At 61.4% G+C, this 57,671-nt stretch carries 49 protein-coding genes and 1 pseudogene (2 of these 50 running past the window's edge); 19 read left to right on the forward strand and 31 right to left on the reverse strand.

Annotation, left to right across the window (positions count from 1 at the left end; genetic code table 11):
* From HV796_RS18610 to HV796_RS18630, 5 genes are all read left to right on the forward strand, one after another.
* Window positions 1-811, forward strand: partial view of a methyl-accepting chemotaxis protein gene (locus HV796_RS18610; RefSeq protein ID WP_175227959.1) — the 3' end only. It extends 821 nt beyond the left edge of the window; 811 of the gene's 1,632 nt are visible here — the last part of the coding sequence; its start codon lies off the left edge, out of view; the stop codon is at window positions 809-811.
* 331 nt (window positions 812-1,142) lie between these two features.
* Window positions 1,143-2,519, forward strand: a complete 1,377-nt coding sequence (locus tag HV796_RS18615; protein ID WP_175227960.1) for an O-antigen ligase family protein — start codon at window positions 1,143-1,145, stop codon at window positions 2,517-2,519.
* 292 nt (window positions 2,520-2,811) lie between these two features.
* A complete protein-coding gene (locus HV796_RS18620) occupies window positions 2,812-3,111 on the forward strand; it encodes a DUF3331 domain-containing protein (protein ID WP_217477933.1) in 300 nt (99 codons plus the stop codon).
* Between the two features lie 208 nt (window positions 3,112-3,319).
* Window positions 3,320-3,676 (forward strand): BON domain-containing protein, encoded by a 357-nt coding sequence (locus HV796_RS18625; protein ID WP_246355920.1) that lies wholly within the window; start codon window positions 3,320-3,322, stop codon window positions 3,674-3,676.
* A 321-nt stretch (window positions 3,677-3,997) separates the two neighbouring features.
* On the forward strand, window positions 3,998-4,480 hold the full coding sequence (locus HV796_RS18630) for a response regulator transcription factor (protein WP_175227962.1): 483 nt from the start codon (window positions 3,998-4,000) through the stop codon (window positions 4,478-4,480).
* A gap of 19 nt (window positions 4,481-4,499) precedes the next feature.
* Here the strand turns inward: HV796_RS18630 and HV796_RS18635 are convergent, their stop codons facing one another.
* The 3 genes from HV796_RS18635 to HV796_RS18645 all read right to left on the reverse strand — a co-directional run bounded on the left by HV796_RS18635 (window position 4,500) and on the right by HV796_RS18645 (window position 8,024).
* On the reverse strand, window positions 4,500-5,177 hold the full coding sequence (locus HV796_RS18635; RefSeq protein WP_175227963.1) for a response regulator transcription factor: 678 nt from the start codon (window positions 5,175-5,177) through the stop codon (window positions 4,500-4,502).
* 154 nt (window positions 5,178-5,331) lie between these two features.
* Window positions 5,332-7,227: an ATP-binding protein gene (locus HV796_RS18640; protein WP_175227964.1), complete on the reverse strand. Its 1,896-nt coding sequence runs from the start codon at window positions 7,225-7,227 to the stop codon at window positions 5,332-5,334.
* 647 nt (window positions 7,228-7,874) lie between these two features.
* Entirely contained in the window at window positions 7,875-8,024 is a 150-nt protein-coding gene (locus tag HV796_RS18645) for a DUF3563 family protein (RefSeq protein ID WP_377693960.1), read from the reverse strand.
* A gap of 327 nt (window positions 8,025-8,351) precedes the next feature.
* Here HV796_RS18645 and HV796_RS18650 point away from each other — a divergent pair, with 327 nt between their 5' ends.
* Together HV796_RS18650 and HV796_RS18655 are read left to right on the forward strand one after the other, a co-directional pair.
* On the forward strand, window positions 8,352-8,747 hold the full coding sequence (locus HV796_RS18650) for an HPF/RaiA family ribosome-associated protein (RefSeq protein WP_175227966.1): 396 nt from the start codon (window positions 8,352-8,354) through the stop codon (window positions 8,745-8,747).
* Window positions 8,748-8,847: 100 nt separating this feature from the next.
* Window positions 8,848-9,981, forward strand: a complete 1,134-nt coding sequence (locus HV796_RS18655; RefSeq protein ID WP_281369795.1) for an FAD-dependent oxidoreductase — start codon at window positions 8,848-8,850, stop codon at window positions 9,979-9,981.
* Between the two features lie 120 nt (window positions 9,982-10,101).
* Here the strand turns inward: HV796_RS18655 and HV796_RS18660 are convergent, their stop codons facing one another.
* From HV796_RS18660 to HV796_RS18690, 7 genes are all read right to left on the reverse strand, one after another.
* Entirely contained in the window at window positions 10,102-12,420 is a 2,319-nt protein-coding gene (locus HV796_RS18660) for an FdhF/YdeP family oxidoreductase (protein ID WP_175227968.1), read from the reverse strand.
* A gap of 148 nt (window positions 12,421-12,568) precedes the next feature.
* On the reverse strand, window positions 12,569-12,829 hold the full coding sequence (locus HV796_RS43390; protein ID WP_217477934.1) for a hypothetical protein: 261 nt from the start codon (window positions 12,827-12,829) through the stop codon (window positions 12,569-12,571).
* Between the two features lie 61 nt (window positions 12,830-12,890).
* Window positions 12,891-13,889 (reverse strand): cytochrome d ubiquinol oxidase subunit II, encoded by a 999-nt coding sequence (gene cydB, locus HV796_RS18670; protein ID WP_175227969.1) that lies wholly within the window; start codon window positions 13,887-13,889, stop codon window positions 12,891-12,893.
* 128 nt (window positions 13,890-14,017) lie between these two features.
* Entirely contained in the window at window positions 14,018-15,412 is a 1,395-nt protein-coding gene (locus HV796_RS18675; protein WP_175227970.1) for a cytochrome ubiquinol oxidase subunit I, read from the reverse strand.
* Between the two features lie 289 nt (window positions 15,413-15,701).
* A complete protein-coding gene (locus HV796_RS18680) occupies window positions 15,702-16,028 on the reverse strand; it encodes an ArsR/SmtB family transcription factor (protein WP_175227971.1) in 327 nt (108 codons plus the stop codon).
* Between the two features lie 65 nt (window positions 16,029-16,093).
* Window positions 16,094-17,050 (reverse strand): AraC family transcriptional regulator, encoded by a 957-nt coding sequence (locus tag HV796_RS18685; RefSeq protein ID WP_217477935.1) that lies wholly within the window; start codon window positions 17,048-17,050, stop codon window positions 16,094-16,096.
* Window positions 17,051-17,419: 369 nt separating this feature from the next.
* On the reverse strand, window positions 17,420-17,917 hold the full coding sequence (locus HV796_RS18690; RefSeq protein WP_175227973.1) for a DUF2165 family protein: 498 nt from the start codon (window positions 17,915-17,917) through the stop codon (window positions 17,420-17,422).
* 306 nt (window positions 17,918-18,223) lie between these two features.
* Here HV796_RS18690 and HV796_RS18695 point away from each other — a divergent pair, with 306 nt between their 5' ends.
* Entirely contained in the window at window positions 18,224-19,483 is a 1,260-nt protein-coding gene (locus HV796_RS18695) for an acyl-CoA dehydrogenase family protein (protein WP_175227974.1), read from the forward strand.
* Window positions 19,484-19,571: 88 nt separating this feature from the next.
* On the opposite strand, the gene galE is transcribed toward HV796_RS18695, so the two are convergent.
* The 4 genes from galE to HV796_RS18715 all read right to left on the reverse strand — a co-directional run bounded on the left by galE (window position 19,572) and on the right by HV796_RS18715 (window position 24,024).
* Window positions 19,572-20,594 (reverse strand): UDP-glucose 4-epimerase GalE, encoded by a 1,023-nt coding sequence (gene galE / locus HV796_RS18700; protein ID WP_175227975.1) that lies wholly within the window; start codon window positions 20,592-20,594, stop codon window positions 19,572-19,574.
* Window positions 20,595-20,605: 11 nt separating this feature from the next.
* Window positions 20,606-21,763: a glycosyltransferase family 4 protein gene (locus HV796_RS18705; protein ID WP_175227976.1), complete on the reverse strand. Its 1,158-nt coding sequence runs from the start codon at window positions 21,761-21,763 to the stop codon at window positions 20,606-20,608.
* A gap of 66 nt (window positions 21,764-21,829) precedes the next feature.
* Window positions 21,830-22,618, reverse strand: a complete 789-nt coding sequence (locus HV796_RS18710; protein WP_246355925.1) for a glycosyltransferase — start codon at window positions 22,616-22,618, stop codon at window positions 21,830-21,832.
* A gap of 131 nt (window positions 22,619-22,749) precedes the next feature.
* Complete coding sequence (locus HV796_RS18715) at window positions 22,750-24,024, reverse strand: oligosaccharide flippase family protein (protein ID WP_175227978.1); 1,275 nt, start codon at window positions 24,022-24,024, stop codon at window positions 22,750-22,752.
* A 255-nt stretch (window positions 24,025-24,279) separates the two neighbouring features.
* Between HV796_RS18715 and HV796_RS18720 the strand changes: the two genes are divergently transcribed.
* The 4 genes from HV796_RS18720 (at window position 24,280) to waaA (ending at window position 29,291) form a co-directional block, all read left to right on the forward strand.
* A complete protein-coding gene (locus tag HV796_RS18720) occupies window positions 24,280-25,674 on the forward strand; it encodes a phosphomannomutase/phosphoglucomutase (RefSeq protein WP_175227979.1) in 1,395 nt (464 codons plus the stop codon).
* A 208-nt stretch (window positions 25,675-25,882) separates the two neighbouring features.
* Window positions 25,883-26,884, forward strand: coding sequence for a lipopolysaccharide heptosyltransferase I (gene waaC / locus HV796_RS18725; RefSeq protein WP_175227980.1), 1,002 nt, complete (start codon window positions 25,883-25,885; stop codon window positions 26,882-26,884).
* A 45-nt stretch (window positions 26,885-26,929) separates the two neighbouring features.
* Window positions 26,930-27,814, forward strand: coding sequence for a Kdo hydroxylase KdoO (gene kdoO, locus HV796_RS18730; RefSeq protein WP_175227981.1), 885 nt, complete (start codon window positions 26,930-26,932; stop codon window positions 27,812-27,814).
* A 142-nt stretch (window positions 27,815-27,956) separates the two neighbouring features.
* Window positions 27,957-29,291 (forward strand): lipid IV(A) 3-deoxy-D-manno-octulosonic acid transferase, encoded by a 1,335-nt coding sequence (gene waaA, locus HV796_RS18735; RefSeq protein WP_175227982.1) that lies wholly within the window; start codon window positions 27,957-27,959, stop codon window positions 29,289-29,291.
* Between the two features lie 32 nt (window positions 29,292-29,323).
* On the opposite strand, the gene HV796_RS18740 is transcribed toward waaA, so the two are convergent.
* Window positions 29,324-30,565 carry a glycosyltransferase gene (locus tag HV796_RS18740; RefSeq protein ID WP_175227983.1) on the reverse strand — a complete coding sequence of 414 codons (1,242 nt, stop codon included), beginning with the start codon at window positions 30,563-30,565 and terminating at the stop codon, window positions 29,324-29,326.
* 393 nt (window positions 30,566-30,958) lie between these two features.
* Here HV796_RS18740 and HV796_RS18745 point away from each other — a divergent pair, with 393 nt between their 5' ends.
* From HV796_RS18745 to HV796_RS18755, 3 genes are all read left to right on the forward strand, one after another.
* Window positions 30,959-31,441, forward strand: coding sequence for an Hcp family type VI secretion system effector (locus HV796_RS18745; RefSeq protein WP_175227984.1), 483 nt, complete (start codon window positions 30,959-30,961; stop codon window positions 31,439-31,441).
* A gap of 17 nt (window positions 31,442-31,458) precedes the next feature.
* A complete protein-coding gene (locus HV796_RS18750; RefSeq protein ID WP_175227985.1) occupies window positions 31,459-31,977 on the forward strand; it encodes a DUF2778 domain-containing protein in 519 nt (172 codons plus the stop codon).
* Between the two features lie 389 nt (window positions 31,978-32,366).
* Window positions 32,367-32,924, forward strand: a complete 558-nt coding sequence (locus HV796_RS18755; RefSeq protein WP_175227986.1) for a hypothetical protein — start codon at window positions 32,367-32,369, stop codon at window positions 32,922-32,924.
* An 87-nt stretch (window positions 32,925-33,011) separates the two neighbouring features.
* Here HV796_RS18755 and ureG read toward each other — a convergent pair whose 3' ends face one another.
* The 12 genes and pseudogenes from ureG to urtA all read right to left on the reverse strand — a co-directional run bounded on the left by ureG (window position 33,012) and on the right by urtA (window position 44,521).
* Window positions 33,012-33,647 (reverse strand): urease accessory protein UreG, encoded by a 636-nt coding sequence (gene ureG / locus HV796_RS18760; RefSeq protein WP_175227987.1) that lies wholly within the window; start codon window positions 33,645-33,647, stop codon window positions 33,012-33,014.
* An 11-nt stretch (window positions 33,648-33,658) separates the two neighbouring features.
* Complete coding sequence (locus HV796_RS18765) at window positions 33,659-34,339, reverse strand: urease accessory protein UreF (RefSeq protein WP_175228022.1); 681 nt, start codon at window positions 34,337-34,339, stop codon at window positions 33,659-33,661.
* Window positions 34,326-34,961: an urease accessory protein UreE gene (gene ureE, locus HV796_RS18770; RefSeq protein WP_175227988.1), complete on the reverse strand. Its 636-nt coding sequence runs from the start codon at window positions 34,959-34,961 to the stop codon at window positions 34,326-34,328. Before ureE ends, HV796_RS18765 begins: the two co-directional genes overlap by 14 nt.
* Window positions 34,962-34,995: 34 nt before the next feature.
* A complete protein-coding gene (gene ureC / locus HV796_RS18775; protein ID WP_217477936.1) occupies window positions 34,996-36,702 on the reverse strand; it encodes an urease subunit alpha in 1,707 nt (568 codons plus the stop codon).
* 114 nt (window positions 36,703-36,816) lie between these two features.
* Window positions 36,817-37,119, reverse strand: a pseudogene (locus HV796_RS43395) (urease subunit beta); the annotation flags it as partial.
* Between the two features lie 40 nt (window positions 37,120-37,159).
* Window positions 37,160-37,462: an urease subunit gamma gene (gene ureA / locus HV796_RS18780; protein ID WP_175227989.1), complete on the reverse strand. Its 303-nt coding sequence runs from the start codon at window positions 37,460-37,462 to the stop codon at window positions 37,160-37,162.
* Window positions 37,463-37,725: 263 nt separating this feature from the next.
* The gene (locus HV796_RS18785) at window positions 37,726-38,634 is read right to left on the reverse strand and encodes an urease accessory protein UreD (protein WP_175227990.1); all 909 of its coding nucleotides are present in this window, start codon (window positions 38,632-38,634) and stop codon (window positions 37,726-37,728) included.
* A gap of 52 nt (window positions 38,635-38,686) precedes the next feature.
* Window positions 38,687-39,379 (reverse strand): urea ABC transporter ATP-binding subunit UrtE, encoded by a 693-nt coding sequence (gene urtE, locus HV796_RS18790; RefSeq protein WP_175227991.1) that lies wholly within the window; start codon window positions 39,377-39,379, stop codon window positions 38,687-38,689.
* Window positions 39,380-39,382: 3 nt separating this feature from the next.
* Window positions 39,383-40,231 (reverse strand): urea ABC transporter ATP-binding protein UrtD, encoded by an 849-nt coding sequence (gene urtD, locus HV796_RS18795; RefSeq protein ID WP_175227992.1) that lies wholly within the window; start codon window positions 40,229-40,231, stop codon window positions 39,383-39,385.
* Window positions 40,231-41,427: an urea ABC transporter permease subunit UrtC gene (gene urtC / locus HV796_RS18800; RefSeq protein ID WP_175227993.1), complete on the reverse strand. Its 1,197-nt coding sequence runs from the start codon at window positions 41,425-41,427 to the stop codon at window positions 40,231-40,233. Before urtC ends, urtD begins: the two co-directional genes overlap by 1 nt.
* Before the next feature lie 3 nt (window positions 41,428-41,430).
* Window positions 41,431-43,083 carry an urea ABC transporter permease subunit UrtB gene (gene urtB / locus HV796_RS18805; RefSeq protein ID WP_175227994.1) on the reverse strand — a complete coding sequence of 551 codons (1,653 nt, stop codon included), beginning with the start codon at window positions 43,081-43,083 and terminating at the stop codon, window positions 41,431-41,433.
* Window positions 43,084-43,222: 139 nt separating this feature from the next.
* On the reverse strand, window positions 43,223-44,521 hold the full coding sequence (urtA, locus tag HV796_RS18810; RefSeq protein ID WP_175227995.1) for an urea ABC transporter substrate-binding protein: 1,299 nt from the start codon (window positions 44,519-44,521) through the stop codon (window positions 43,223-43,225).
* Window positions 44,522-44,993: 472 nt separating this feature from the next.
* Between urtA and aptA the strand changes: the two genes are divergently transcribed.
* Window positions 44,994-46,322, forward strand: coding sequence for an omega-aminotransferase AptA (gene aptA / locus HV796_RS18815; RefSeq protein WP_175227996.1), 1,329 nt, complete (start codon window positions 44,994-44,996; stop codon window positions 46,320-46,322).
* 571 nt (window positions 46,323-46,893) lie between these two features.
* Window positions 46,894-52,239 (forward strand): RHS repeat-associated core domain-containing protein, encoded by a 5,346-nt coding sequence (locus HV796_RS18820; protein WP_175227997.1) that lies wholly within the window; start codon window positions 46,894-46,896, stop codon window positions 52,237-52,239.
* Between the two features lie 10 nt (window positions 52,240-52,249).
* Here HV796_RS18820 and HV796_RS18825 read toward each other — a convergent pair whose 3' ends face one another.
* The 4 genes from HV796_RS18825 to HV796_RS18840 all read right to left on the reverse strand — a co-directional run bounded on the left by HV796_RS18825 (window position 52,250) and on the right by HV796_RS18840 (window position 55,537).
* Window positions 52,250-53,821 carry a DUF3443 family protein gene (locus HV796_RS18825; protein ID WP_246355921.1) on the reverse strand — a complete coding sequence of 524 codons (1,572 nt, stop codon included), beginning with the start codon at window positions 53,819-53,821 and terminating at the stop codon, window positions 52,250-52,252.
* Between the two features lie 34 nt (window positions 53,822-53,855).
* Window positions 53,856-54,323 carry a DUF2844 domain-containing protein gene (locus tag HV796_RS18830; RefSeq protein WP_246355922.1) on the reverse strand — a complete coding sequence of 156 codons (468 nt, stop codon included), beginning with the start codon at window positions 54,321-54,323 and terminating at the stop codon, window positions 53,856-53,858.
* A gap of 188 nt (window positions 54,324-54,511) precedes the next feature.
* Complete coding sequence (locus HV796_RS18835; RefSeq protein ID WP_175227998.1) at window positions 54,512-54,835, reverse strand: rhodanese-like domain-containing protein; 324 nt, start codon at window positions 54,833-54,835, stop codon at window positions 54,512-54,514.
* A 48-nt stretch (window positions 54,836-54,883) separates the two neighbouring features.
* Window positions 54,884-55,537: a protein-L-isoaspartate O-methyltransferase family protein gene (locus tag HV796_RS18840; protein WP_175227999.1), complete on the reverse strand. Its 654-nt coding sequence runs from the start codon at window positions 55,535-55,537 to the stop codon at window positions 54,884-54,886.
* A 272-nt stretch (window positions 55,538-55,809) separates the two neighbouring features.
* On the opposite strand from HV796_RS18840, the gene HV796_RS18845 reads away from it, so the two are divergent.
* On the forward strand, window positions 55,810-56,379 hold the full coding sequence (locus tag HV796_RS18845) for a hypothetical protein (protein WP_175228000.1): 570 nt from the start codon (window positions 55,810-55,812) through the stop codon (window positions 56,377-56,379).
* Between the two features lie 783 nt (window positions 56,380-57,162).
* A protein-coding gene (locus HV796_RS18850; protein ID WP_175228001.1) for an RHS repeat-associated core domain-containing protein crosses the window boundary here: on the forward strand, window positions 57,163-57,671 show its start. The gene runs 4,519 nt beyond the window's last position; only the first 509 of its 5,028 coding nucleotides appear in the window; its start codon is at window positions 57,163-57,165; its stop codon lies beyond the right edge, outside the window.

Here is a 57,671-nt window from a genome sequence, read left to right on the forward strand (position 1 = left end):
CGCGCATGGGGTCACGGAAATTGCCGCGGGTAACCTCGACCTGTCGAATCGTACCGGGCAGCAGGCCGCCGCGCTGGAGCGCACTGCGGCGAGCATCGAGCAGATGTCGACCACGGTCAGGCAGAACGCGGATAACGCAAAAGAAGCGAGCCGGCTCGCGCAGGGCGCGTTAGAGACGGTGAGTCGCGGCGCCGATGTCGTGAATCGCGTGATCGACACGATGAACGGCATCACCGGCTCGTCGCGCAAGGTGACGGAAATCACTGGCGTGATTGAAGGCATCGCGTTTCAGACGAATATTCTCGCGCTGAATGCGGCGGTCGAGGCGGCGCGTGCGGGCGAAGAAGGGCGCGGCTTCTCGGTCGTCGCGGCCGAGGTGCGCACGCTTGCGCAACGCTCGGCGACCGCGGCGAAGGAGATCAAGGAACTGCTCGGGGAGTCGGCGGCGCAGGTCGAATTGGGTGCGTCGCTGGTTACGCAGGCGGGTGGCACGATGTCGGATGCGCGTCAGGCTGTTGAGCGGATGACCGGCATCATGGGCGAAATCGAGGGTGCCGCCGGCGCGCAAAGCGCGCGCATCGAGCAGGTGAATCATGAAATCGCGCAGATCGATCAGGTGACGCAGAACAATGCGGCGCTGGTCGAAGAGGCGGCTGCGGCGGCGCGCTCGCTTGAAGAACAGACGGATGCGTTGCGGCAGGCGGTGGCGGTGTTCAGGTTGGATGCGGGCAGCGGCGACTTCGTACGTGGAGACGCGCCGATTCGCGTCGCGACACCTAAGCCAATGGTCACGCCCGCGATGGCGGTGTGACGTGTATTGCCAAAGTCCCTTGGATTACCTTGCAAACGTGTAGTTAGCACAGCGCATCCGGATGAGCACTGGCCGACGGCAAACGCGGCCAGTGCTCATATCGCCTAGCCCACCTCCGCACGATCGTGCGCGCAGCCAACGAATTCGGGTAGCTCTGCCCGAAGAAGTCAATACCCCCGACACGCAACCGTCTTGCATATCCCGTAAAATCCACCCCCAACCGAAAACACTAGGAAAATCTGACATCGTGAACCTAAGGCTCAGGTCCTGGGTCGGGGAAGTCTTATCGGGCGTGTGCGCTGTTCTGCTATTCGTGATGATGTTCGATCACATGACGGCGATCAAATTCGCCGGTATCGGTCTGGTTGGCGCGATCATCCTCTTCCTCGTCGTTCAATCGCTGCTCTCCGCTCCGCAGGAGATCGGTTTCCCGTTGTCCGTGCCGCTTGGGCTGTGGGCAGCATGGGCGTTGCTCTCCGCTTTCTGGAGCGTCGACGCCGAAGCGACGTTGCATGCGTGGCTCGATGAGATCGCGTATCCGCTGGTGTGTTTTTATGCGTTCTGGCTACTCGGCCGCGAAGCAGTCTATCAACGCCGGATGCAAGCCGCGTCGTGGCTGGCGTGCGGCGCGCTTGCGGTCGCAAGCGTCGTCGGCTTTCATTTTCTTGACCCGGCCGCACCCAAGCCGGGCCTTCTGCACTTCTACGCACGGGTCGGCCACACGAGCACGGTCGCGCTGATGGCCATCTCCGTTTTTGCGGCGATGGCAGCGGTGCGCGCCACCCGGGCGATCGGCATCGTCGGCGTCCTCTTTTGCGTGGTGATCGGCGCGGCAACCCTCAACCGTTTCTTCTGGATCGCGCTTGCCGTCGTCGCGGTGGTCTTGCTCTGGCCACGTGCGGGCGTGTGGGCCGAGCGTCGCCGTGACTATCTGGTGCTCGGCACGCTGCTGGTCGCGGTGGCCTGCGCGACGGTGTTCAGCAACCGCGTGCGCCTGATGACCTTTGCTCCTACCGCTGCCGCCGCCACGCCAGGCCACATCATGCTGCCCACCGGCAACGGACAGCCCGCGCCGGACGCAACCGGCACCGAGTCCGCGCAATCTCCTCGCCACCCCAACACGGCGTCGTCCGCCGATCTGCTCGACCGCCTGCGCCGCCTGAGCCGCATCGACGTGATGACCTCCACCGACACACGCCCGAAGATCTGGGCGTTCTACATCAGCCAGTTGCACCACCATCCATGGCTTGGCGTCGGCTTCGGCAAGCCGCTGCCGTCCATCGCGTATGGAAAGCTGATTCCCGCGTCGCTGCTCAAGCTCGACGAGAACGCAAAAACGCACGCGCATAACCTGTTTCTGAATACGCTCCTGCAAACCGGCGTGGTTGGCCTCGCGTTGCAACTCGCGCTGTTCGCGAGCGTTGCATGGCGCTTTCTCGCACTACGCGCCACACGTCCGTTCCTTTGCCGGGCGGGTCTTGCGCTGCTGCTCGGCATGCTCGCGAAAAATATGACGGACGATTTCATGTGGCAGTCGACCGCGCTGATGTTCTGGGCATGCTGCGGTTGGCTGCTCGGGCAATGCGAAGCGGCATTCGCGCGGCGTGCGGACACCGGTGTACGCGACGCCGATCGTCCATTCGAGCGCGAACTGCGCGGCGTGCCGGTCGCCGCGCGTTCGACTCAGGAAGGCGAACTGACCGTTTAGCGATCGCCGTTATCCCAATCCCACATCCCGCCTAAACTTTCGTATCACCGTGGCACACGTTGGTGGAATGGCCGTCGGACGGACATCGCGTTAACGTAGCGGGACCGCCTGACAGACGTGGCCTTCGCGAAGCGCACCGCGCGAGGACCTCCACGAGCAACGATGGAGGGACCGCTCGATGCATGCGAAACACAGCCGGACCGATCCTTGGTCGCAGACGTTAGGTCTGCTCCACTCGCTGTCCCGAACGGCGGAAAGAACACGATACGACGCGGTTCCCGCAAGCCGTCACGTGCAACGACGCGTGACGGCGGCAGGTTGCGCGGCCGGCGAACGCGACGCGAAGATCAAGGTGCTCGAGCGGCCGACCAGCAGAACGGCCATCGTCACGTGGGGCGACGCCACCTCGTGCCATTACGGCGACCAGGTGTGGCGCATCGCGCGCGCATCGAGCGACGGCTTTTGCGCACTGAGCGGACAGCGGATCCATCGTGGCGACGTGGTCTATCGCCCTTCGCACTATCGGCTCGCGCCGGCCAACGCCGGCTCGATGATGCTCGCGGCGTGCGTGCTGGTTGCGCCGATCGAATGATAAAGCAGCACGAGGTTGAACCGGTAATCCTTGAAGTACATCGAAGCGGGACATGGTAATAAGCGCGCAAAACGCGCAAACGAAGCGGGTACAGGCTAGCGTTCTCGAAAAAAGAACCACGTGACAAGAAGCAATCGAAGATCAGCAGCAAAGAAACGGGCGTGTTCGACGCCCGCAGAAATCACCCTTGGCAACGATGGAGGTCCATGTGAACAAGCCGTTAAAGATGTTGGTCGGTACCAGTATTGCTCTGATGTTATCCGTTGGCTTTGAAGCCGTTCAGGCTCAGGACGACACCGCGGCGGCTTCCGCGCCCGCGGCGAAGCCGACCCACGAGCAGAAGTGGCACGCCGACCACAAGCTCGAAGCGCAAGTGCGTCATGCGCTGACGACGCATAAGGTCGAATCGTCCGATATCCGCGTCGTTGCGCGGCATGGCGTCGTCACGCTTGACGGGACCGTCGAGGATGAATCGATGATCCCGGTTGCGACGACCGCGGCGCAGAGCGTGGCAGGCGTCAAGTCGGTGAAGAACAACCTCACGAAGCACGAAGCAGGCAACTGATTTTGAGTGGCCTCCGGCCGGCGGCTTCTGTCGTTCTCCGCGACGACGTAAAGCCGACGGCTGGTTTTGCAGTCGGTCGTATTCGCTGCAGTGAAGCATCGATTCAATGACAAAAGTCGCGGCGATTCTCATTCACGACATGCACGCGGCCGCGCATTAATCGATCGGTTTATCGCTTTGCACAAGAAGCGCGTGATGATCGACTTTGCAGGATTATGTAATTGGAATAGCTTAACGATGGCTTAGCGCCGGAGGCCCGCTTGCACGGCGCCGCGCTCGTCTACGTAGCACCGCTAATAGGCGGCCGCGCTATACGTTTGTATGATTTGCGGGCCGCATCCCGCGATCTATTCTCTTGAAAGCAAAAGAGAAAATGGCACGGCCTGGATCCGTAAATTTGCGGAGTTATTTTCGAAACTCAGGGTCCGCCGCGTGGATACGTCCCACCTTGTTAGCATTGTCGATGACGACGACGCTGTCCGTCTCGCAACTGCAAGCCTCATTCGCTCATTCGGTTGGGATGTCAACGATTTTGCGTCCGCAGAGGCGTTCCTCAATTCCGGACGTGTCGACGAAACTTCGTTTCTGATTTCCGATATTCGTATGCCGGGTATGTCCGGCATTGAATTGCACGACTGCCTGTTAAAGCAAGGTTACGCGCCGCCCACCATTTTCATTACCGCCTTTCCCACCGCGTTTCTGCACGCGCAAACGCAGGCGCAAGGCGCATTGGCACTGCTGGAAAAACCGATCGACGCAAACGTCATCGCGCACTGGCTGACCACGGCGCTCGGTTCTCCGTAACGAAACCACAAGGCATGTGTCAGGATGCGCGTTCACCGTGCGTGCCGATACCGATCGCTTCGGCCTTCCTGACCAGATCGGCCACCGAGCGCGCTTCCATCTTCTTCATCACCTGGCCGCGGTGAATCTTCACGGTGATCTCGCTCAGTTTCATTTCCGCGGCGATCTGCTTGTTCATCAGGCCCACCACCACGTACTCCATCACCTGCTGTTCGCGCGGCGTCAACGTGTGGTAGCACGAGCGCACCGATGCGACCGCGTGTTCGGCGTCGATACGCTTCGCGTCTTGCGCAAGCGCATGGGCGACCGCATCGAGCATGTCCTGGTCTCGAAAGGGCTTCGTAAAGAAATCGAGCGCGCCGGCCTTCATTGCTTTCACCGACATCGCAATGTCGCCGTGTCCGGTCATGAACACGATCGGAATGCGCATGTCGGTCTTGGCCACTTCCTCCTGAAACGCAAGGCCGCTTTCGCCACGTAGCCGGACATCGAGCACGAGGCAGCTCGGCACCGTGGACTTCGGGTAATCGAGAAACGCGCGCGAAGACGCAAAGGTTTCGACGCGCAAGCCCACTGAGCGCAGCAACGCGCCAAGCGCGGTGCGCATTGCTTCGTCATCGTCGACCACATAGACCACTGACGGCGCCGCCTGCGCCGCCACGCCAGTCGAAGCCGAATTCAACTGCTGCGAATTCATGTGTCCCTCCAACTGCAGCGGTCGACCGTGAACGGTACACGAAGCCGCTGCCTGTTCAATAAATGATTATCGTTGCATGCAGTATAGATAGTAGTTGTTTCGCTTTTGCAGCGAAAGCAATACCGGCTGGAAAAAAAATTCCATGCGCCGCGGTTCACGCGGCTTCTTTTGCAAGCGGGGGCAACACGCACTGAAATGTTGCCCCGTGCGCTTCATTGTTGAACACCTTGATCTTTCCGCCGTGCGAATCGATGATCGAGCGGCAAATGGACAGTCCCATGCCCATCCCGTGCGGTTTCGTGCTGAAGAATGCATCGAACAGCCGCTCCGCGTGGTGCGGGTCGATGCCGGTGCCGCAGTCGCGCACCGTCAGCCGCACATTGCCGTCGGGCGTGAGGCCCGTTTCGATCGATAATTCGCGCGCCCAGCCGGTGACGCCGTCCATCGCCTGTATTCCGTTCATCACAAGATTGATCAGCACCTGCTGCAGTTGCACACGGTCGCCGAGTACCGGCGGCAGCAGCGGCGCGAGTCGCACGCGCAGCGGTACCTGGTGGCTCAGCACTTCGCGCTGCGTGAGCGAAATGACATCGTTGACCACATCGTTCAAACCGAGCGGCACTTTTTGCCCGGTATCCTTTCGTGCGAGCGTACGGATACGTCGCACGATTTCGGTCGCGCGACGGCCTTCGCCGACCATCCGCATGACGCCGGCGCGCACCTCGTCGGGCTCCGGCGGCTGACGCTCGAGCCAGCGCAGGCATGCCTCGCCACTTGTCACGATCGCCGCGAGCGGCTGGCCGACTTCGTGCGCGATCGACGCGGACAGCTCGCCCAGCGTGGTGACGCGCGTCACCCGCGCCAGTTCGGATTGCGCATGATGCAACTGCTGCTCCGCCTGTCTCGCCTCGGTCACGTCCATCACGGCGCCGGCATAGTGCAGCCGTTCCGGCTCGTCCTTCATCACGTGCGCGACCACGTGCAGGTATTTAATCGCGCCATCAGGCAACACCAGACGGAATTCGAAGTCGAAATCCTGCTTATGCGTCGACGCATCGCCGATCGTATTGCGAAACCGTTCGACATCTTCAGGATGCACGCGCTGCAGCACCAGTTCGAGCGTCGGCACCACGTGCGGGTCGAATTCGAAGATGCGGAAGGTCTGCTCGGACCAGACCACTTCGCCGCTCCATACGTTCCAGCCGAAGCTGCCCGTGCGGCTCAAGCGCTGCGCCTCGGCGAGATAGGTGGCCTGGCTGCGCCGCAGCGCCTGTTCGGCCTGCTTGCGCGCCGTGACGTCATTGCCGGTTTCCAGCGTCGCGAGCGCGCGTCCGTTGCCGTTGCGCTGCAATGACCAGCGGCTCGCTATCACGAGCTCGGTGCCGTCGCAGCGCGTATGAATCAGTTCGCCTTCCCAACGTCCGGTGCGCAGCAGCGTGTCGGTCGCATCGTCGAGCGAAACGGGGAAGCGCGTTTTCAATAGCGTATGGATGATCTTGCCGATCGCTTCGCGTTTTCGCCAGCCGTACATTTCTTCGGCGCCGAAATTCCAGAACAGGATCACCCCGTCCATATCGCGCACGATGACCGTGTCGTGCGTGAGATCGAGCAGACGCGCCTGCTCGATCTGCGTTTCGCCGAGCATGCGCACGTGCCGCACAAGCCCGGTAATCGCCAGCGACGCGATGCTGAACGTCAGCAACGCGGGGATGTCCTGTTTGTACTGGATATCGAAAGTCAGTGTCGGTTTGATGAAGAAGAAGTCGATATACAGCACGGCGACGATGCATAGCCCGATCGACATCGTGAAACTGCCCACCAGCGAGATCAGCACGATCGCGATCAGGAAAATCGATTCGGCAGCGACCGCGTCAAGGCCAAGTTTGTAGCAGACCAAACCGATCACACCGAGCGCGATGGTTCCACCGGCCCATCCAAGCGCCAGCCGGCGCAGAAAGTCAGACGGGTGGGCCAGGTCGGCGCGCATCCAGCGCGCCCATGCTTCCCACCAGCGGTGATCACGATGAGACGCTTGAAAGAGCGGGATCATGGTCTGCCGGTCACGGTCACAAAGATACTCGATCGTTGTCGATGCAAGAAGGGACCGCTGATGATCGTCAGGCCATAGGTCAGACCAGGGTTCGGCCGTGTCGCAGGCTGGCGACGCGTTGCTTTGAGACTGGCGGTCGTGTCGATGTTACGCCCCCACGCCGCCCGTTTATATCGCTATGGAAAAGTAACCTGTCGAAAACGAAAAACCGTGCGATTCCGTAACGGAATGGTCTGTTAAAAGCGCGGGGCAAGACAACCGATGACGCGTAGCGCCGATGGTTAGTCCCGCAGGTTGCCAAGATGCTGCGTGTTCAACTTGTGCGTCTCGAGTTCGAGCAGGCGCGCTTCGACATCGCACGGAGATCCGTCATCCGGCGCGTTGCGCGTGAAAACACGCCTGACGGAAATACATAAGCGTGCGAAAAGACCTACTGCCGGATCACTCGGCGAACGGATGTGGCGTTCCGATTGGCCGTCTCGTGTCGCGCGCGAACGGGTTTCGAAACCGACACGCAGTACCGCTGCGTCGGTGCGATCGGGACAGTGTGATAGCGACTCTTGTTTCATGGCGATCCTTAGTAAGACCAACGTTATTCTGCAGCGGCAAGCGCGGGCGTGAGATTCAGCCCGCGGCCCGCACGTCGCTCAGTACGGGTAGCCGTTGCGCTCGAGCGAGCGCATCCGCCGTTCGAGGTCGACGAGGTCCGATGCCTGTGCAAGATAGTCATGGCGGCGCCGATGTTCGGCACGTTCGATCCATTCGCCCAGCTTTTCGAGTAAATACGCAAACATCATGTTCTCCTATCACCCAGTGAGACTCGCGGCGCGGCGCAAGCGAGCGCTGCGATTCGGTCGACGCGCATCGGAAACGGTTATTGCGCATGGTCCGCGGAAGCGGAAACAGGCATGGCTCGTCGATGGAACGCATCGTAGAAGCCGAGAATGAGATGAAAGTGAGCACCGCATGCGCGCGTCGGGAGCGCGTACGAACCCGCGCCGGCGGGCCGTCATGCGTTACTTCGCAAGGACCGAACCGATCATCAGAAAAATTCGACTATTCCTGCCGTGCGTTGCCCCGTAGATTGACACCCGTCAGCGTACGAAACGGAACAGGAGATTGTGATGGAGATCAGCATTCAGACTTCAGGGCTGCACTTGTCGCGTACCGAATCGGACGCGCTTCGCGAACACGTGCATAAGCGGATCAAGGAAACGTTCGCGCGCATCGCGCGCCGCATTTCGCACGTCACCGTGCATCTCGAGGATGTCGACGGTCCGCGCGGCGGACATGCGATGCATTGCCTGATGAAGGTCGGCATTGGCGGCAGGACGGCCGCGCTAGCGCAAGGCCGCGACCGCAATCTGTTCGCGCTCGTCAACCGCGTCTCCGCGTGTGCGGCGGGCAACACGCTCAAGCGCCTGAAACGGCGCATCGATACCGCCGCGTTCAGAAGGAACAGCGAACTCGCGCAGAACGAGCGGACACGGAACGACGAGCCGGCGGAGCCCGCCGCCTGAACGCCAATCGAAACGGATTCATGCTCCTCACTTTCCCATCATTGTTGGCTTGTACGATGGGTTGCATCGGGCCAACTCGCCGTTCGAAAGGGGAATTGACGTGAAGTACGATTGTGTAATTGTCGGAGCAGGAATTCAGGGACTGTTGCTACTCGATCAGGCGCTAGCGCGCGGATTAAACGCATGTTGCATCGATCGGCTACCGCGCGTCGGCGATGGTCAGACGCTGCGTTCGCAGTTCTATCTCCATCGAGGTCACTTCTATGCCGAGCGTGAACTGATCAATCAGTTACACGACGCGTATCCGAAGTGGCGCGAACTGATGCGGCGCTTGCGCATCAACGTGCGTTCGACCGAGTCGTATGTCGGCTTTGTCGGCGATCCGAGCGCGTGGACCCGCGTATGGACGCTGTGCGATCTGCACCATGTGCCAGTGACCGCGTGTCCGCCGGCACTCGAAGGCAACCACCTCGCGCATATCTACCGCTTTTCGCACGCGATGTTCGATGGTCGGGAATTGCTCGCGAAGCTCGTACAACGCAACCGGGCCTTCCTGAAGTTCGGTACGATCGACGCGATTGACGAGGGTCACGACGGCTACCAGATGCGTGTGGGTGACAGCACGCTCGATACACATCACATTGTGCTGTGCGCGGGCGCGGGCACGCCGGAGCTGGTCGGCATGCTGCCGCACGTGCGTAAGACCGTGTCCGTGCAAACGCGCGCATGTCAGGTGCTGGCGATGCGCGGCCGTGTACCGGATGCGAGCATCGTGATTCCCGATGCGCAATTGTTTATCGCGCCGCAGTATGAAGCGGATGGTTCACCAGTCCTGCTCTATACGCATGGCGCGGACCCGCTGCTGGACAACGGCCGGCGCGCCGTGGTCGATCCGACCCGGTTGCATGCGCAACTGAATGCGCTGAAGTCGTTATTGCCGGGTCTGCATGCGGCGGCGAACGAACGCACGCTGTATCTCGCGCAAAAGACTGAAAGCGCGGCGATGAGCGGCGGCAAGCATCCTAATGGGCCTTACGTCGAGCGGATTGCCGATGGCGTCGTATGCGTGCTGCCCAACAAGCTGTCTCTCGCGATCAATGCCGCGGAAACCGCGCTATCGATGATCGAGCCCGAACAGGCGCCGCTGCATGCGGAGTCGCTGGTCGGGGTGCGGACCCATCTGCTTCGCGCGGCGGCGGAGATGCGCTTCATGAGCGAGGTGAGCCCTGTATAGGAACATCACCGGCCAGCGCGGCGGATGCAGCGATCAGACGTAGCGAGGCCGATGCCGCAGGCGGACCGCGGCCGTGACCGGCCGACGACCCGCCTGCGCTTGCGTTTCACCCATTACGCGTCACGACTGCGGGGCCCACGCACCCGAGACGATATTGCGCGCGGACTTGGCGATCCGCACCGGCACCGACTTGTACGACGGCGTGCGGCTGCGCTTATCGTACGCGTACAACGGCACGAGCGGATTGGCCTCCGGGTAGTACGCGCCACAGCAACCGTCGGGCAGTTGATACTCGATCACCTTCAGATTGCGCACGACCCGCTCGATACCATCGTTCGACAGCGACACGAGATCGACGAGGTCGCCCGGATGCAGATTGCGCTTCGCGATTTCCTGCGCGTTGACGAATACCACGTCGCGCTGGCCGAACACACCGCGATAGCGGTCCGACAGTGAATAGAGCGTCGTGTTGTACTGATCGTGGCTGCGCATCGTCGTGAGCCACAGCCCGTCGTCTTCGCCATGCCACGGGTCTTCATCGAGGCCTTCGAACACCGCGAAGTTCGCCTTGCCGGTCGCCGTCGCCCAGATCCTTTCGCGCGCGGTCGACCGCAAATGGAAGCCGCCGGGCACGCGAATACGGGCGTTGTACGCCTCGAACTGCGGGAAGACCTTTTCGATCGCGTCGCGAATGCTGTCATAGTCGGCCACAAGCGCTTCCCACGGCACCGTCGTTTTGTCGCCGAGCGTCGCACGCGCGATGCCGGCGACGATCGCAGGTTCGCTCATCAGATGCTCGGACGCCGGGTCGTTGATGCCCGCTGACGCATGCACCATCGACATCGAGTCTTCGACAGTGATCGACTGCGGCCCGGTCTCCTGAATGTCGACTTCCGTGCGTCCGAGGCACGGCAGAATCAGCGCTTCCTTCGCATGCACGAGATGGCTGCGGTTGAGCTTCGTCGCGATATGGACGGTCAGCGCGAGATTGCGCATCGCCTTTTGCAGCCGCGGCCAGTCGGGAATCGCCGTGGCGAAGTTGCCGCCCAGCGCGATGAACACCTTGCAGTCGCCGGACAACATCGCTTCGAGCGTCGCCACGACGTCGCGCCCGTGCTGCGGCGACGGCTTGAAGCCGAACGTCTGTTCGATGCGGTCGAGCCATTCCTGTGCGGGCTTCTCGGTGATGCCGACCGTGCGGTTACCCTGCACGTTGGAATGGCCGCGCACCGGGCACACGCCCGCGCCTGGCCGACCAATATTGCCGCGCATTAGCGCGAGGTTGGCCATTTGCTGGACGTTCTCGGTCCCGCGATGGTGCTGCGTGACCCCCATCCCATAGACGAGGATCACGTTCTTCGCTTCCATGTAAACGTTCGCGACCGCGGTGAGGTCGGAACGCCGCAGGCCGGAGTTGTGCTCGATCGCGTCCCAGCCTGTCTTGCGCAGATCGTCGACCAGCGCTTCAAAGCCGAGCGTATGAGCCTGAATGAAATCGACGTCGATTTTTCGCGGCTGGTTGTTCGCGATAGCGTCGTCGTCGGCTTCGACGATCGCTTTCATGATGCCTTTCAACGCGGCGACATCGCCGCCGACGCGCACCTGATACAGCGGATTGCTGATCGCGGTCCACGTTAGTGTGACCATCTCGATCGGGTTTTGCGGCGCCTGGAAGCGCTCGAGTGCGCGTTCGCGAAACGGGTTGAACGAAATGATGCGAGCGCCGCGTCGCGCTGCGTCGTGCAGGCTCGTCATCATCCGCGGACTGTTCGTGCCCGGGTTTTGTCCGAAGATGAAGATCGCATCCGCGTGATCGAAGTCCTCGAGCAGCACAGTGCCCTTACCGACGCCGATCGACTCGGGCAAGCCGACGCTGGTCGCCTCATGGCACATATTCGAGCAATCGGGAAAGTTGCCGCTGCCGTATTCACGCGCGAACAGCTGATAGAGAAACGCCGCTTCGTTCGATGCGCGGCCCGACGTATAGAAGTCGGCCTGGTTCGGCGAGTCGAGCGCGTTCAGATGCGCGGCGATCAGCGCGAACGCGTTGTCCCACGAGATCGACACATAACGGTCGGACGCCGCGTCATACATCATCGGGTGGGTGAGACGGCCGACCATCTCGAGGTCGAAGTCTTCCCACGCGCTGAGCTCGGTCACGGTATGGTTCGCGAAGAACTCGGGCGTGCAGCGCGCGGAGGTCGCTTCCCACGCGACCGCTTTCGCCCCGTTTTCGCAGAACTCGAACGACGACGTGTGTTTCGGATCGGGCCACGCACAGCCCGGGCAGTCGAAGCCTTCCGGCTGGTTCATCCGCAGCAGCGTGCGTGCCCCGAATACGGGAATGCCCTGTTCGGCCAGCGCCTTGCCCGTCGCCTTTAGCGCGCCCCAGCCGCCGGCCGGTTCGCGATAGACGCGAATCGATTTCCTTTCTGCCATGGTGCCCCCTTCCTACGTGTCGGGATTAAGAGAAGCAATGTTATGCAGAGGCGCTGCGCGCCTCTTTCGAGATTGCCAATGGATTTTCGAAACACACGTACGCCTGCATGCGACCCGGACGTGACGGTGCGAGAGGCGGCGACGCCGGTCAGCGGTGCACCGCCCACTGCACGAGCAGGTGGAATGGCAGCACGAAGAGAAAAGTTGCGCCAAAACCCGCGCACCACAGAATGACGAGCCACATGATCTGGTTCGCCAGCGTGCGCGGCCGGGCCGCGGGTCGTGCGGGGCGCGGGGGGCGTCGTTGTGCAGGCTGAATTGCAAGCTGCATGGCCGCCTGCCTGACGAACGCTTCCACCGGTTGTTCCGCAGTGTGTTTGACGGATGGGTCAATGATAGATTCCGGCATGATCGATCTCCTTCGGCGCGTGTTGCGGTCGTCACCTTGCAGTGCGAAATGATTGCGTCGGCTACTCGTAACGTGCGCCGGGTTCGACCTTGCCGCGAAATACCCAGTAACCTGCCGTGGTATACGCGGTGATGATCGGAATAATGATGACTGCGCCCACTAACGTGAACACCTGACTCGAGCGCGGCGCGGCCGCATCGGCGAGTGTGATCGTGTTCGGAATCGCGTAGGGCCAGATGCTGACGAGCAAGCCGATGTAGCCGAGCAGCACCAGCGTGAGCGCGAGGATGAACGGCATGCCGTCGCTGCGCCGTTTCACCGCCCGATACATCAAGGCCGCGACGATCAGCACGAGCGCTGGCACCGGATAGAGCCGGTAGCGAAACGGCGACTCAAACCAGCGCGCGGCGATATGCGGGTCGGTGAGCGGCGTCCAGATCGACACTGCGGCGATAAAGCCGAGCAGCACCAGCGTGAGCGGGCCGATCAGGTCGTGCATCCGGCTTTGCAGATCGCCGCTCGTCTTCAGCACGAGAAACCCGCAGCCGAGCAGCGCATAAGTGATCATGAGCCCCATGCCGGCCAGGAAGCCGAATGGGGTGACCCAGAAAAACGGATCGCCGGAGAACACACCGTTGGTGGTTGGAATGCCGTGCAGATAGGCACCCAGAATCATGCCCTGAAAGAACGCCGCGCCGGCCGAGCCGCCGACAAACGAGAGGTTCCACAGGTTTTTGGTGCGCGTCGCCTTGCCGCGGATCTCGAACGACACGCCGCGAAAGATCAGGCAGATCAGCATAAAGATGATCGGCAGATAAAGCGCCGACAGCACGATCGAGTAGACCGCTGGAAACACCGCGAGCAACGCGGCGCCGCCTAGCACGAGCCAGGTCTCGTTGCCGTCCCAGACGGGCGCGATCGTGTGCATCATCATGTCGCGTTCGCCTTCGTCCGGGAAGAACGGAAAGATGATGCCGATGCCGAGATCGAAGCCGTCGAGTGCGACGTACATGAAAATGCCGAGCGCAATGATTGCGGCCCATATCGTGGTGATGACCATGCGACCCTCCGTGCGTGGCGTTGGTGCTTCGTTGGTACGCAGCGGGCGAAACCGCGACTGCGCTGCAGTGTGTTTCGTCAGTGATTCGTTAAAAGACCGAGGGCGGTTCGATCGCTCGAAGCGCGCTGCTATTCGGCCACGGCAAGCGGCCGTCGGCCGGTTGCCGGGTCGTCGCGCGACTGCGCGGCGGACGCCGGCGTGCGTTCGTCGCCGGCCTGCGGGCCGATGCGGATCAGCTTCAGGATGTAGAAAGCGCCGGTGCCGAACACGAGGAAGTAAACGATCACGAAGATCAGCAGCGAGATGCCGGCCGCCTGCGGTGTAATGGGTGACAGCGCGTCCGATGTGCGCAGTTGCCCATACACCACCCACGGCTGACGCCCGACCTCGGTCGTGATCCAGCCGGCAATCAGCGAGACGAAACCGGCCGGCCCCATCAGCACGGTCAGCCAGTTGAACCAGCGGGTTTCGAACAGGCGCCCGCCGCGCCGCAGCGCGGCGCCGATCAGCGCGGTGAAGATCATCAGGAAGCCGAGGCCCGCCATGATGCGGAAGGTCCAGAAGATAATCGACGAGTTGGGCCGGTCTTCCTTCGGAAACTCCTTGAGGCCCTTGATTTCGCCATCCCACGAGTGGGTCAGGATCAGGCTGCCCAGGTGCGGAATCTGGATCGCATAGCGCGTCACTTCCGCGTTCATATCGGGAAAGCCGATCAGGTTCAGCGCCGTGCCGCCGTGCTCGGTTTCCCACAGGCCTTCGATCGCGGCGATCTTCGCCGGCTGGTACTTGCGCGTGTTCAGACCGTGCTGGTCGCCGACCACCGCCTGGATTGGCGCGAGAACCAGCAGCAGCCACAGCGCCATCGAATAGGTGGTCTTGACCGCCGCATCGCGCCGGCCCTTCAGCAGATGCCAGCCGCCCGTCGCCGCCACCACCAGCGCCGCGACAATAAACGCGGCAATCGCCATATGCGCGAGGCGATATGGGAACGACGGATTAAAGATCACCTTGAACCAGTCGACCGGCACCACGTGCCCGTTCTCGATGATGAAACCCTGCGGCGTCTGCATCCAGCTATTCGACGCCAGAATCCAGAACGTCGACATCAGTGTGCCGAGCGCGACCAGCAGTGTCGCGCCGAAGTGCAGTTTCGGTCCGACCTTTTCCCAGCCAAACAGCATGACGCCGAGAAAGCCGGCTTCGAGAAAGAACGCGGTCATCACTTCATAGGTGAGCAGCGGTCCGGAGATGGGGCCGGCGAAGCGCGCGAAGCCGGACCAGTTGGTGCCGAACTGATAGGCCATCACCACGCCGGACACCACGCCCATACCGAAACCGATCGCGAAGATCTTCGCCCAGTAGTGGCACAGTTCCTTGTAATGCGGCTTACCCGTTTTCAGCCAGGCGAATTCGAGGACGGCGAGAAAGCTTGCGAGGCCGATGCTCAGTGCCGGGAAGATGATATGCACCGCAACCGTGAACCCAAACTGAATACGGGAAAGTTCAAGTGCGCTCGGATCCATTGTCGTCCCTCGCTTGTGTGGTTGCTTCGTGAAGACAGGATACGCGGCGACGCTCGTATGAGCGCGTCGTCGGCAGGTGCGTTTCGCCCGGTTCTACGCAAGATATATGCGCAACCCGGGCGATGGAAGTCTACGGGCGTAGTGCGCGGCTAAACGAAGGTTTAGGGTACATCCGTTCGCGCGCCGACGCTGTTCCGCGTGTGTCCGCGCCTATCAAGGCGGGCGCGCGGGAGCAGGGATGATGAATCAGGTTGGGTCCCGCGCGAACGGCGGCAGTCCGAAGCGTGCGTTATAGAAAATTTTCGGACTTCAGCGCAACGGGCCCGCACGCTTGTCCGGCGCAGCAGCGTCCCATCAGGTACACAAGCAGCGCGTTGATCTCGTCGTAGCGCGCCACATAGATCACCGAGCGGCCGTGCCGATGGCGCGACACCAGTTTCGCGTCGAGCAGACGCCGCAGATGCGGTGAAAGCGAAGGGACGGGGGTGTCGATGAACGCCGCAAGCTTGTCGATAGACAAGCCCGCCGGCCCGAATTGGACGAGTGTCCGGAAAACCGTGAGCCGCGACTCTTGCGCGAGCGCATCGAGCGCGATAAGGGCGTCGGTGGATTCCATCAGTGTGAGCGGCTATGGCGCCCGTGGTATGCGCCGCTGCGCGGTCGCGGTGGTTTGACTGTGCGTTATGTGCAGGAAGCCGGTGCGTCGGGGTCGTTTTCGCCTTTGCTTTCGTTTTCGCTTTCACTTTCGCCGGCCTTGCCCGTCGCGTCGTGTGCGCGGCGCGCGTACGTCAACGGTGCGACGCCGTATTCTTCCTTGAATGCGCGGCTGAAATTCGATGCGTTCGAGAAGCCGCAACGGAAGGCGATTTCCTTCGACATCACGCGATCCACCGGTGTCTCGGCGAGCAGTCGCGCCGCATGCGAAAGGCGCACCGACCATACATAGCGCATCGGCGAGCGTCCTTCGGACCGAAACACGCGGCTCAAATAATTGGCGGAGACATTCAGTTCCTCGGCGATCTTCGCGACAGTCAGATCGGGGTCGCCGATCGAGCGCGCGATAACCTGCCGCGCGCGCAACGCGAGCGCGGCGGCGGAGCGAGCCTGCGTCTGACTCGGCGCATCGCCGATCACGATGTCGAAGCATTCGAGGCATTGGTCGCCCAGACGATCGAGCAGTTTGGTGCTGATCGCGTACGCGTGCCGCGCGGTGAATGACACATAGTCGCGTACCGCGGCGACGTCGGGCGACTTCAGGTCGGGGAAATACAGATCGTTCAACGTATAGCGAATGCCACGGTCGCGCAGCGATTGCTTCGGGATGCGAAGGGAGATAATGCGCGTCGGCTCCCGATATTGATCGTGGAATGCTCGTGCCGGGTCGACCAGTACAATCCCGCCCGCGTCGATGCGATGCGTGTTGCCGTTCTGTTCGATTGTCATCGAGCCACTTTCCACCTGCTTGAGCAGCATATATTCGCCAAGCCACACCGGCGTGCGCTGCATCACCGGCGACAGCCGTAGCCACGCCAGTTCGGCATCGGTGAGCTTTAACGGGCCTGCCCGCCATTGCGTGAAGATTGAGTGACCGGCCCGCGTGGTATCGAGCCTGCAATCCAGACCGAATCGGTTTGCCATCTCCTCGGTCCATTGACGGCGGCTGGAGAGGTTGCCGCCGGCGCTCGTATAGCTGATTGTCTGCATGGTCGGACTGGGATTGAGTCTCTGTCGTCGCGTTTAGCGCCCGCCGGTCGACGGGCGCCGCTGTTCGATGAAAAACACGTTGTGCTTACACTTTATTCCGTGCAGCTAACGCGACGAACTACCATGAACAGCGTGAATGCCAGTTGCAGAACATCAGTTGCGCAGCACAGTCAAGTCATCTGGCAGGGCGGTCTATCGGGTGAGCGTATGGACAATGTGTCGGCGCACGCGTTACATACGATAAATGGCGCTGCGCCGGCCGCGAAGGGCCGCGATGAATTGGCATTCCGAACCGAGCGGCGATTAACTCAAAAGATCCTCATCGCGCTGATTGACGAAGACCAGCACGCCAGTAATAGCGACATAGAAACGGAACGCCGCTTGCTGGCCGTTCCATATCTTCGACTGCCACATCGCGAACCATTCGCCGCCGATCACCATAAAGCCGAAGAACCAGACGAGGAATCCCACCGCGAAGCCCGCGACCACGCAGCCTTTCGCGTGGTTGAACCGCGCGCCGCTCGCATGACGCTTGCGCCACAGCACGACTGAACCGGCGACGAGCAGCAGGCACGTCATGAATTCGCCGGCGATGATCAACCCGTAGCTCAGTTGCCACCACACCGGATTGGTCGTCGCCCGGTCAAGCAGCGCGTTGTGTGCAAAGGTGGTGTCCATGCTCAGCACGTGCTGGACGAACCTGTAGTTCGAGCCGTAGTCGGCAAGGTTGTCGAAGGTGACGACGCCTGCGAATGCGGCGAGCATCGCGGTCATCATGATTTTGGCGAGGCGAATAGTCATCGGGTTCACGTGCTGATTGGCTATCCCTCTGGAACAGTTCACGCACGGCGCTATTCCGCATCGCCTCCGTAAAGCTCCCCGCATGGGCCCGCATTGCCCATTTACCTGTCGCGAGGAGCGATTCGCCGATAGGGAAAAGCAGGAATATTGGCCGGCCTCGGGCGTTAAGTGAAAACAGGCGGAAGACCTACGCAAAATGGATGGCGCCGCCTGCCGCGCTTATTGCGCGTTTTGGCCTCGATTTGGCCCAATTTGCACGCTTTGCCCGGGTCTCCGACGGCAGGGCGGCTCCCATCAGGAGTCAGCATGAGTACGATTGACACGGCGAAGCCGGCAACGGCCGCGCAAGCGGCCCATGTGGCCGGATCCGCCGGCAACAGCAGCCATGACGTCGTCGCCGCCGCGGCGGCGCTCGTTCCCGCATTGCGCGCGCGTGCAGCGGAGACGGACGCGCTGTCGAAGCTGCCCGACGCGACGATCGCCGATCTGCAGAAGGCACGCCTGTTCGATATGGTCCGTCCGCAGATGTACGGCGGCCTGCAGGTCTCTTACGAAACCTATCTCGACGCGTTGATCGAAGTTGCGCGGGGCGATGGCGCGACCGCGTGGACGCTGGGGCTCATCTCGACGGGCATGTGGCTCGTCGCCGTGTCGTACCCGAAGCACGTGGCCGACCAGGTGTTCGGACAAAACCCGAACGTGCGCATCTGCGGCGCGCTCGGGCCGCGCAAGGCGAAGACCCGGCGCGTGGCCGGCGGTTACGTGATCGAAGACGGCCTGTGGATGTACAACACCGGCGTTTACCACTCGCAATGGGATCAGCTCGGCATCCCGCTGGTCGACGACGCGGGCACGGTGATCGGCCGCGGCGCTGCGCTGCTGCCGGTATCCGAGATCACGCTGCTCAACGATTGGGACACGATCGGCCTGCGCGGTAGCGGCAGCACGAGCGTGACCGTGAAGGACGTGTTCGTGCCCGACGAGCGGATCGTGTCGATGAGCCGCACGGTGCAGGACGATTACGCGGCCACGCATCTGACCGATATGCTGCCTTACCGGATGCCGATGGTGCCGACGCTGGCGATTCGGCTCGTCTGCTCGATGGTGGGCATGGCCAGGGCGGCGGTCGAGCTCTTTATGGAAAAGATCGGCACGCGCGGCATCGCGTTTACGATCTACGAAAAGCAGGACGACGCGACGGTCACCCATCTGCGGATCGGCGAGGCAACCGCAAAAATCGATGCGGCCGAATCGATCCTCCGGCAAGCGATTCGGATCCTGGAAACGAGCACGGAACGACGCGAGAAGATGAGCGCGCAACAGCGCGCACGCATCTGGCGCGATGCCGGCTTTGCGAGCCGGCTGATCTGGGAGGGCGTGGATCAGCTCGCGGGCGCGTCGGGGACCGCGTTTATCAATCGCAACGCGCCGATGAGCCGGATCTGGCATGACGTGCGCGTCGCGTACATGCACGGCGGCATCTACATCGACACGTGCTACGAGGTCTACGGACGCGTGGCGGCGGGTAAGTCGTCAGTCAGCTTCATGCTGCCGGAACAGGGCTGATCGCTGAGCCGACCAACCCGTGCGCGGAGTGCGCGGCATCATCGGAGCCGCGCACTCCGCGCACTCCGCGCACTCCGCGCGACGGGCGTTACGCGAACCCGTTCGGGTTGCGTTCCTGCCAGCGCCAGTGGTCGACGCACATCCGCTCGATGCCATGCTGCGCGCGCCAGCCGAGCAGGCGCTCGGCGGCCGCCGGGTTCGCAAAACACTGCGCGATATCGCCGGGCCGCCGCGCGACAATCTCATACGGCACTGGCCGTCCCGACGCCTTTTCGAACGAGCGCACCACGTCGAGCACGCTGTAGCCTTGGCCCGTGCCCAGATTCACGACAAAGCTCTGATCGTGTTTCGCAAGCGCATCGAGCGCCTTGATATGCCCTTGCGCCAGATCGACGACGTGAATGTAGTCGCGCACGCCCGTGCCGTCCGGCGTGTCATAGTCGCCGCCGAACACATTGAGCTTGTCGCGCTTGCCGACCGCCACTTGCGCGACATAGGGCATCAGATTATTTGGAATGCCGCCGGGCGCCTCGCCGATCAGGCCGCTCTCATGCGCGCCGACCGGGTTGAAATAGCGCAGCGTCGCGATGCGCCACGATGGGTCCGACACTTCAACGTCGCGCAGGACCTGCTCGGCGATCAGCTTCGACTGGCCATACGGGTTCGTCGCGGAAAGCGGGAACGACTCGTCGATCGGCGAGCTTTGCGGCACGCCGTATACCGTGGCCGACGAGCTGAATACGATCTGCTTCACATTGCGCCTGCGCATCACGTCGAGCAGGGTGAGCAGGCTGCCGATATTGTTCTGGTAATACTCGATTGGCTTCGCGACCGATTCGCCGACGGCCTTCAACGCGGCGAAGTGGATTGCACCGGTGATCGGATGACGCTCGAAAATACGCTCGAGGGCTGCGGCATCGCGCACGTCGTCGTCGTAAAACGCGACCCGCTTGCCGGTAATCTGCTCGACACGTTCGAGCGATTGGCGATTGCTGTTCACGAGGTTGTCGATCACGACGACGTCGTAGCCGTCGTCGAGCAACGCCACACAGGTGTGCGAACCGATATAGCCCGCGCCGCCCGTTACCAGAATCGTGCCCTTTATCGCCATGCTTTGCTCCGTTAAAGTGAAACGCCCGTCAGGTTGTTCAGCAGGTCTTTATAGCGTTCGATGACGAGCCGCTCATCGAACTCGGACGCGACTTTCTGTCGGCCGCGTTCGCCCATTGCACGCCGTTCGGCGTCGCTCATGTCGAGCATCCGCGCGAGCTGTCCGGCAAGACTGTTCACACTACGCGCGTCACATAACAAGCCGTTGACACCGTGCTCGACCACTTCACGGCAGCCGGGCACGTCGGTCGCGACAATCGGCCGGCTCATCGCGGCCGCTTCCATCAGCGTGCGCGGCACGCCTTCGCGATACGATGGCAGGACGACGCAATCGGCGGCGGCGATCACCGGCCGCACGTCATACGCTTCGCCGAGATAGTCGACGATGCCTTCCTGTTGCCACGCGTCGACGTCGGCGCGCGACAGCGCGCTCGGATTATCGACCCCCAGCGGCCCGAGCAGCTGGAAGCGCGCAAGCGGGTATCGCTCGCGCAACTGCCGTGCCGCTTCGACATATTCGCCGATACCTTTATCCCACAACAGCCGGCCGATCAGTACGAAAACGAACTCAGCACGCGACGCACGCTCGGGCAGCGGCACCGGCGCGAACTGCACGAGATCGACGCCTTCGCCATGCAGCAACCGCGCCCGCTCAGGATAGACCAGCAGATTCTGCTCGATGAACGCCGCTTCGTCATCGCGATTCAAAAACCAGATTTCGCGCGGAAAGCGGAATGCAAAGCGGTAGAGGCGCTTGGCGACCTCCGCGGCGCGGCTTTTCTGGATGAAAACATAACCGAGACCGGTCGTCACGGCCACCGACGCGACACCCGCGAGCCGCGCCGCAACCGATCCATAGATGTTCGGTTTGATCGTGTAGTGAAACACGACGTGCGGTCGGATCGACCGGTACAGCCGGACGAGCTGCCACATCGTGTGGAGGTCGGCGAGCGGGTTAGTGCCTTTCGATGCGACCCCGAGCTCGATGAAACGGCATCCCATGCGCACGAGCAACTCAGTGGTGCGGTCGCGCGGCGCGATCACCGTCACCTGAACTCCGCGCTCGACCAGCGTGCGGATCAGCCCCTGCCGATACGTATAGATCGCAAACGACGTATTGCAGACGAGGATGACGCGAAGGTCGGCGGGGCGCTCGATGCGTGGCTTCATGAAGTCGCGGGTCGGCAGACGTGGAAAGGTTGAGTGAGCAACCAGATGACAAGGGCCGTGTGGGCGTTAACCGCCTGCGCGGGGCTGTGGGTCGCGGGCAAAGACAACGCGCTTGATTCGCCGTAGCGCGCCGTATGGTGTCACGAAATGCAGCAGGTTTTTCGCGAGGCCGAGCCAGTCGTACGGATTCGCGGCGTTGAAATAATGCAGTTGCAGCCGCAGCGTCGATGCGATCTGGCGGCGGCGCTTCGTCGCGCTGATGCCGCTTTCGTTCAGCTCGTAGTAAAGACCGAGCTCGGGCAGGTTCGCGCAGTCGTAGCGCTCCATCAGACGCAGAAACAGATCGAGGTCCTCGGCGGAACGGTATGCGACGCGGTAGTTGCCGACCGCGAGCACCGCATCGATGCGCAGCATCATCGAAGGGTGCACGAAGCATGCGCGCAGAAAACGGATGCGGCGGATCGCGTGCGGCTCGGCGGGCGGCGCGAGCATAAAGAGCGGCGTGCCGTCGAGCGCGACGACTTGCGCCCACATGCCGAGCGCGGCCACGTGCGGATGGGCTTCCAGATAGGCGCGCTGCTTCGCGAGCCGTTGCGGGACGGTCAGGTCGCCGGCATCGATTCGTGCCGCATAGCGGAAGCCGCGCGCGGCAAGCGCTTCGATGCCCGCTTGCAGCGCGCGCTCGATGCCGCCGTTTTGCGGCATCCGCACAATCTCGACCGACAGGTTCGGCAGCGACGGCGCGACGAGCGGCGGCGTACTGCCGTCGTCGACGATCAGCACGTGCACCGGCGCGCTTTCGCTGAACGATGCGAGCGTGCGCTCGACATCGGCCTGGCCATTGTAGGCAGGCATCAGTACCGCGACATCGGCAAGCGAAGCGCCGTGCGGCGCAGCCGAACCGTTCGGCGCGGCGGCCTCAGGCGGGTGCTGAGGGGCGTGCGGCGGGGCGGGGTGCGGCGCGCGTGCCGATGCGGACGAAGACTTCATGAGCCCAGTTTCAAGCGGATGTAATAAAGATTGACCGATGCCGCCGCCAGATACCCGGCCGCAAGGCCGATCAGCGCACCGTACGCACCGGCACGCGGTATCGCGAACAGATTGACCCCGAACGCGACGGCAAGCGCGAGCAGCCATTTCGACAGCAACACGAACTTCGCCTGATATTTCAGCACGACGAGATTACCGATCGCCTCGATGCCGGCCGGTATGGATAGCCACACGGCCCAGCGAAAAATGCCGATTGCGCCTTCATAAGCCGGCCCGAACACGTGGCGGATGATGAAGCCCGCGAGCAGGTCGAGCACCAGTGCGCCGCCCGCCATCACCGCGAAGGTCAGCGCGGCGAGGCGCCACATATTGCGGCGCAGCCGCGTGGCGTCGTCGACGCGGTAGACAAACGCGGGTGCAATGGTTTGCGCAAGCATCAGCGCGAGCGTGATCCAGTTTTCGTTCAACTGCTGCGCCGCCGAATAGCGGCCGAGGTCTGCAAACGAAATTGCGCGCTCGAGCATCAGGCGGTCCAGCTTCAGGAATAGGTACATGCAAATCAGCCCGATCCAGAAGACCGTGCCGGCGCTCGCGAAATGGCGCACCAGCGGCCGCTCGACGTGCCAGCCGAGCGTGCCGCCGTGGCGCTTCATGTAATAGACGACCAGCACCGCGCCGATCGCCGCCGCTTCGAGCGCCCACAGCCAGCCGAAGCTGCCCGCGGGAGCGGCCGCCCGCACCAGCAGCCAGACCAGCACGGCCTTGAGCACCGCGGTCGTCATGCTGGTCAGCAACTGCGGCTTGCTGTACGTCATGCTTTGCAGCCACGCGTTGATCACGCCGACGACCGGCTCGCGAAACAGCATCGTCACCGCGAGGCCGGCGAGCATCGTGCCGACCAGCGGATCGGTGAAGTGCACGGTGCGGTTCGCCGCAATGGCCGCCCATGTGACGAGTAGCGCGGCCACGGAGACGCTTAGCCGCAGCGCGAACGCACTGCCGAGCACCGTGCCGAGTTCGGCGGCCGGGCGGCGCACGATGGTCGGCACGAGAATCTCGGCGCCGCACACCCAGGTGAGCGGCGCGAGCACGAGCAGCAGCGTATTCGCGTACTGCCATTTGCCGAACACATCGGGCCCGAAGTAGCGCGCGAGCAGGCCGCTGATCGCGATCGCGACAGCGATCTGCGTGAGCCGCTCAAGCCCGAGCCAGACAATATTCGCGAAGGCGCGCGTGACGTCCGGATTCGTGTAGCGCTTCCACGTCAGCATCCGGCGCCCGCCTGTGCGCGGCACGCTGCCGCTTGCGCGATGCGCGCGGGCAGGCGTGCCGCGAGGCCGGCCATTTCCTCGCGCAAGTGGCGCAACTTCACAATCGGGGCGCGTCTAAGCATTAGAATAGAGTGACAGGCATCAGCTGAAAAACGCAATTATAAGTTGGAACCGGACCGCTTCCGGCAAGGGCGCACACGACGACCACGTGATGCGCCGGACAAAATTTCCCATTGCACGTAAGTGAGCCTATCCATGATCTCCCAATCGATTTTCAAGGCGTATGACATCCGCGGTGTGATCGGCAAGACGCTCGACGCCGATGCCGCGCGCTCGATCGGCCGCGCCTTCGGCAGTGAAGTGCGCGCGCAGGGCGGCGATGCGGTCGTGGTCGCCCGCGATGGCCGTCTGTCGGGCCCGGAACTGATCGCGGCGCTGTCCGAAGGGTTGCGCTCGGCCGGCGTCGACGTGGTCAACGTCGGCATGGTGCCGACGCCGGTCGGCTACTTCGCCGCGAGCGTGCCGTTGCAGCTCGCGGGCGGCGAGCGCCGCGTCGATTCATGCATCGTCGTGACCGGCAGCCACAATCCGCCGGACTACAACGGCTTCAAGATGGTGTTGCGCGGCGCGGCGATCTACGGCGATCAGATCCAGGCGCTGTACAAGCGCATCGTCGACAACAAGTTCGAGTCCGGCAACGGCAGCTATGCCGATTACGACATCGCCGATGCGTACGTCGAGCGCATCGTCAGCGACATTAAACTCGCGCGGCCGCTGAAGCTCGTCGTCGATACCGGCAACGGCGTCGCGGGCGGGCTGGCGCCGCGCCTGTTCAAGGCGCTCGGCTGCGAGCTCGTCGAACTGTTCACCGAGATCGACGGCAATTTCCCGAATCACCACCCGGACCCGGCGCACCCGGAAAACCTGCAGGACGTGATCCGCGCGCTGAAGGAAACCGATGCGGAAATCGGCTTCGCGTTCGACGGCGACGGCGACCGCCTGGGCGTTGTCACGAAGGACGGGCAGATCATCTATCCGGACCGTCAACTGATGCTGTTCGCCGAAGAGGTGCTGTCGCGCAACAAGGGCGCGCAGATCATCTATGACGTGAAGTGCACGCGCAACCTCGCGAAGTGGGTCCGCGACAAGGGCGGTGTACCGCTGATGTGGAAGACCGGCCATTCGCTCGTGAAGGCGAAGCTGCGCGAAACCGGTGCGCCGCTGGCCGGCGAGATGAGCGGGCACGTGTTCTTCAAGGACCGCTGGTACGGCTTCGACGACGGTCTCTATACCGGCGCGCGGCTGCTCGAAATCCTCACGCGCGTGAAGGACCCGAGCCAGTTGCTCAACAGTCTGCCGAACTCGCATTCGACGCCGGAGTTGCAGCTGAAGCTGCAGGAAGGCGAGAACTTTGAGCTGATCGCGCGTCTGCAAAAAAGCGCGAAATTCCCGCAGGCGGACGAGGTGATCACGATTGACGGGCTGCGTGTCGAGTACCCGGACGGCTTCGGTCTGGCGCGCTCGTCGAACACGACGCCGGTCGTCGTGATGCGCTTTGAAGCCGATAGCGATGCCGCCTTGAAGCGCATCCAGGAAGACTTCCGGCGCGTGATTCTCGCGGAGAAGTCGGACGCGAAGCTGCCGTTCTGACGGCTTTGACGATCGCTGCGCGGGAACGGCCCGAGGGCCGCCCGCGCGCCGGCATAGCCTGCCGCTAACGACGCGGCGGCAAGCCGCGGATCAACGCGGCGCGAGCCAGACAATGGCCGCGCCGCGTTTTTTCATGGTTTTTTCGTGCGGCGCGCTAGAATTGCGTCCTTTCAACGCATTGTCACGCCGGAATGACCGGCCCCCCTCCTTGAGCGCGCAAAAGATACTGATCGTACGGGTGTCATCGCTGGGCGACGTCGTGCATAACATGCCGGCGATCGCCGATATCCGCCGCCGCCATCCTGATGCGCAAATCGATTGGCTGGTCGAAGAAAGCTTCGTTGGGCTGGTCGAGCTGGTGCAGGGCGTGCGCCGGGCGATTCCGGTGTCGCTGCGGCGCTGGCGCAAAGGGCTGCTGTCGCCGGGCAACTGGCGCGAAATTCGCGCGTTTCGCCGCGCGCTGGCCGCCGAGCATTACGACCTCGTGATCGACTGCCAGGGGCTGATCAAGACCGCGTGGCTCGCGCGGATGGCGCGCGGGACGCTGGTGGGCCTGGGCAACCGTACCGACGGCGCGGGCTACGAATGGCCCGTGCGCTTCTTCTACGACCGGCGCGTGCCCATCGAGCCGCGCACCCATGTGGTCGAACGCACGCGCCAGCTGGTTGCGGCCGCGCTGGGCAACCCGCCGCCGCAACCGACTGACGAAATCGACTTCGGCCTCGATTCGAACCGCGCCGCGCTCGCGCTTTCGCAGACGCAGCTGAACCTGCCGGTGCCATACGTCGTGTTCGTGCATGCGACGTCGCGCGCGGACAAGCAGTGGCCGGACGCCGCGTGGATCGAGCTCGGCCAGTCGCTGGTGCGGCGCGGCGCGTCGCTCGTGCTGCCGTGGGGCAATGACGACGAGCGCGCGACCAGTGAGCGCCTCGCGAAAGAATTCGGCGCGGCCGCGGTCGTGCCGCCGAAGCTGTCGCTGCCGGCGGTGGTGGGCCTGATCGAAGGCGCGGCCGCGACGGTCGGCGTCGACACCGGCCTTGTGCATATTGCCGCAGCGCTCAAGCGGCCGACGGTCGAGTTGTACAATTTCGCCACCGCGTGGCGCACCGGCGGCTACTGGTCGCCGAATGTGGTCAATCTCGGCACGGCCGGCAGGCCGCCGACGCTGCAGGCGGTGAAGGAGGCGCTGACCGGCTTCGGCTTGCTGTAACCGCTCACGCGCACACGCTTCATCCGCTGCAAAAAGAGGGCGACCATGAACGAATCCCAGATCATCGAAGTAACCAGCGCCGACTGGCAGGGACAACACCTGTCGGTGCCGCGCGAAACGCTGCTCGCGGGCGTCGAGCGCGGCAAGGTGTTGTACTTCCCGAACCTGCGCTTTGCGATCGAAGGCGGCGAGACCGCACTGCTCGATCCGGCGATCGCCGATCCGAACCGCAAGAACATCAGCCTCGAACCCAACGGCGGCGCGCTGCACGGTGTGCTGGGCGATACGGTGACCCAATCGGCGGTGCGCGCGCTGATTGCGCGCTATCAGGCGAACGCGCGCACGCTCGTCGACGGCCTGTTCCCCGAGTACCACAACAAGCTGCGCGTTGCGCCGACCAGCTTGCGGCTGCATCAGGTCGAGACGCGCCAGACCTCGTGGCGCAAGGACGATAGCCGTCTGCACGTCGATGCGTTTCCGTCGCGGCCGAATTACGGCGAGCGCATTCTGCGTGTGTTCACCAATGTGAATCCGCAGGGCGTGCCGCGTGTATGGCGCGTCGGCGAGCCGTTCGAGGCGATGGCCAAACGCTTCTTGCCGCGTATCAAGCCGCAGATGCCCGGCGCCGCGTGGCTGTTGAATCTGCTGCACGTGACGAAGACGCCGCGCAGCGAATATGACCACCTGATGCTGCATCTGCACGACGGGATGAAGGCGGATCTCGAGTATCAGAAGTCGTCGCCGCAGCAGACCATGCCATTCCCGCCGGGCAGCGTCTGGGTGTGCTTCTCGGACCAGACTTCGCATGCGGTGATGTCGGGGCAATTCATGCTTGAACAGACGTTCTTCCTGCCGGTCAAGGCGATGGCGCAGCCGGAATGCGCGCCGCTTGGCATTCTCGAACGCCTGCAGGGCAGGGCGCTGGTTTGAGCGGCGACCAATCGGGGCGTGGCGGCGGGGCGGGCGCGCGCGTGATTGAACCGCGCCGCTCGCGGCGCGAGGCGCAGCGAAGCGCGGCAGTGGCAGCGGCGGCGGCGCGCGCTGCGTGTTGGCACACGGTCGTGGAGGTCCGATGCTAAGAGCGGTTTACAACGCGCTCTGGTGGATCGCCGCGCCGGTTGCGGTGCTGCGTCTGCTCTGGCGCTCGCGCAGGGAGCCCGGCTACCGCTGGTATATCGGCGAGCGTTTCGGCCGCGTGGGCGGCCGCCTGCCTGAGGACGACGCGCCGCTGATCTGGGTGCACGCGGTGTCGGTTGGCGAGACGCGCGCCGCGCAACCGCTGATCGACGCGTTGATGAAGGCGCGCCCCGACGCGCGCATCCTGCTGACCCATATGACGCCAAGCGGCCGCGCGACCGGCGAGCAGATCTTCGGCGACCGGGTATTGCGTTGCTATCTCCCTTATGACTTGCCGCATGCGGTGCGGCGCTTTTTGCGCGCATGGCGGCCGTCGCTGGGCCTCGTGATGGAGACCGAAGTGTGGCCGACGCTGATCGACGAATGCCGCCGCGCCGACGTGCCGCTCGTGCTGACCAATGCGCGGATGTCGGAGCGCTCGTACCGGCGCGCGGCGCGCTTCGGTCATGCGACGCGCGATGTATTCGGTGGCTTTGCACGGGTGCTTGCGCAAAGTCCGGCGGACGCGCAGCGGCTCACCGCGCTCGGCGCGCGCAATATCGCGGTGCTGGGCAATCTGAAGTTCGATATGCATACGCCGCCGGAGCTCGTTGCGCGCGGCCATGCGTGGCGATCGGCGATCGGCGAGCGTCGGGTGTGGGTGGCGGCGAGCACCCGCGAGGGCGAAGAGGACTTGGTGCTGCAGGCGTTCGCGGCGCTGGCGCTTGATGACGCTTTACTCGTGCTGGTGCCGCGTCATCCACAGCGATTCGACGAAGTCGCCGCGTTAGTCGAGCGACAAGGCTTGCGCGTCGAGCGGCGTTCGGCATGGGCGCCGGCCGGTACCGCGGCGGCCGCGCTCGGGCCGGTGCGCGCGCTGCGGCGCGACGTCAACGTGTTGCTTGGCGATTCGATGGGCGAGTTGGCCGCTTACTATGCGGCGTCGGATATCGCGTTTATCGGCGGCAGTTTGCTGCCGCTCGGCGGGCAGAACCTGATCGAAGCGTGCGCAGTGGGCGTGCCGGTGCTGATCGGTCCGCACGTGTTCAATTTCACGCAGGCGACCGCCGATGCGGTCGCGGCCGGCGCAACGATTCAGGTGAACGATCCGGCCGACCTAGCGCGCGTGTTGCGTGACCTATTCAACGACCGGCCACGCCGTGCCGCGATGGGCGCGGCGGCATCCGCCTTTGCCGCACGGCATCGTGGTGCGACCGCGCGGACGGTGGATGTGCTGACGACGTTATTGCCCGAGAATCCGACACCGGCGTTTGCGGCGGAGTCGAAGTAGCAGGCGGCGGGGGCTGCGGGCCGCGCGATGCGCTACACCGACGCTTGCATCGTTGTCTTGTGAGCGGCGCGCCGCGCTGCAAGAATGGCGGCGACACACGCGGCAAAGCGCCGGTTACTCTGCTCGATTCCATAGTGCTGTGCGCGCGCCAATGCGCTAGCGGTCATCGCGTCGCGCAATGCGGCGTCGGCGACGATGCGCATCAGCGCATCGGCCATCGTGTCTGCTTCGCCGATCGGCACCAGGATGCCGGCGCGGCCATCGTCGAGAATCTCGCGAGGGCCGGTCGGGCAGTCGGTCGCGACGATCGGCTTGCCATGCGCGAGCGCCTCGAGCAGCACCATCGGCATACCTTCGTAGCGCGAGCTCAGCACCAGCGCGCGTGCATGCGCGATCAACGCATGCGGGTTGTCCTGATGGCCGACGAAATGCACACGCCGCGCGATCTTGAGTTCCGCGGCGAGGCCTTCCAGTTCCTGACGGAACGCGCCGTTACCGACGATCACGAGATCTTCCGCGACGTCGTGGTGTTCGACCATCTTCGCGTAGGCACGCAGTAGCGTGCGGTGGTCTTTCTGGATTTCGTCGAGCCGCGCGACCGACACGATGTACGGCGCGGTGACCGGTGCGGTGTGCGCGTTCGGCGCGCTGGCCGACGCGTTGATCGCATCGATATCGATCGCGTTGGGCAGTACGACGAGCTGGCGCAGGCCGTCGCCGAACATCGCGTTGGCCTCGTCGGCCATGTGCTGGTTCAGCGCGACGACGGCGTCATAGCGCGCATATTGCAACGCGAGCCGGCGCGCCTTGCGCGGACGGTTGCCCAGACGCGCGTCGAAGCTGAAGTGATTGATGCCGAGCCAAGCAATGTTGAATTGCGATGCCCAACGCCGCAGCGACATATCGAAGTCGACGATCACGTCGTGGTGCTTCGCGAGCGCGGCGATGCGCTTGCGTACGTAAGGCCGCACCGCGAGCGTGTTGAACACGTCGCGGCCGATGCGCCCGAGCTTGCTGAGCTTGCGCGCGTAGCGGCGCGACTGGAAGTGGTTGAGCCACGGACGGTCGACCAGGATTTCGACCTTCACGTCTTGCGGAATCAGCGCACGAAAGCGGCTGACGAACGCCGGCGACGCGAACATGACCGACAGCGTGATATCGAACTGGCTGCGATCGAGGATGCGCAGCCATTGAATCAGCGACGATTCGATGCCGCCGTCGTTGAAGTCGACGACGTTAAACAGGACGGAAGTGCGCGGCAGCGTTGGGGACATGTGTCTGGCTAGCGTGAGTCGGTACCGGTTGCGAGCCGATGCGTGCGGCGGGGTGTGATGATTTTTCACATTTTACCACTGTGGGTGGGGTGGTTTTGGTCGGGGGCGGTGGTGTCGACAAATATACGCCCGCCTGCGACGGTGGTTTTTATTCGGGTGAGGGGTTGGAGAAGAATTTAACTTTCTGATGGAGTGTGTCGTTGGATTTGATTTTGTTGGATATGTCTTAACGTTTCTTGAATACTGAGTCTCCGGCTATCAGATAAACATAATTAGTGTTTAGGAAGTTGGAAAGATTTGTCAAATCACCTAGGCAGGATATTTTTTTTATTCTTCTTGTGCCAATATGCGTGCCTGGTTAAAAACTGTGTTCAAAAGGGAGCAGAAGCCAGCATGCCGATTCCTGCCTATATGTGGCTTAAAGACGATGGTGGTGCGGATATCAAGGGTTCCGTCACTGTGCAAGGTCGTGAAGGAAGTATCGAGGTGATTGGGTTTGGGCATGGGTTGAACTTGCCCGTTGATAATAGTACCGGGAAGGTTACGGGTACGCGGTCGCATTCGCCCATGTTGATCGAAAAGGAATTTGATTCCTCCAGTCCTTACCTTTATAAGGCCGTTGCCAAAGGGCAGACGCTGAAATCGGCGGAATTGAAGTGGTATCAGATCAACGATGCCGGGCAGGAGCGGGTGTATTTCATCATGCTGCTGGAGGGTGTGAAAGTCACGGGTATTAATCCGGGTATGGCGAACACCAAGCTATCTGGGATGTCGCAACTCAATCATATGGAGTCGGTTTCGTTGATGTACGACCGCATTACTTGGCACTATGTGGACGGCAATATCAAGTTCATCGATTCATGGAGTGAGCGATAGTTCGCGAGAAATATGCCATGGCCATACAGGGAAAATTTGTCATCGATAACGCACCGCTGTCGCCACTTGTTATGTATGGAGTGGGTTCATTCATGGCTTTCTCCGGTGACAATATCTATCGTAATCGTGCTGGATGCACGAAAATTGTTAATCAAGGTCCGATCCCAGCGGGGCGATATTGGATTGTGGATAGACCAACCGGAGGTTTTGCTTCACAAATATCGGCTTCGGTGAGAGACGCACTTGTTTCTCCTTTGACCTCACCCATTCACCGTTCAGAATGGTTTGCCTTGTACTGTGACGATGGGCAAATCGACGACCATATGTGGGTCGAAGGCGTAAAGCGTGGCAACTTTAGGCTACATCCCAAAGGAGGTGCTGGCGTTTCGTTTGGTTGTATTACCCTGCAAAGCTACTCTGATTTCCAAAATGTACGGCGAGCGTTGTTACACACATCTACAGTGCCCGCGGGTGATTCAGGGTTGCCTGCATATGGATGGATTGAGGTGATTGCACATGGCAATACTTGCCCGTAGAGTCGTCAAAGTTCTGTTGTTTATTGCTCTATTTATACCGGTGCTGAGATTTGTCCATACTTACCCGCTTCCAATGACAAATGACGAGGTACGGTGGTGGTACGCCATTTCTGGGAAATTTGGGATCGACAATATCGAAGATTTCGAAGATTTTTGGGCATGGTTGACATTTTTCGCAGATTTTATTGTTGCCATCTTTGTATATATGGCAATTATGAGATTCTGGAGGAAAATGTCTACCCATTTCCGATGACCGATGATCAGTCAAGATGGTGGTTCGCTATATCACGCGGATTTGGTATTCGGAATCCTGAAGATTTTTAAATTTCCGTGACTTTTGATTGCGGACCTTATCTTCGCCATTTTCCTATATACGGGAGTTCTCAAGCTTGGAAGACTCTACAGACGAGACACCGAAGAAATCGTCACGGTTTGCCAACGTCCTCACAAAGGTATTGTTGTTCGTTGGCCTTTACCTGCTGGCGGTGCTGTTTCTCAGCACCTATCCATTCCCGATGACCATTGAGCGCATGCGTTGGTGGTCCGCGTTTTCGGCGCAGTATGGTATTAGCAATCCCGAAGATGCCTGGGTCACAGTGATCCTCGTGATGGACCTTGTCGTCACTATTTTTGTTTATCTGGCGGTTGTCAAGCGCGTGGAAGCCCTTGCGAGCGAGATACCATTCACGCCTTCATGCCTTGTCAAAACGACGTTATTCATTGGCCTGTTCCTGCTGATAATGACTTACGTCCTTGAGCCTATGGAGCGCGAGTACACACACTGGGGGGTGGTCATTACCGGAAAACTAGGTATCGGCCATTCAAACGACTTTGAATTATCCGTGATCTTGCTCGTGGACCTTATCTTTACGACTCTTGTATATAAGGCGATCATGAAAGGTTGGAGGATTTTCCAGACAAGGCGGCGATCCAATCGTCCCGCTTAGCGAGGGCACCGCGTATCAGCGAGGCGACCCGAGGGCCTGAGGGACCTCCGACACACATCGGCGAGTCCCGCAGGCCAGACCACCGATCTAAACCACCAGCAACCCCTTCTTCTCGATAAACGCAACGACCTGATCGAGCCCGTCGAGTGCCTTCAGATTGCACATCACAAACGGCCGCTCCCCGCGCATCTTCTTCGCGTCCGACGCCATCACCTCGAGATTCGCGCCGACGAACGGCGCGAGATCGGTCTTGTTAATCACCAGCAAATCCGACTTCGTAATCCCGGGTCCGCCCTTGCGTGGAATCTTCTCCCCTCCCGCCACATCGATCACGTAAATCGTCAGGTCGGACAACTCCGGACTGAAAGTCGCCGCCAGATTATCCCCACCCGATTCAATAAACACGATATCCGCATCCGGAAAGCGCGTGAGCATCCGGTCGACCGCTTCCAGATTGATCGACGCATCCTCGCGAATCGCCGTATGCGGGCAGCCACCCGTTTCAACACCCATAATCCGCTCCGCCGGCAGCGCACCCGCGACGGTCAACAGCCGCTGATCTTCCTTCGTATAGATATCGTTGGTAATCGCAACCAGGTCATAACGGTCGCGCATCGCCTTGCACAGCATTTCGAGCAGCGTCGTTTTGCCGGACCCAACCGGACCGCCGACGCCGACGCGTAGCGGCGGCAGTTTCTTCGTACGTTGAGAGAGTGCGTTCATGATGTCCAACCCTAAGAGCGGAAGAGTCGCGAATACTGCGACTCGTGACGCGCCGACAAAATACCGAGTTGCGGCGCGAAAGTATTGATGTCATCCGGTGACGTGGCGAGTGCACGCGCGACCGCAGCGTCGATCGCACCGCGCAGCGCGACGATAATTCGCTGTCCGGCAAGCTGGCCGAGCGGCACCGCCTTCAACGCGGCGGCCGCCTGATTTTCAACCCAACTGAACGCATACGCCGCGAGCGCGGCATCGGCCGGCACATCGTGTGCAAAAGCGGCAAACGCAAACGCCGTCGGTTGCGCGACCGGCGTCAACCTATCGAGCGTTGCGCGCCGCGCCGCGTCGCCCCATTCGAGCGATGCGCACAGTTGCCGCAACGACCAGCCCATCTGCTCGGTTTCGCGGCGCAGTTCCAGCGATTCGCGGCTTGCGAGGAATTCGCTATTCGCTTCCGCGAGGCCGGTCGCATCGTGCACCCGCCAGCGTTCGATCTGATGCGCGAGAAACGGCAGTTCACCGGACGCGAGCACGTTGGTGAGGCCGCTCAAGATCCAATCGCGCGCGCTATCGGCATTGGTGATCAGTTGCGCTTCGATAGCCGCTTCGAGCCCTTGCGAGTAGCTGAACGCGCCAATCGGCAGCGCCGGCGACGCGAGATGCAGCAGCGCAGTCAGTTCAGCGACGCGCATCATGATGATGACCATGCGAGCAGGACGCGTCGCAGTTGTCGTGGTCGTGGTCGTGTTTGTGATCGTGCGAGTGGTCGTGGCCATGGCCATGCTCATGCGCATGCCCATGATGCTCATCGAACACCTTCTGCGCGACCGCATAGTCTTCGGCAAACGTCTCATCGTGCCCATGCCGATGCCCGCCGCCGTAAGCGCCCGTCTCCGGCTGGAACGGCAGCGACACCTGCTCAACCGACGCACCGAGCCGCTTCAACATATCCGCCAGCACCGGATCGTATTCGAGCTTCAGATAATCGACGCCGACTTCAACCGGCGTATGCCGATTACCGAGGTGATACGCCGCGCGCGTCAACGTCAGCCCATCGGGCGCACGCACCAGCAGCACCGCTTCCGGCGCCGCGACCACGCGAACAAGCCCGCCATCGTCCGCGACCAGCACATCGCCGTCACGCAGCACCGTGCCGCGTGGCAGCACCAGCGCGACTTCCTCGCCTGTGTCGAGTGTCGCCGCCAGCCGGCTCCTGCAACGCGCATCGAACGGCAGCGTGAGGCCGGGCGCGCGCGCCACCAGTACACGCGCGATCTTCACATGCGCATCGAGACGTTTATCGATCGTTCTCATATCAACCCTGGCCAATCAACGCACATCAAAGCCATCAGAACAGAAAATACCGCTGCGCCATCGGCAGCACCTTCGCAGGCTCGCAAGTTAGCCATTCGCCGTTTGCAATCACCTGATAAGTCTCCGGATCGACGCTAATCGTCGGTTGCCACGCATTGTGGATCATGTCGTTCTTCGTGACGCTGCGGCAGCCTTTCACCGCAACGATACGCTTCGTCAGCCCATAACGTTCCGCCACGCCGCGCCCGGCGGCCAATTGCGACACGAATGTCAACGATGTGCGTCCCAATGCGCCGCCGCGTGTGGCAAACATCTCACGATAGTGGACCGGCTGCGGCGTCGGAATCGACGCGTTCGGGTCGCCCATCTGCGCAAGCGCGATCATTCCGCCTTTCAGTATCAAGGAAGGCTTGACGCCGAAAAATGCCGGCTCCCACAGCACCAGGTCCGCCCACTTGCCGGCTTCGATCGAGCCAACTTCATGCGCGATGCCGTGCGTCAACGCCGGATTGATCGTGTACTTCGCGACATACCGTTTGGCGCGGAAATTATCGTTGCGCGCATTGTCTTCAGGTAACGCGCCGCGCTGCGCCTTCATTTTGTGCGCGGTCTGCCACGTGCGGATGATCACCTCGCCGACCCGTCCCATCGCCTGCGAATCCGACGACAGCATCGACAGCGCGCCGAGATCGTGCAGGATGTCTTCCGCGGCGATCGTTTCGCGGCGTATCCGCGATTCGGCAAACGCGATGTCTTCGGCGATCGACGGATCGAGATGGTGGCACACCATCAGCATGTCGAGATGCTCGTCGAGCGTATTGATCGTGTACGGCCGCGTCGGATTGGTCGACGACGGCAGCACGTTCGCCTCGCCGCAGACCTTGATGATGTCCGGCGCGTGGCCGCCGCCCGCACCTTCGGTGTGGTACGTGTGAATCGTGCGGCCCTTGAACGCGGCGACCGTCGCTTCGACAAAACCGGCTTCGTTCAGCGTATCGGTGTGGATCGCGACCTGCGTGTCGGTCTCGTCGGCCACTGAGAGCGCATTGTCGATCGCGGCCGGCGTCGTGCCCCAGTCCTCATGCAGCTTCAGCCCGATCGCACCGGCGGCGATCTGCTCGAGCGCCGGCGCTGGCCGGCTGACATTCCCCTTGCCGAGAAAGCCGAGATTCATCGGATAACCGTCCGCCGCCTGCAGCATCCGTTCGAGATGCCATGGCCCCGGCGTGACGGTGGTCGCGTTGGTGCCGGTCGCGGGTCCGGTGCCACCGCCGAGCATCGTCGTCACGCCGCTCGCGAGCGCTTCATCGATCTGCTGCGGACTGATGAAGTGAATATGCGTATCGATGCCGCCCGCAGTGACGATCATGCCTTCGCCGGCAATCACTTCGGTCGCCGCGCCGAGCGCAATCGTCACACCCGGCTGGATGTCCGGATTGCCGGCCTTGCCGATCGCGGCAATGCGGCCGTCCTTCAGGCCGATGTCGGCCTTGACGATGCCCCAGTGGTCGAGAATCACGGCGTTCGTGATCACCGTATCGACGACGTCGGCCGCGACACGTTGCGACTGGCCCATGCCATCGCGAATCACCTTGCCGCCGCCGAACTTCACTTCTTCGCCGTACACGGTGAAATCGCGCTCGACTTCGATTACGAGGTCGGTGTCGGCAAGCCGGATACGGTCACCGGTGGTGGGGCCGAACATCTCGGCGTAGGCGCGGCGGCCAATACGTAATGTCATGTCTGGAATCCGAAAGGATGGGGCGCGAGCGTGCGATCAGGCCTGGACGTTCGCTTTGACGTTCACTTCCTGCACGTTCGCCGCAGTGGACACCGGCGTGCCGATCGGCTTGTCGAGCTCGCCCATCACCTTGCCGTTGAAACCGTACACGATACGGTCGCCGGCCAGTTCGACGAGCTCGACCGTGCGCTCCTGGCCCGGCTCGAAGCGTACCGCGGTGCTTGCCGCGATATTGAGCCGGAAGCCGCGCGCCGCCGTGCGATCGAACGCGAGCGCCGCGTTGACTTCGTGAAAGTGGTAGTGCGAGCCGACCTGCACCGGACGGTCGCCGGTATTCGATACGGTTAGCGTGATCGTCGTGCGGCCGGCGTTCAGCTCGTGCTCGCCATCGTCGGTGATCAGTTCGCCGGGGATCATCGCGCGCTCCTTCATCGTGGAAACGTCAGGGGTGAAAACATCAGGGGATCGGATGATGGACGGTCACCAGCTTCGTGCCGTCGGGGAAGGTCGCTTCGACCTGGATGTCCGGAATCATCTCGGGCACGCCTTCCATCACGTCGTCGCGGGTGAGCAGCGTCGTGCCGTAATGCATGACCTCGGCGACAGTGCGGCCGTCGCGCGCGGCTTCCATCAACGCCGCGGTGATGAACGCGACCGCTTCGGGGTAGTTCAGTTTCAGGCCGCGTGCGCGGCGTCGTTCGGCAAGCAGCGCCGCGGTGAAGATCAGGAGTTTGTCTCGCTCGCGTGGTGTCAGCTTCATCGGATGCGTTGTTGTAATGCGCGTGGGTGGAAGACAGGCGTAGCGTCGTCATTCTAGTGGCCATTTGATGAGCAAGCGTTATGCCATCCTGGTGCGCAGGGTTGCTGCGCGCAAACAGACAGCGGATTGCACCATGATCGCGCGTTGGTGTGTTCCGCAGTGGTGCAAATCACTTCGAATCACAGTAACGACGACGCCTGTACGCGGGACCGGCCGCCTTTTGCTGGAGAATCGGATCAGGTCGCCGAATCAGGTCGACGGAATCAGGTTGACCACAGGCGCAGCGGCACCGCATCAACGCTGTGCACGAGCGGCCGCAGCTCGGTCCAGCATTGCATGAGCACGCGTTGCAGCGGCTCCATCGACCGTGCGACCGCGCGCACCAGCAGCACGCCGGGGCACTCTCCAACGGCGCTCGCTTCGCTGCGCATGCAGGAGGCGGCGGCGCGCAGTGTCGCGTCGAACGGCAGTTTCGCCGTGAGCGCTTCGGCGAGCGTAGCGTCGCACGCGGGGCTCACGGCCCACAGCGTGCCGAATGCCGGAAAGCCCGCGAGCCCTTGCGGCGCATCGCGCAACGCGGCGTCGGCGGCGAGTTGTGCGCGTTCGAACCACAGCGGTTGTCCGTCAGCGCCGACGATGCGCGACACGGCTTTCAAGTGGCCTGCGCTCCAGCGTTCGCCGGCCGCCTGCCGGCCCAGCTGTGCCGCGTCCCAGCCCAGTGCGCTCGCGCCTTCGGCAAGCGTCAGCGTGAAATCGAGCGACGCATGCGCATGGTCGAACACGATATTGTTTTGCGGCAGCCAGTCGAGCTTCGCCTGCGCGCCGACGCGAATGCCGATCCGCTGTCGCGCGGTGCGGCCATTCGACTTGTACCACTTGGTTGCGCCGGGCGTGGTGAGCACGGCGTGCGTGCCGGCGGCGAGCGCGATGTCGATATCAAGCGCGTCACCGCCCGCGATGCCGCCGGGCGGGTGCACGATCACCGCATGACAGATCGCCTCGCCTTCCGGATAGAGCGGCCTTTGCACGCGCAACGGTCCTTCATGCAGCCGATGGGCGAGTGTGGTTCGACTGCCGTGCTTCGCGAAGCCGAGTTCGAGCCGCGCGCGCCACTGCGCATGCGAGGTGGAATCGGCGGGGGCGAGAGCAGTGTGGTTTTCGTGCAGCGACATGCGGCGAGAATATCACGTGAAAGACGCGCGAAAGCACGCCCCGAACCGCACGCTAAACCGCGATCAGCGCACGCACGCCGTCCTGATCCATATGCGCGCCTTGGCCGCCCGCGATAATTTCACCGCGGCTCATCACCCAGTAGTGATCCGCGATCGCTTTCGCGAAGTCGTAGTACTGCTCGACCAGCAGCACGGTCAGCCCCATCTCTTCGACCAGTTGCCGCAGCGTGCGGCCGATGTCCTGGATGATCGACGGCTGGATGCCTTCGGTCGGCTCGTCGAGAATCAGCAATTGCGGTTCGCTCATCAGCGCGCGGCCGATCGCGAGCTGTTGCTGCTGGCCGCCCGACAGATCGCCGCCACGGCGCGCGCGCATGTCCTTCAGCACCGGGAAGAGTTCGTAGATTCGCTCGGGAATCCGCTTCGGCGCTTTGCGGCTCGCCGCGCCGACCAGCAGATTTTCTTCGACGGTGAGGCGCGGAAAGATATCGCGGCCTTGCGGCACGTAAGCGAGGCCTTGCGCGACGCGCGCATGCGGCGGCAGTTTCGTGAGCGGCGTGCCGCGCCACGTGATCGTGCCGTTTCTGGTCGGTACGACGCCCATCAGGCAGCGCAGCAGCGTCGTCTTGCCAACGCCGTTGCGGCCGAGCAGCACGGTCAGCTTGCCGTCCGGCACGTCGAGCTTCACATTGCGCAGGATATGGCTGCCGCCATAGTACTGGTTCAGGTTGGTGACTTCGAGCATAGGTCAGCGTCCAAGGTACGACTCGATCACAGTCGGGTCGTTTTTCACGGCGTCGAGCGTGCCGTGCGCGAGCACGCTGCCTTCGGCCATCACGGTGACCATCCCCGTGTCGCCGGCGAGCGCGGCGACGAACTCCATATCGTGCTCGACGACCATCATCGAGCAGCTGCCGCGCAGGTGATTCAGCAGGTCCGCGAGCTGCATGGTCTCGTCGTCGGTCATGCCGGCCGCCGGTTCGTCGAGCAGCAGCAGCGCCGGTTGTTGCATCAGCAACATGCCGATCTCGAGCCGTTGCTTCTGCCCGTGCGACAGCTCGCCGGCCGGGCGCCGCGCTTCGCCTTCGAGGCGCAGCAGCGCGAGCGTTTCCTCGATGCGCGCCTGGGCGGCGCGATCGAGCCGCGCGCGCAGCGACGCGAGCCAGCCCTTGTCGGTCTTCATCGCCAGTTCGAGGTTTTCCCATACCGGGTGCTGTTCGAACACGGTCGGCTTCTGGAATTTGCGGCCGATGCCGGCCCGCGCGATGGACGGCTCGTTCAGGCGGGTCAGGTCGATCGTCTGGCCGAGGAAGACCTTGCCGGAATCGGGCGCGGTCTTGCCGGTGATCACATCCATCATCGTGGTCTTGCCGGCGCCGTTCGGGCCGATGATGCAGCGCAGTTCGCCGACGTCGATCGAAAGCGACAGTTTGTTCAACGCGCGAAAGCCATCGAAGCTCACGGTCACGTCTTCGAGATACAGGATCGTGCCATGCGATATGTCGATCTCGCCGGGCGTTGCGACGTGGCCCATGCCCGCGACGCCGCTCAATGCGCGTTCGGCAACGGGTTCCGCTAGGTTTGCGGGTTCGCTCATCAGCGGTCCTTATGTGCGGTGGTTTTGCGCATCACGAGCTCGATCAGCCCCATGATGCCGTTCGGCAGGAACAGCGGCACCAGCACGAAAATCGCGCCGAGGAAGAACAGCCAATATTCGGCGAAGTACGCAGTGAAGAAGCTCTTCGCGCCGTTTACCGCGAAGGCGCCGATGATCGGCCCGATCAGCGTGCCACGCCCGCCGACGGCGACCCAGATCGCCATTTCGATCGAATTGCCCGGCGACATTTCGCCCGGATTGATAATGCCGACCTGCGGCACGTACAGCGCGCCCGCAATGCCGCACAGCATGGCGGACACGGTCCACACGAACAGCTTGTACGCGAGTGGGCTGTAGCCGAGGAACATCAGCCGCGTCTCGCCGTCGCGCACCGCGGTGACGACACGCCCGAGCTTGGACGTGACGATTGCGCGGGCCCCGATAAACGCAAGCACGAGCACTGCGAACGTCATCAGGAACAGCACGGTGCGCGTGCCAGGGTGCGTGATCGGAAAGCCGGCGATTCGCTTGAAGTCGGTAAAGCCGTTATTGCCGCCGAAGCCGGTCTCGTTGCGATAGAAGAGCAGCATCGCGGCGAACGTCATCGCCTGCGTGATGATCGACAGGTAGACGCCTTTCACGCGCGAGCGGAACGTGAAGAAGCCGAACACCCACGCGACGAGCGCCGGCACCAGTACGACGAGCAGCAGGGCATACGCGAGATGCTGTGTGCCTTGCCAGTACCACGGCAACTGATGCCAGTCGAGAAACACCATGAAATCGGGCAGATCGCTGCCGTACTTGCCGTCATGGCCGATCGCGCGCATCAGGTACATGCCGATCGCGTAGCCGCCGAGCGCGAAGAACAGCCCATGCCCGAGGCTCAGAATGCCGCAGTAGCCCCATACCAGGTCGAGCGCGAGCGCGGCGATCGCATAGCACATGAACTTGCCGGCGATCGTCATCGCATACGCGGACAGATGGAAGGCGCTGGTCTCCGGCAACACGAGCGTGGAGAGCGGCACGCCCAGCCCGATCACGATAATCAGTGCGATCAACGCGTGCCACGCGCGGCGCGACAGCAGCGCCGCGCGCGGCGGCAGACCGAGCGCGAAGCCGGACAGATCGACACGCTCCGTATCGCTCGTCGCGGCACGCGCGTCGACCGCGGCCTGGGAAGAAGTAGCGGACGTCATCGATCAGGCCTCCGCGCTGCGGCCCTTCAGGGCGAACATGCCCTGCGGACGCTTCTGGATAAACAGCACGATCAGCACGAGCACCGCGATCTTCGCGAGCACCGCGCCCCAGAACGGCTCGATCGCCTTGCTGACGAGGCCGAGACCAAAGCCGCCGAGCACCGTGCCCGCGAGCTGTCCGACGCCGCCCAGCACGACCGCCATAAACGAATCGATGATGTAGCTCTGACCGAGATCCGGACCGACATTGCCGATCTGCGACAGCGCACAGCCGCCGAGTCCCGCGATGCCCGCGCCGAACGCGAACGCGTAGGAATCGACGAGCGCAGTCCTGACACCGACGCAGGCGGCCATCCGGCGGTTCTGCGTGACCGCGCGCACGAACAGGCCGAGCCGCGTCCTGGTCAGCACCGCCCATGCGATGCCGACCACGATCAGTGAGAACGCGAGGATCGCGAGCCGGTTGTACGGCAGGATCAGGTTCTGCATCACGGTGACGCCGCCGCTCATCCACGACGGGTTCACGACCTGCACGTTCTGCGCACCGAAGATCATCCGCGTCGCCTGGATCAGGATCAGGCTGATGCCGAACGTGGTTAGCAGCGTCTCGAGCGGGCGGCCGTACAGATGCTTCAGCACGAGCCGTTCGAGCACGATGCCGACCGCCGCGGCCGCGATGAACGATGCGGGAATGGCAAACAGCGGATACCAGTCGAACGCGCCCGGTGTGTAACGCTGCATCAGGCTCTGCACGACATAGGTTGCGTACGCACCGATCATCAGAAACTCGCCGTGCGCCATATTGATCACGCCGATCAGGCCGTAGGTGATCGCCAGACCGAGCGCGGCAAGCAGCAGCACGCTGCCGAGCGACAGCCCGGCGAAGATCGTGCCGACGATCTCGCTGCGGCGCTGGATCGTGTCGAGCGCGTCGATCCCTTGCTGGGCGGCGGCGCGCACGCGTTCGTCCGGTTCGGCGAAGCTGCCGTCCGGCTTCTTCGCGACGATCGGGCGCAGTAGTTCGTTCATGTCGAGATCGTGCCGCGCGGCGACCAGTTGCACCGCCTCAAGACGCTTCGCGCCATCGGGGTCGTGCAGTGCGGTCATGGCCCACAGCACGTCGAGGCGCCGTTTCAGCGCGGGGTCGGTTTCTTTCGCGCGCGCCGCGTCGATCATCGGTTTCATTGCGATGTCGGGGTTTTTCAGCAGTTCCGCGATCGCGGCGCGCCGCGTGTCGAGGTCGGGCGATGCGAGCTGCAAGCCCGACAATGCGCCCGCGACCTTCGAGCGCAACAGGTTATTCAGCGTCACAGGCTGCGCGTCGCCGGGCGCGATCGTCTTACCGGTCACCGCGTCGCGCGCGGTGTCGTTGTCCTGTATCAGCACCGCGCCGGCATCGGTCGCGAGTGCGTTGTCTTCGGAGAGAGCCTTTAGTAGCGCGAGCGATGGCGCGTCGTGCATCGCAATCAGCTTGTCGATGGCGGCGGACTTCGCGTCGAAGTCGTCGCCCGCCAGCGGCGCGACGTCGGCCGGGGTCAGTGCGAATGCCTGTTGCGGGATGAGCAGCGACGTCAGCAGCGCGAACGCGGCAGCGATGGAACCAACGCGCGCGGCGCTCAAGCCGCGCCGCGCCAGTCTGGAGAAGGAGAACGCCATGATGGCCTTTGAAGAGACAAGCAGGAGGCACGTCGGCGGCATCGGAGGGTCGGTCCGATGCCGCTTGCTACAGGGTATGGCTTGACTTCATTGAGCTGCGCTTCACGTTGGGGAGGGCATGAAGCGCAGCGGGTCGGGCTTACGCCACGCGCGAGCGGCGCAGGAACGACGGAATCGAGCTGACCACATCCGGCTTGCTTTCGTTGCCCGCAATAAACGGGCTCCACGGCTGCGCGCGAATCGCGGTCTTCGTCTTCCATACGACGTTGAATTGCCCGTCGCCGCGAATCTCGCCGATCATCACCGGCTTGTGCAGATGGTGGTTGCCATCCATCGTCAACGTGAAGCCCGACGGCGCGGCGAAGGTCTGGCCGATCATCGCGACGCGCACCTTGTCGACCTCGGTGCTCTTCGCTTTTTCGACCGCCTGCTTCCACATATGAATGCCGACGAAGGTCGCTTCCATCGGATCGTTCGTCACGCGCTTCGCGCCGCCCGGCAGGCTCTGCGCCCTCACGTATGACGCGAACTCGTCCTTGAACGCGGTGTTGTTCGGTCCTTTGACCGACATGAAGTAGTTCCACGCCGCGAGGTGGCCGACGAGCGGTTTCGTATCGATGCCGCGCAGCTCTTCCTCGCCGACCGAGAACGCGACCACCGGCACATCGGTCGCCTTCAGCCCCTGGTTGCCGAGCTCCTTGTAGAACGGCACATTCGAATCGCCGTTGATGGTCGACACGACGGTGGTCTTGCCGCCTTGCGAGAACGTCTTGATGTTCGCGACGATCGTTTGATAGTCGCTATGGCCGAACGGCGTGTACACCTCCTGGATGTCGCTGTCCTGAACGCCCTTCGAATGCAGGAAGGCGCGCAGGATCTTGTTGGTCGTGCGCGGGTACACGTAGTCGGTGCCGAGCAGGAAGAAGCGTTTCGCGCCGCCGCCCTCGCTGCTCATCAGGTACTCGACGGCGGGAATCGCCTGCTGGTTCGGCGCCGCGCCCGTATAGAACACGTTGCGTGACATCTCTTCCCCTTCGTATTGCACCGGGTAGTAGAGCAGGCCGTTGAGTTCCTCGAATACCGGCAGTACCGACTTGCGCGACACCGATGTCCAGCAGCCGAACACGCACGCGACCTTGTCCTGGGTCAGCAGTTGCCGGGCCTTTTCGGCGAACAGCGGCCAGTTCGACGCCGGGTCGACGACGACCGGCTGGATCTGCCGGCCCATCACGCCGCCGCTCTTGTTGATGTCCGAGATCGTCATCAATGCGGTGTCTTTCAGCGACGTCTCCGAAATCGCCATCGTGCCCGACAGCGAGTGCAGGATGCCGACCTTGATCGGCCCGCTGCTCGACTGCGCGTGTGCAAACGGCACCTTGCCCGCGAGCGCGAGCGCGCCCGACATTGAGCCGAGCTTCAGAAGATTGCGACGTTTCATGTGCTACCCCTTGCCATGGATGATGAGTGTTTTTGGGCGTCGCGACGGCTTCGTGCACGCGGCGACGGATCGAGGCTGTAGACCGGCTTGAGCTTGCGTAGTGCATGACGGGTCGCGCGTGTTACTGCAAGGCATGTGCCAACGTTGCAAAGCAGCACTGAATGGATGTGGCGCGCGCTGTGAAGCGGCTGCGCGCGACCCCGCGGGTGGTAACCGGTTATGCGCGATAAGGGCAAAAGCGGTGCATCGGCGCGCGTCGCGCTTCGTCGCGGTGCGTGCCGCGCCGCAACGGAGCGCCGGGGCGATGGCATAGGGGTTGGGCGCGCCCGATCGGTGCAGCGCCGCTGCCAGGTTGTGCACTGGCGTGCCGCTGCCTACACTGAAGGACTCAGCCCGAAACACAGGGCTGGCGCTTGGTCGATGCAACCTGATCGAACCATTGACCCATAGACAGAAGACGAGGAGACACGAGATGAATGACCGCGCTACCCGCACGCACGACCTGTCCGCGTTCTGGATGCCGTTCACCGCGAACCGCCAGTTCAAGAGCGCGCCGCGGCTGCTTTCGAAGGCGAAAGGGATGTACTACACGTCGGATGACGGGCGGCGCATTCTCGACGGCACCGCGGGAATGTGGTGCGTGAACGCGGGCCACTGCCGTGACGAAATCGTCGCCGCGGTGCAGGCGCAGGCGGCCGAGATGGACTTTGCGCCGACCTTTCAGATGGGTCACCCGAAAGCCTTTGAAGCCGCGACGAAGATCGCGAAACACACGCCCGGCGATCTGAAGCACATTTTCTTTGTGAACTCCGGCTCGGAAGCGGTCGATACCGCGCTGAAGATCGCGCTCGCGTATCACCGGGCGCGCGGCGAAGGGCAGCGCACGCGCTTTATCAGCCGCGAACGCGCGTATCACGGTGTTGGTTTCGGCGGCACGTCGGTGGGCGGCATTCCGGCGAACCGCAAAGCGTATTCAGGCGCGATGCTGCCGGCGGTCGATCATTTGCCGCATACGTTGAACATTAAGGAAGCGGCATTCTCGAAAGGGCAGCCCGCGTGGGGCGCGCATCTGGCCGATGAGCTCGAGCGGCTCGTGACGCTGCACGATGCGTCGACGATCGCCGCGGTGATCGTCGAGCCGGTAGCGGGGTCCACGGGCGTGCTGATTCCGCCGCAAGGCTATTTGCAGCGGCTGCGCGAGATCTGCGACAAGCACGGCATCCTGCTGATCCTGGATGAAGTGATCACCGGTTGGGGACGTTTGGGCGCACCGTTCGCGGCGCAGTTCTTCAATGTGACGCCGGACCTGCTGACGATGGCGAAGGGGACCAACAACGCGGCCGCGCCGCTGGGCGCGGTGGCCGCGAGCAAGCGGATTCACGATGCGATCATCAATAGCGCGCCGGCGGGTGTCGAGCTCTTTCACGGGCACACGTATTCGGGGCATCCGATCGCGATGGCCGCGACATGCGCGACGATCGATCTGTATGAGCGTGAGCAGCTGTTCGAGCGGGCGGCGAAGATGGCGCCCGTGTTTGAAGAAGCGATTCATGCGTTGCGTGGTACGCGGCATGTGATCGACATCCGTAATATCGGGCTGATGGGCGCCGTTGAGCTTGCGTCGCGCGATGGCGCGCCGGGCACGCGCGCTTACGATACGTTCGTGCGCTGCTTCCAGAAGGGAGTGCTGGTGCGGGTGGCGGGGGATATTCTCGCGTTTTCGCCGCCGCTCATTATTGAAGCGGAGCAGATTGCGGAACTCTTCAAGACGGTGGGTGAGGTGTTGAAGGAAGTGGATTGAGTGCGTTAATGAACTGATGTGGCTGGCTTTTCTCTTCCCGCTGTTTCATGAGCCGGCGCGGTGAACGCGCTGGATTCGTTGGATATCGAAATTAATTGCGGCCGCCAGGCCGTATCGCTGCCTTTCTGCTAGCTGCCCACTTGTTGCATGCGTCGCTTCGCTCGCCGTGCAGAGCGCGCTTTTGCAAATGTATGGTCCTGCCGGATTCTTCATCCGTAATCACACTGCGATGGCATCTGGTTGCGGAGTGTTCAGAATGAAGCAGGTTTCTTTTCTTGTAATCCGGAGAAGCGTGATTAAGGATGCGTCATGTTTAATTTCCTTATTTTAATTTGATAAACCGGAAAAGTGAATTATCATGATTGGGGCGAGCATTAGAGAAATGCGTGGCTTGCTAATTAACGTTTCGAATTTTTTAAAACGCTCAACAGCGTTGCTTTTCTTTCGCTGTTTGATTTGTTGAATTAAAAATCCTCTACTCGATAACGATGGATTTCTGTATTCCAGGATTTCTGCTTGGTTGATTTAATCGGCTACTGTTTGTGTGCACTGTTTTTCAAGGAGCACCGTGATGATCTCCCCCGACCACAAGCCGGCTTCCGGCACCCAATCTGCTCCCCGCGCGCCGGAAGGCGAATCCTCGGGGGCGACTGCGTCGCGATCCGTTGGAGATGGAGCGGACGCCAGCTTTAGCCAGTCGAACGCATTATCCTTCGTCAGCTTTCGTCGTGGTCAGGTAGACCCGCGGACGGGTAGTTTCAACTATCGGATTCCGATTGCGAAGTTGACGGGCAACCGTATGATGGGCCCGACCATGGAGCTCAATCTTAAATACGACCACTTCATTAAGCGCGATGAAGGGTTCGGCGAAGGCTGGACTTTCGGATTCTCAAGGGTGATTGATAACAACTCCCAGAAGAAAGTGGTGCTGCGTGACGGTCGAATTATCGATCTCACGGCGGATGGAGATGCCTACACTACTCGGACGATTGGAATCAAGGACTTTAAATTCAGCAAGCTTAACTCACCAGCCGGTGCATATCAAATCGTGTACAAGGATGGCAGTGCGGAAATGCTCGAAGCTAAGGGCGCGCTGCAGCAATATGTGATTCTGACGAAATTGACCGGTGAAAACGGATTTTCACTGAATCTCGAATACGACGAGACGTCAAGCATACCGTGGCTGAAGCGCATCTATGACGAGGCAGGAACCGATCTCCTTTCGGTTGAACGAGACTTCAGGTACGACGATACCGGCTACCTGGTCGGAACAGTCACTGTTAATTTTTATCCGGGCAGTGAAAGTGCAGCCAGTTCGATGAAGCTCACGTGCCAAAGCGACGCTGTGACGCAAACAGCCACAATGCGATCGTGCGCGATGCAGTTCGATACCCCGTTGGCCGTGGTCAAGCTGTCGTACGCAGTCGTCAATGGTTTTTGCCTGATCACGCAGGCCGAAAGCAATTTCACGGGTTTGGCGACGGAGACTGTCGAATACAACGCTAATCTGACGGCACCTCCGGGAGCACCGTGGGAGTCGCTGCCTGCGGTCTCGTCCCATTTGCTATCGATGCCGTCCTCAGGAACAGGAAACACCAAACAGGAAAAGCACACGTACACCTATGGCGGGGGGGCGGATACTGATAACTTTCTTGGCTTCAACGGGGTGACTTCTTGGGACAACAACGCGGTTGATAACATCTATTCATGTCCCTCTGATTACGACTACACGTCGACGGATAAACTGGCGCTTGATGGCGTGGAGATTCATTCGACGATCCGTGTTTACGACAAGTTTCATCGGGCAAAAACCGAAACCGTCGAACTGCCGACGTACACCAAGCCCGAGACAAGCCTGCAGTTCGATCGAAAAGTCAAATCGACGTATACATATCCGGGAGATACAACCACTGCATATGCTTCTTTGCCGGCGCAGTACAAGCTTCCAACTCAGGTCGATACCACTTACACAGATGAAATCAAAGACGCGGGAATCAAGGCGGAGCGTACGACGACACAAACGGCTTCGTTCGATGAATTCGGAAATGTGCTTAGTCAAGGGCTGAGCGGAGGAATGACAAGCGATTTTACGTACTATCCGGCGGAGGGGACCAAAGATCAGTGTCCGGCAGAGAAGAACGGCTTCGTTCGTTATGTTAATACCATGACAAAGCACAAATCCGGTGTTTCGACAGATCTGATCAAGACGACCTGTACCTACAAGTCGACGCGTGTAAAGGATGATTGCGACTACGTAGTATTGATGAAGGAGGAGGAGAAAAGGACGCGGTCTTCCAAAGAGCTCAAGGAGTTCCGGATTATAGACTATACGTATTATTCATGGGATGACGAATCCACTGCTGCCAATAAGGGAAGGTTAAAGTATCAGGAAACGAGGATAAGCAATCCCGCTGGAATACGTACGACTTACAAATATGAATTTTCTGCGGACAACACCAGATTCACTATAACGAGTGATCAGACAGGGGTGACCGAAACCGATGCATTCAGCGAGCAAAAACAGGTCAGCGCACTCACTGGCTGGCTGCTCAAGCTGGTCGACAATGTCGGTATCTCCACAACCTCCAGCTACGACAAGTTCGGGAGAATGATCTCCCTGACGCGGGCAGCGGGGAGTGCCATGGAGAGCGTCACGACATATAGCTATTCCGTCGATGATTCGGGCGTGCAGACCAGGACGAAACAGATACCGACTATGTCGGCGGTCGTCGAAACATTCGATGCACTTGGCAATGTCGTCAGTGAGGTGACCGCGGGAAGAACAACGCGAAAAGCGGAATACAACACGCGCGGTCTGCTGGTAACAGAGATCCTTCATGACGAGAGCGTGCCAATGATCGAGGATAATGTCGAGATCGACAAATCGCTTGATATCACCAGCCTGTACGAATACGACGCGTTTGACAATCTGACCAAAGTGACCTATCAGAATGGGAGCATTTTCAATCGTCGTTTCGAGATAGGCACCGCCAAACTGAAGGAATATTGGACGGGCAAGGACATGGGTGAGGAGGTTCATTTCGACTGCACGGAGACACTTTACGATCTCAACAATATGCTGCCGATGAGTGTTTCTGAATGTCATATTGATGGCGAAACGTTCACTTCCAAGACGAGTTACGCCTATGACGTATTCTTTCGTTTAAATGAACTGAAAGTGATCGGCCCGGATGATCATGTATATAAACATCATAAATACGCGTATGACTTCTGCGATCGGATTTTCCAGCGCGAGGAGTACGAAGAAGGTGAATTAGAACGACGTGTCACAAGCGTGTCGTACTGGAAGTACGGGAGCGAAACCAAGCTGACGTCCCTGTCGGTCAATAAGGTGCTTGTAGCAAAGCGCACTTACGATGGATTGGGGCGCCTCGTTACGATCCAGCGCAATCCTGACGCTTCTCCACCCGCTAACGCATGGAACACCCTATGCGTGTATGACGCCGGCAGGACTACCCCGAACACGATCTCTTCCCCACGTAACCTGTCGTGTGCCTACACGTACTTTGACGAGTTGGGTGGTCTTGTGAAGTCAATCACGCCGGAACAAGGGGCGAGCTTCAACTATCTTTACGATATCAGCAAGTTGAAGTTGTTTTCGGAAACCATTACTTCGACAGCTGGATCGCAGACCCGCTATTGCGGTTACGACGCCAATGGATTGCTGATTAGCGAATTGACCCAAACGCAACTCAACAGTGAAATACCGGGAAAATATCAAAGTACCTTCGAGCGCACGGAGTCCGGTAGGATCAAATCAATCAGCACTATCGCGCAGGACAATCCAACGTCCAGGATCGGATATTTTTACGACTCGTCGGGCCGTATATCGAGGGTGTCTTTCAGCCGATCGGTGTCAGCCGAGTACAACGTACATCTCCAGGTGGACCTGACTTATTATTTCGGCGACTTGCCAGCAGAGGCCGTCTATTCTTTTAAAAAAAGCGACGCCAGTGATGTCAAATTTTCGTTACGTTTCGGCTACGACGAAAGGTTGCGTTTGCGCAGTAAACAATATTGTATCTTGACCGGCGACCCGCCACAATATACTGATATTGCGACCGACGACGTTGAATATGATTGCCTCGGTCAAATAATCAGTCAATATATCGAAGCTGGTGTTGAAAAGAAAAATGTCACTGAAATGTCGTATGGGTTTGATTACCTCGGGCGTCTGATTTCCGCGAAGGCCAATGTGGATAATACGACGATTTATCCGGTTGACTTGAACGGCAATCCAGTCAAGGAGTTTTACTATATATATGATGAATATGACAATATCACCTCAGTCGGCATGACTGATCTGATCTCCGGTGATACTGAAATGGTTACATTTTCATACGCAGGAAAAAACAAGTTTGAGCTCACTCAAATTTCTCAATTCGATTCGTCCGGAACCAAAATCAGGGACATTGATGTAAGTCACGACGAATCAGGTAACCTGACCGGGTATACGTGGTCTGACGGCAGCGTGTCAGCGCGAACTTTCCGTTATGACTGGCTCGAGAAGCTCAGTGAAATCGAGCTCGGCGGCGTGGGCACAACGACGATAGGCCGTAACAGTCAAGACAGGCTCCTGGGGGAAAGGGATGAGCAAACGGTCGACGGCGTAGTGCAACAAGGGCAAGCGACGGCCTACGGTTATTGCGGCGCCGGGTTCTCCGCCTTATGGCGCAGACTTGCGCCGTCGGACACGGAAGTGGTGGTCGCGTCTTATTTGCGAGCGGCGACCGCGGTGGACGCCATCAGTGTCGGCAAGGTCAGTAGCGGGATTTTCACACCTACTACCCGCATGTTCCAGCTTAGCGATGTGTCTGGTAGCGTCTATGCGCAGGTCGACCCCGACGCGGATGGTATTCCCGACGTGCAGCAGCTCGTGTACCACCCTTATGGCCAAGTGCAAGACCCGCAGGGGCCATCGGAGTATGATCCAGTTCGGTTTAAAGGTGTCCGCTTCGATCAATTGACAGCGCTCTATCATCTTGCCGAAGGTAACCGCGCATACGATCCGGCGATGATGCGCTTCCTGCAATACGATGTTCAGAGTCCTTTTGGTGAGGGCGGAATTAATCCGTACGCTTACTGCATGGGAGATCCCGTCACGTACGCGGATCTGACTGGCGAAAGCAGGACGCTTTCCATTGTGCTGGGTGCGGCGGCAGTTGCCGTGTCATTTGTCGGGCTCCTTGGCGCAATGGGCGGCTTGCTTGCGGCTGCAGCCGCCGCGAAGGGCATGACGGCCAGTGCTGCGATCACGGGTGCATTGGGTGTGGTCTCGAATGTGACAGGAGTCGTTTCGGGCGCCACCGGCATCGCGTCGGCAGTACACGAAGGTGAATTGTCGGAACAGTTAGGCACGGCCAGCTACGTCTTGGGCGTGGCAAGCCTGGTAACGGCATGGTTGCCCATCGGCGTAAGTGCCTTTCGATTCGCTCAGAAGCTTCAGGCTGCGGAAGCACTTGCCGTGAATGCGAGCGTGGGTGCGGCCAGTGCGTCGGTAGCCAGCAGGGCTATCTCGGCCGCACTGCGGGTCGCCGGCGGGCAGGAGTTCACCCAGCAGGCGAATTTATCGTTCTTGCTCGCTAGAACGATAGCTCATCGGGCGCTAAGATCTTCCGCCTTTCAGGGAGCGATGGAGGCGACGCGCTACTACTATCTTCTTGACGGCAGTGGTCCGTTGGCGCTCCTTGCATCGTCGGCAGCCGGTCAAGGCGTGAATCTGAACGCAAAAGAACTCGTCGCACTGCTCGGACGTCCCGACTCCGCGATCCCATGCGGACAATTGTTGTGCGATATGCCCGGCAGTCCGTTCCCAGGGGTCGACGCGGAACAGTTCGGCGTTCCCTGGTTTCCGAAACTGATGAGCTCTTCGCCGCGCGTCCGGGCTCTGGCGTAGCTGAGGGTCGTCACCTTGTATAGGTGAGCGTCTGGAACGCAATGAACGGACCGGCCTTCAGGCCGGTCTCCGTGGCCGCCTGCGCGCCGCTCAGCACGGTATAGACGCTGCGTCCGAAATAGAACGGCAAACCCCAAACGAACATATTCGACGACAGCGATAGCGCGCCCAGGTTGTCGTGCGCTGCGTAACCGATTGTGAACAGTCGATCTGCATTCGCGATCGAGAATGGCACGGCCGCTTGCAGGCCGATCGTCGACATCATCGTGGCGGCGAGGCTCAGGGTGTTCTGCGGCGCGTACCAGTCGTTCACGCCGGTCGGAATCGACGTATCGCGGAACAGCAAGCCGTTCGTGCCGCTGTCGACGATGCCGGTCACGGACCGGTTCGCGTACAGCGTCGTCAGCGTGCCTTGATCGGTGACGGCGAGAATCTTTGCGTTCGCGGTTAATGCGTTATTCGATCGTGTGCCCACGCCAAAAATCAGTTCGCCCGTCACGCTTGCCTGGCCATCGGCCGGCAGTGCCGGCAGGCGGATGATCGTGCCATTGTTGTCCGTCGCAAAACCGGCGACCGGGTTGATCGTTTGCCGCTCGAGCGGCACGCGCGCGGCGCTGCATGACGTTGCGCTTGCGCAATAGTAGTAAGTGGCGGCAAGCGGCGTCTGCGCGGCCTGCGGAAAGTCCCGTGCGCGATGGCCGATGCCGACGACGCCTTTCGCGCCGAGCGCGTTCACGGTGCCGAGGTCGGCGACGCCGCGTGATTCACAATCGGCGGGCGTCGATGGGTATGCGGCATCGCTGGCGATCTGCACGGGAATGTCGCGCGCGGTCATGCCACCGATCGTCACATCCGCGCGGCGCAGCGAGCCCCACAGATATCCGGAGCCGAACAGCGCGCACTGAGCGAGCGGCGCCGCGCCGCTCGGGTCATTCGATGCGCCGGTTTGCTGCGGCAGGCGTGCGGTCAGCGACGAGCCGAGCGCATTGGCCAGCACGCGCACGCCGATCGATCCGGTATCGAGCAGCATGTGGTCGACGGTCACACACGCGGAGTCGCTTTGCGCGTTGGGCGCGCAGAGCTTGACCGTGACGTAGGGCTGGTTCACGGTGACGCCGAGCGCGTTGTCGATGACGATCGATGCGACGTTCGGGGCAGAGGCGGGTGGAGTGTCGGGGGGGCTGCCGCCGCTTGATGGGTTGTCGGTGGCGGACGATGAATCGGTTCCCGACGAGCCGCTCCCCGAAGTGCCACTACCCGAAGAGCCGCTACCCGAAGAGCCACTACCCGACGAGCCACTACCCGACGAGCCACTACCCGAAGAGCCACTGCCCGAAGCCCCTTTTCCCGACGTACCGCTTCCCGCCGAACCGTTCTGCGTCGCACCTGTGCCGCCTGGCGCCGCATTCGACTTCCCGCCGCCGGCTGTATTGTTCGCAGTCGTGTTCTGTGCCGGCTCGACCGGCTTGCCCACCCACGACTGCGACCCGGACCCGTCGCTTCCGTCTCCGCCACATGCCGCAAGCACAGCAGCCGCAAAGGCCGCCGCGTACAGCGTCTTGCTGAACCGTTTTGTCTTCACGCGTTTCCTTGTCTCGAACATCATCGCCCCTCAATCAATCCAGTTCGCCGAGATCGACCTGCGCCGGCACGAGCCGCGGCACCCAGGCCTTGCCGATGAACCAGCCTTGATGACCGATCGACTCGATCTGCAAAGCGCCGCTGCGCTCGACGAGCGGACCCGTGCCGCGCTCGCCGCGACGCGCCGCCGACGCGAAGTTCGGGAAGTAGCTGCCGAGCAGCGCGGCCATGTCGGGGCGCACCGGGCCACTCCACGTGACCGCGAAGACGATGCCATCGCGCGACGTATACTCGTGCACCGTGACGCCGTCGCTGCTGCTCGTGCTTTGCACGGCGTACAGCGGACTTGAAAGGGTCGTCTGCGCCGCGCCGCGCAGAACCGGGCGATCGGTTGCGTTCGAAGTAATGGTTGATGGCTTGGCGCCAAGTGTCGCGTGCGACACGCAGGGAAAGAGCAGCAACGCGGTGATCGCACAGGCTGCGGTCGATTGACGTCGGGTCACGGGTCAGGCTCCGGAAAAAGGTCGGAGCATGGTGCCAGACGAATCGATCAGGATGACTTAGGAAAATTCTGAATTGATGCGGGAAACCGCTTCAACTGAGCGCCGTGCAGAAGCGCAACGGAAACGGCCGGGGCGAAAAAAAGCGCCGGACCCTTGCCGGCGCTTCTTCACGGACAGGTCCGCGGCGCTCAATAAGTCGGCACCGACGGATCCACCTGACGCGACCACGCGTCAATTCCGCCTTGCAGATTAAACACGTTCGTATGGCCACGCGATTCGAGGAACATCGCGACCTGCGCGCTGCGCGCGCCGTGATGGCAAACGCAGACGATCGGTGCTTCGTCGTCGAGTTCTTCGCTGCGTGCCGGAATCTCGCGCATCGGAATCGATACGCTGCCGGCGATCTTTGCCGTTTCAATTTCCCACGGTTCGCGCACGTCAAGCACCACGGGCGTGGCGCGCGATAGGTCGGCAAGCCATTCGGCAAGAGCGGGGGCGGACAGGTTTTGCATCAGAATCAGGCGATCCGGTTGGGTTCGGGGCGTGCGGTTGAGTGCAACTTAGAACTTGAAGCGCGGCGGCTGCACCGCGTTCGTGAGCGGTTCGACGTAGGTCTCGAACACATCGGCGACACGGAACTGCTTTTCGTCGACGCGCGTGATGATCTGCGCCTTCATCACCGGCAGCGTGCCGACGAATGCGGCGAGGCGCCCGCCAACCTTCAGATGTTCGAGCATGTCTTGCGGCAGCACCGGCAGGCCGCCCGACACGCAGATCACGTCGTACGGCGCGACGGCGGCCCAGCCGCGCGCGGCGTCGCCGGTCACGACTTCAGCGTTCAGCACGCCGTTCGCCGCAAGATTCGATTTTGCAAGTTCGGCGAGTTCCGGTTCGATCTCGACCGTCAACACGTGCTGGCCGCGGTGCGCCAGCAACGCCGCCATATAACCGGAGCCCGCGCCGATTTCGAGCACGCTTTCGTGCTTCTTCACGGCGAGTTCCTGCAGCACGCGCGCTTCGACGCGCGGCGCCAGCATGTGCTGGCCGGCCGGCAGCGGGATTTCCAGATCGGCAAAAGCCAGTTCGCGGTACGCGGCGGGGACGAAATTCTCACGCTTGACGATGGACAGCAGGTTCAACACGTCCTGGTCGAGCACTTCCCAGGGGCGAATCTGCTGTTCGATCATGTTGAAGCGTGCTTGCTCGATATTCATGATGAGTTCGTTCTGCGGTGTGTGGTTGGAATGCCGGCGAAGGCCGCGCACAGAGCGCGGAGCGCTGAGGGAGAACCCTGCAATTGTATCAAACCGGGCGTTCGCGCCGCATGCTCCCCGGCGCGTCGCCGCTTGGGACGGTGAGACGCCGGTCCCCGTATCCTTAGCCGGGTGCGCAGGACTTTTCGGAGCCGTCCGATTATGCGGTGCGCAACGATTGCTTAACTTCGCTCGACACTCAATCACCGCTGACCCATGAGGATGCCGCGCGAATGAACCGCCTTTCCATTGCCTTGATCCTCGCCGCGGCATCGCTGGCCGCCCATGCCGCTGATGACGTCGCACAGCAACAGGTGCGTGTTCTTCCTGCCTCCGGCGTCACTGATCCAGACCACCGCGCTGTGCAACGCGACGGCAACGTTCAGAACAATCTCGCCTTCGATGTTTCGAAGCAGGTGCAGCGTGACTACGAGTCGCGTTTGCGGGCGATGACACCGGCGATCCCGATGGACTTCTCCGGGTCGGGCGCGCCCACCACGATCGACGGTCCGAAATCGCGAATCACGGTCATCCCGCGCGCGACGGTTCCTGGACCGAACGCCGCGCCCTACACGCAAGTCGACCGGTTCGGCGGCGGATGGGGCGCGGCGACTGTGAACATGTCGGCTCAACAGGCGCGGGACTACGACGCGCGCATCCAGTCCGAACTCGCCGAGCGGGACAAGCGGGCGGTTGCGGTTCGCCGTCCGGAAGTCCGCTTCGAGATCCCGCCGCGCGAGATACCGAAACCGTCGGGGACCACGCAGCCTTCGTCGAATGGCGGACGCGTCGACGCGAACTGAGCGGTGGCGGGGTGAACCGCTCCGTATAAATTTCCGCACCGTGTGCAGACCGTCGCAGCCCGATCCCGCCCAGGCGACGGTTATCGGTTTGTGCAGCCACGTGAGATGGGCGCTTCGTGGTCGCGTATCAGCGCGGTAATCACGTTGACAATCGAGCTGGATTCACGCGTGTCGGTCACTACCGATGACTCCATTCGTCCGCGAACAACCGGGTATTGGCGAGGTTAAACGTCGTTATTATTGAGGTGCGGTCTGATTTATAAAAGGATGCACTCGTAATTCGTTCGGTTTTTTCGATGCCAAACATTGATTTCGGATCGGTGTTTTCTATATTCGAAGAGTCTGCCGTGACCGGCTTTTAATCGATGTGTGCCTTGTTGTAATGCCGGCGCATTTCGATTTATGCGGATATCTTCGCGGGTACAGGGGCATCAAATGAAAACTGTTCAAAAAGTCGCCGATGCCGGCGCATGCCAAAACACGTCTCAACAGGCACAAACGCAACAACCACCGGCATCGCGCGGCAGCGACAACGGCGATATATTCAATCAATCGGACGCGATTTCATTCTGGTCATTCCGGCGAGGCGAAGTTGATCCGCGTACCGGCACTTTTAATTATTATATTCCGATTGCCAAAATAACCGGAAATGCGCGCTCGGGGCCATCGCTCGAACTTGTACTTGGCTACGATCATTTCAGCAGCGTGGACGAGGGATTTGGTCTGGGCTGGGCGCCTCGGCTGAGTAAAGTTACATTTGATAATTCACGATTGCAGCTGATATTGACCGATGGCCGGGTGATCAATCTGAAGCAGGATCCGGATACGCAGGCATTCACAATTGACACGATCTATATCAACGACCTGGTCCTGAAAAAATCGACCGACCCGGACGGATATCAAGTCAGATACAAGGACGGCATCACGGAGACATTGACGAAAATCGGTATCGGATATTACGTAACGGAGATTATTCATGAAAGCGGCTACAAACTCGTTCTGGAGTATGGCGGTTCATACGATCGCGCTGCGCTCACGCGCATTTACGACGAATCCGGCACGAGCCTTGTGGACATCACCCGCACAGATACGACCGATGAAACCGGCAGCCTGAAATCTCGCGAATGCGCAATCGAGCTTTACAAAGGCAATGCAGACTATGCAACCAAAATGACGCTGGCTATCAGCGACGACGGTTCGACAGGTTTGAGCTTGAGGACATGCAGCGTTGCATTAACTGACACGGAGAATATTCAGACGTTAAGTTTCAGTTATTTAAGCCCGAGTACAAC

This window comes from Paraburkholderia humisilvae (assembly GCF_902859855.1).
Classification (GTDB): Bacteria; Pseudomonadota; Gammaproteobacteria; order Burkholderiales; family Burkholderiaceae; genus Paraburkholderia; species Paraburkholderia humisilvae.

Coding starts and splice junctions, on each gene's coding strand:
- HV796_RS18615 (WP_175227960.1), top strand. CDS start 1,143: ATGACGGCGATCAAATTCGCCGGTATCGGTCTGGTTGGCGCGATCATC.
- HV796_RS18630 (WP_175227962.1), top strand. CDS start 3,998: ATGATTTGCGGGCCGCATCCCGCGATCTATTCTCTTGAAAGCAAAAGA.
- HV796_RS18635 (WP_175227963.1), bottom strand. CDS start 5,177: ATGAATTCGCAGCAGTTGAATTCGGCTTCGACTGGCGTGGCGGCGCAG.
- HV796_RS18640 (WP_175227964.1), bottom strand. CDS start 7,227: ATGATCCCGCTCTTTCAAGCGTCTCATCGTGATCACCGCTGGTGGGAA.
- HV796_RS18645 (WP_377693960.1), bottom strand. CDS start 8,024: ATGATGTTTGCGTATTTACTCGAAAAGCTGGGCGAATGGATCGAACGT.
- HV796_RS18650 (WP_175227966.1), top strand. CDS start 8,352: ATGGAGATCAGCATTCAGACTTCAGGGCTGCACTTGTCGCGTACCGAA.
- HV796_RS18660 (WP_175227968.1), bottom strand. CDS start 12,420: ATGGCAGAAAGGAAATCGATTCGCGTCTATCGCGAACCGGCCGGCGGC.
- HV796_RS43390 (WP_217477934.1), bottom strand. CDS start 12,829: ATGCCGGAATCTATCATTGACCCATCCGTCAAACACACTGCGGAACAA.
- cydB (WP_175227969.1), bottom strand. CDS start 13,889: ATGGTCATCACCACGATATGGGCCGCAATCATTGCGCTCGGCATTTTC.
- HV796_RS18675 (WP_175227970.1), bottom strand. CDS start 15,412: ATGGATCCGAGCGCACTTGAACTTTCCCGTATTCAGTTTGGGTTCACG.
- HV796_RS18680 (WP_175227971.1), bottom strand. CDS start 16,028: ATGGAATCCACCGACGCCCTTATCGCGCTCGATGCGCTCGCGCAAGAG.
- HV796_RS18685 (WP_217477935.1), bottom strand. CDS start 17,050: ATGGCAAACCGATTCGGTCTGGATTGCAGGCTCGATACCACGCGGGCC.
- HV796_RS18690 (WP_175227973.1), bottom strand. CDS start 17,917: ATGACTATTCGCCTCGCCAAAATCATGATGACCGCGATGCTCGCCGCA.
- HV796_RS18695 (WP_175227974.1), top strand. CDS start 18,224: ATGAGTACGATTGACACGGCGAAGCCGGCAACGGCCGCGCAAGCGGCC.
- galE (WP_175227975.1), bottom strand. CDS start 20,594: ATGGCGATAAAGGGCACGATTCTGGTAACGGGCGGCGCGGGCTATATC.
- HV796_RS18705 (WP_175227976.1), bottom strand. CDS start 21,763: ATGAAGCCACGCATCGAGCGCCCCGCCGACCTTCGCGTCATCCTCGTC.
- HV796_RS18710 (WP_246355925.1), bottom strand. CDS start 22,618: ATGCCTGCCTACAATGGCCAGGCCGATGTCGAGCGCACGCTCGCATCG.
- HV796_RS18715 (WP_175227978.1), bottom strand. CDS start 24,024: ATGCTGACGTGGAAGCGCTACACGAATCCGGACGTCACGCGCGCCTTC.
- HV796_RS18720 (WP_175227979.1), top strand. CDS start 24,280: ATGATCTCCCAATCGATTTTCAAGGCGTATGACATCCGCGGTGTGATC.
- kdoO (WP_175227981.1), top strand. CDS start 26,930: ATGAACGAATCCCAGATCATCGAAGTAACCAGCGCCGACTGGCAGGGA.
- waaA (WP_175227982.1), top strand. CDS start 27,957: ATGCTAAGAGCGGTTTACAACGCGCTCTGGTGGATCGCCGCGCCGGTT.
- HV796_RS18740 (WP_175227983.1), bottom strand. CDS start 30,565: ATGTCCCCAACGCTGCCGCGCACTTCCGTCCTGTTTAACGTCGTCGAC.
- HV796_RS18745 (WP_175227984.1), top strand. CDS start 30,959: ATGCCGATTCCTGCCTATATGTGGCTTAAAGACGATGGTGGTGCGGAT.
- HV796_RS18750 (WP_175227985.1), top strand. CDS start 31,459: ATGGCCATACAGGGAAAATTTGTCATCGATAACGCACCGCTGTCGCCA.
- ureG (WP_175227987.1), bottom strand. CDS start 33,647: ATGAACGCACTCTCTCAACGTACGAAGAAACTGCCGCCGCTACGCGTC.
- HV796_RS18765 (WP_175228022.1), bottom strand. CDS start 34,339: ATGCGCGTCGCTGAACTGACTGCGCTGCTGCATCTCGCGTCGCCGGCG.
- ureE (WP_175227988.1), bottom strand. CDS start 34,961: ATGAGAACGATCGATAAACGTCTCGATGCGCATGTGAAGATCGCGCGT.
- ureC (WP_217477936.1), bottom strand. CDS start 36,702: ATGACATTACGTATTGGCCGCCGCGCCTACGCCGAGATGTTCGGCCCC.
- ureA (WP_175227989.1), bottom strand. CDS start 37,462: ATGAAGCTGACACCACGCGAGCGAGACAAACTCCTGATCTTCACCGCG.
- HV796_RS18785 (WP_175227990.1), bottom strand. CDS start 38,634: ATGTCGCTGCACGAAAACCACACTGCTCTCGCCCCCGCCGATTCCACC.
- urtE (WP_175227991.1), bottom strand. CDS start 39,379: ATGCTCGAAGTCACCAACCTGAACCAGTACTATGGCGGCAGCCATATC.
- urtD (WP_175227992.1), bottom strand. CDS start 40,231: ATGAGCGAACCCGCAAACCTAGCGGAACCCGTTGCCGAACGCGCATTG.
- urtC (WP_175227993.1), bottom strand. CDS start 41,427: ATGACGTCCGCTACTTCTTCCCAGGCCGCGGTCGACGCGCGTGCCGCG.
- urtB (WP_175227994.1), bottom strand. CDS start 43,083: ATGGCGTTCTCCTTCTCCAGACTGGCGCGGCGCGGCTTGAGCGCCGCG.
- urtA (WP_175227995.1), bottom strand. CDS start 44,521: ATGAAACGTCGCAATCTTCTGAAGCTCGGCTCAATGTCGGGCGCGCTC.
- aptA (WP_175227996.1), top strand. CDS start 44,994: ATGAATGACCGCGCTACCCGCACGCACGACCTGTCCGCGTTCTGGATG.
- HV796_RS18820 (WP_175227997.1), top strand. CDS start 46,894: ATGATCTCCCCCGACCACAAGCCGGCTTCCGGCACCCAATCTGCTCCC.
- HV796_RS18835 (WP_175227998.1), bottom strand. CDS start 54,835: ATGCAAAACCTGTCCGCCCCCGCTCTTGCCGAATGGCTTGCCGACCTA.
- HV796_RS18840 (WP_175227999.1), bottom strand. CDS start 55,537: ATGAATATCGAGCAAGCACGCTTCAACATGATCGAACAGCAGATTCGC.
- HV796_RS18845 (WP_175228000.1), top strand. CDS start 55,810: ATGAACCGCCTTTCCATTGCCTTGATCCTCGCCGCGGCATCGCTGGCC.